Origin of the sequence: Nocardia sp. NBC_01499 (assembly GCF_045040275.1) — a bacterium.
Taxonomy (GTDB): Bacteria; Actinomycetota; Actinomycetes; order Mycobacteriales; family Mycobacteriaceae; genus Nocardia.
The window spans coordinates 686,861-744,105 of record NZ_CP109426.1 but is presented as its reverse complement, the minus strand read 5'-3'; the positions used below and the strand labels follow the sequence as shown (position 1 = coordinate 744,105).

Sequence of the window (57,245 nt, the reverse complement as noted above, 5' to 3'; positions counted from 1 at the left end):
TGCGGGTCGATCGACTTGATGCGTCCGGTGAACTCGACAGTCCCCACGGATCGGGCGTCGACGACGGTGTAGTTCGAAAGCCTTACCCCGTACCTGGTTACGGCACCCGGGTCGCCGAGCCAGCCGGTGACGAATCCCGCGCCGAGACCCATGGTGAGCATGCCGTGCGCGATCACGTCGGGCAGACCCGTGAGTGCGGCGACGTCGTCGTGCCAGTGGATCGGGTTCGCGTCACCGGCCACACCTGCGTAGTTCACCAGGTCGCCCCGCGTGAGCTGGGTGGTACGCGGCGGAAGTTCGTCGCCTACGGCGATGTCTTCGAAGCGGATCGCGGTGTGCGGCAGGCGCGTTCGAGAGGCCTCGGACAGGCTCGGGGTGGACGCCGGGGCGGTCTCGCTGTTCCCCTCAGCCCCCTCCTGTGCCGAATCCGTTGCGCGGGAGAACACTTCGATGCCGTGCATGATCACGCGCTCGATCGCGTCGCCGGTTCCGGCCGCGACATCCTCGCCCGTGATGCCAGCGACAGTCGTGTGCATGATCTGCACGACCTCACCCGTTTGATCGGTGAAGGTGTTCTTGACGGTGAGCAGAACGTTGCCAGCCACCCGGCGCACCGAGGCGAGCTCGACATCGCTGACCAGCCGGTCACCGGTGACCACCGGCTTGTACATCTCGAAAACCTGATCGGTCTGCACGAATCCGTCGTAACCGGTGATCACGGTCTCGAAAAGCCTGCGGTTGGCCAACATCGCGGCGATGGAGACGAACGTGGTCGGCGCGACCAAACCGGCGTAACCGAAATCGTCGGCGGCGTCCTCGCTCCAATGCACGGGATGAAAATCCTGCACCGCACGCGCGTATTCGCGGATCTTCTCTCGGCCGACCTCGTAAAAGTCATCAGCACGGTAGCGATGCCCCACCAGTGTGGCTACATCGAACGTCGCTTCCATCAAGTCGCTCCTCGCTCTAGATCCTCCGGGCATCGTAGTGGGCGTGGTTGTACGGGCGCCTTTTTGGGCGAGTCGGAAGGAAGCGTTCCACGCTGCGGATAGAGTTCGCCCGGCGAAGGAGGTCGGATCGATGTATCGCGATCGAAGCGGAGTCAGCAGGCGGACGGTGCTGTGGGCGGCGGCCGGAGTGGGTGTCGGGTTGGCCGTATCGCCGGGGCTCGCGTCGGCCGCACCGACGACGGCCGCCGAGTGCGCGCAGCGGGCAGGCCTTGCGGAGCAGGCGATTCAGGCCCGGCACCTGCGCCCGCTGTGGGGCCTGCCCGGCACACTGCTCGGCGTGACCGCCTGGCCGCCGTCGCCGCAGGAAGAGGTGTTCGAAGAATGGAACTACTGGTTCCAGGCGCACCTGCTCGATTGCGCGACCGATGCCGCGATCCGCGCACCGGCCGCTGAACGCAACGACCGGGTTGCCGCCATCGCCCGCGGCATCCGCGCCCGCAACCTCACCGGCTGGACGAACCAGTACTACGACGACATGGCCTGGCTACTACTCGCACTCGAACGCGCCGACCGCCTGCTCGGTGTCGGATTCCCCGACGGCATCAACGACTTGCGGACGGCGATAGTCGACAGCTGGAACCCCGAGGTCGGCGCGGTGCCGTGGCGTGTCGACTCCGACTACTACAACGCGGCCGCGAACGGTCCCACCGGCATCGCGCTCGCCCGGCTCGGCGACCTGACCCACGCCACGCAAATCGCCGACTTTCTGGCTACTCGACTGCGCAGCAACGACTCCGGCCTCATCATCGACGGCGTACACGAACCAGGCGCCCGATTCGAGCCCGCCGTCTACACCTACAACCAGGGCACAACCATCGGCCTCGAAACCGAATTGGCAACGCGCACAGGCGCTCCCGAGCACCGCGACCGAGCAACCGCCCTGATCGCCGCGACCAGCAGAGGCCTGACCAAAAACGGCGTCATCGTCGGCGCGGGCGGCGGCGACGGCGGTCTGTTCATGGGCATCCTCGCCCGCTACCTCGCCCTGACCGCAATCACCTTGCGCGACACCACCGCCGCCCACCTCATCCACACCAGCGCCAACGCCGCCTGGACCCACCGCGCCGACGTGTCCGGCCTCCCCCTCTTCGGCACAGACTGGTCAACCCAGGCCCCCATCCCCACCCAACCAGAAACCCCACCACACCTGTCCAACGGCAGAACCGCCGCCTCCACCACCCCCAACCGAGACCTCTCAGTCCAACTGAGCGCCTGGATGCTCCTCGAAGCCGACTATCAAGTCACTGCCGCCGGTCTCTAGCGATTCAGGCGTTGGGTGATTGCGGTCCGCAGGACTGATGCCGCGCCGCGAACTACCAGGCCCGCCGCGACCAGCGGTGCGAACAGGAGCCATGGCGAGCCCTGGTGGTAGTCGCAGTAGAAGCGCAGGGCGCTGCGGTGGTGGCTGCGGATCTTGCGGAACGGTGCTGATCGCATGCTGCCGCCTTCACGGTGGCGGATTTCGACGGCGGGGTCGAGCACGACCCGCCAACCAGCACGATGCATATCGAGCGCCATCTTGGTTTCCTCGAAGTAGAGGAAGTAGCGGGTGTCGAACCCGCCGACCGCGTCGAACGCGCTGCGCCGGAACAACATGCAGCAACCGGAGATCCAGTCCACATCACTGACCGTGGTCACCGGATTGCCGAAGTACGCGCGAGTCGCGGGATTGCCAGGCCACACACCGCCGAACAGCGCGTGTGCGATACCTACCGCGAGCGACGGGAATCGACGCCCACTCGGGTAGGGCGATCCATCCAGCCGGGCTATCCGCGGACCGATCATGCCGATGGTCTCGTCGGTGCGTGCGGTCTCGACGAGCGCGGCGATCGACCCCGGGGCGAGGTTCGTATCGGGGTTGGCGACCAGGATCCATTCGGCATCGGTCGCGGCCGCGCCCTGGTTGATCGCGGCGGCCAGGCCGACATTCTGACGATTGCGGATGACCGTCCCGCCGAAGTGTTCGACAAAACTGGCACTGCCGTCCGTCGACGTATTGTCGACGCCGACCACGTCGAGGGTCAGCGGATCGACCGCGGCGGGTAGCGATGCCAAGAACGGCGGCAGATCCTCCGCGCTCTGGTAGGTGACGAGGACGAGGCCGACGGTCTTTTCATCGCGGCGAGACATGCCGGGAACTTATCAGCCGGTTGCCTGCTTGCCGTGTTCGGCAGGCAGCAGGAGCAGGTTGAGAAGGGCGGCTGCGGCGGCCGTGAGTAGCGCGCCGTCGAGGTAGTGGCAGGCCATGGCGCCGAGGTAGGTGGGGCCGCCCCAGGCGTTGGCGGTGAAGTTGGGGTCAAGGCCGCCGAGGATTTGCATGCCCGCTCGGAATGGGCTGTAGATGAGGAGAGCTGTTGGGGGGATGGCGAGTAGTAGGCGCGGTAATGCGCTGGGGCGGTTCAGGATCGAACCGATGGTGTGGGTGAGGCGGTTGGCGGCGGTGGTGCCGAGGGGAGCGAGTAGGAGGAGGCGGGTGGCGTGCGGGCCGCGTTGGCGGACGATGGCGGTGGTGATGATGGCGGTCAGTGCGAGTAAGACGAGGTGAGGCCACCAGGCCGTGGTGCCTGCGACGTGGGCCTCGTGGTCGGGCGAGCGGTTGAGGTAGGCGAGGCCACCGGAGACGATGCCCGCCGCCAGGGATGTGGTGGCGATGGCGAGTAGCGGGATGGACAGTCGCGGCCGGAGGCTGCGTGGTCTCGATCCGGTGATGTGTGTGTTCATGCGCTAACTTTGGCTCGCTGACCTGGGCGATGTCGTCATCTCATTGGCGCGAGATCGGTACCCGCTGTGGGCGGATGCCGCGCGAGATGTCCGACTTGCGGATGACTGGCGATCTGGACCTCGGGGCGATGTGCAGGCACTGGCCGGCCGATTACGGTCTGCGCTATGGCGATTACTTCTTTGCCGCCGGATCAGGCCGAGCGACCGTGGCATCAGCGGCTGACGCTGTTGCGGCATCGGGCGGGGCCGGACGCGATCGACATCGGGATCGCTGTCGGCTGTTTCGTGGTGTTCACCGTGCCCGTGCTGGTGGGTGCGGTCAGTGGGATCGGGTCGCTGCCCGCCATCGCGGCGCTCGGTGTTGCCGTGGTCGCGCCGCTGATCGTTCGGCGTCGCTGGCCGGTGGCGGCGCTCGTCGGCGTGACGGCTGTGCTGTGCCTCGCCTCGGTGCTCGGTGTCCGATTCACGCCGTGGGTGAGCAATACCGGTCCGGCGTTCGGCGTCGCCGTGCTCACGCTGGCCGACCTGCGGCCACGTCGGGATTCGTTGCTCGCCACCGGTGCGGCGCTCGTCGCGATCTGTGTCGCCGCGCTGGTCGGTATGCATCTGCATCCCGAACAGGACCAGGACTTCGTGCAGCTGTTGATCGCCGTGCCCGCTTGGCTGGCCGGTGACATGCTCCGGACGCGACGCGACTACCGGCACAGAATCGCCGCGCAGCAACGGCATTGGGCCGAAGAAGAGGAACGCCGGATTCGGGCGGAGGAACGGCTACGCGTGTCGCGCGACGTGCACGACCTGATCTCGCACACTTTGAGCATGGTCGCCGTCCGGTCCGGAGTGGCTCGCCTGCTGATCGACGAGCAGCCGGGCGAGGCACGTCAGGCGCTCGGCGCGATCGAGACAGCGAGCCGATCCGCGCTGAACGAACTGCGGCGGGTGCTTGCGCAGACCCGCGAACCCGGGCAGCTGGACGACGCGGCCGAACCCGGGCTCGCCGAGATTCCCGCCCTCGTGGACGGGCTGCGCCATGACGGTCTGATCGTGGAGTATCACGTCACCGGTGTGCCGGTCGGCTACCCGGCGCTGCTGCAGACCACGGTCTATCGCATCGTGCAGGAGGCACTCACCAACGTCGTCAAGCACGCGCACACCGCCCGCGCGCGGATCGAGATTCGGCAGGCCGCGCACGAACTGACCGTGTCCATCTCCGATGAGGGGCCGATGGCCGAGGCTGTCGGTCGGCCCGACGGCAGCGGCTCGGGTCTCGGCCTGATCGGGATGCGCGAACGAGTGTCGTTGTTCGGCGGCCGTTTCGAGGCAGGACCACAACCTGCGGGCGGCTTCGCCGTCACCGCGTACTTCCCGATCGATGAGGATACCGATGTCCGCTGACAACACGCCCCCGGCTCCGATCCGGGTCCTGATCGCCGACGACGAAGCTTTGGTCCGCGCCGGGTTCCGCGTGCTCGTCGACTCCGCACCAGATCTCACCGTCCTCGGCGAGGCGAGCAACGGCGGCGAAGCGGTCAGGCTGACTCGCCAACTGCGACCCGATGTCGTTCTGATGGATATCCGGATGCCGATCATGGATGGCCTCGAGGCGATGCGGCACATCGCGGCCGGTGGCGTGGACGGCCCACATGTGTTGATAGTGACCACTTTTGACCAGGACGAGCACGTCTTCCACGCGCTGCGCAGCGGCGCGAGCGGCTTCATCCTCAAAGACTCTCCGCCCGAGCAACTGCTGCACGCGATCCGCGTCGTCGCCAACGGTGACGCCCTGTTGACGCCGAGTATCACCCGCCGGATGATCAGCGCGTTCGCCCGCCAACCCTCGGCACCGTCCATACCGCCCGGAGCGGTGGCAGCGCTAACCGACAGGGAGCGTGAGGTTTTCGAGCATGTCGCGGCTGGCCGATCCAACGCCGAGATCGCCGCGACGCTCTGCGTGAGTGTCGCCACCGTCAAGACACACGTCGGACGTCTGCTCACCAAACTCGATGTCCGCGACCGCGCCCAATTGGTCGTTCTCGCCTACGAAACCGGCATCGTGGTGCCGGGCAACCTCTGATCAGTCCGGCTTTGCCGGTGTCCGGACGGCGATTTCGTCACCCAGTTCGTAACCGCCGGACAGGCGCAGTCCGTCACCGCTCCAGAATCGGCCAGGGTCATACCAATTGGGGCTGCGGTGCTGCGGTAGCAGGCCCATCGACTGGTAGGTCGCGGCCACGATCTCCGCGCAGTACGCGTTCTCCAGCTCGCGGGCGGCCGCCTGGCGCGACTTCGGCCGCGGCAGGCTCACCCGGCCGCGCAGCCAGCGTCCGGCGAGTCCGGCGGTGGACGGGAACGGCGTTCCGTCGAGCCGTGCGATGGTGCGCAACAGACTGTCTTCCATCTCCCTGGTGGCCGGACGGTTCAGCTGACGTAACCACGCCTGCTGACCGTAGCGATGTGCCCACACCAGCACGGCGTCGCGCAGATTGTGCAGCTGAACGCCGCGGTGCGCGGCCCCTGACCACATGTCGGGCAGTGATCGGCCCAGCTCCGCGTGCCAGATCAGCGCGGGCATATCGTCGAGCACGACCGACATTCCGACATGATTCACCGGACTGTTCGTCGTCATCCGGATCGCCCGGTCAGCCGCCGAATGGCCACGAAACAGCCAGATGTCCCCGGTTCTCGTGAGCTCGAGCGCCCGGTCGAGATCGATGGTCGTACCCGCCATGCCAGTAGCCTATGCGGTATGAGGTGGTGGAAGGCAGTCGGATTGGCGGGCGCGGCCGGTGTGGTCGCCACCGGTGTGGTGGTCGTGCGCGCCGAGCGCCGCCGCCGCGCGTACACCCCGGACCAGGTGCGCGAACAACTGCACGTGCGGTTCGCGCAGGCCACGTCGGCACAGGCGGCTGTCGAAAACGCCGCTCCGGCACCGAGGGTCGGTCTGCGTGCGCGACTGCGCCGCTGGTTTCGCCGCTGACCGAACACGATCAGCGATGAACCCGGCGCATTCCGCAGCGGGCGAGCGGTATTCGGTGCTCTGATCGATACTCGCCCTGTACTGAGGGTGCTGGGCTCCGAAAGACAGTGACGATATGCGCGCAGCGGTTTTGGCGGCGGTCGGCACAATCGCGATCGTGGAACGTGCTGTGCCCGAACCGGGTCCGGCCGAGGTGCTGGTCAAGGTCGGCGCGGTGGGGGTGTGCGGATCCGACGTGCACTACTACGAGCACGGCCGGATCGGCGGACACGTGGTCGAGCAACCGTTGGTGCTGGGCCATGAGGCGTCCGGTGTGGTGATCGGGCGCGGCGCGAACGCGCGACGACATCCTGTCGGGCAACGGGTTTCGCTCGAACCGGGGGTGCCGGACTTCACCTGCGTGCAATGCCGGGCCGGCCGCTACAACCTGTGCCCGAACATGCGGTTCTTCGGCACGCCCCCGATCGATGGCGCGTTCTGCGAATACGTCGTGCTGCACGAGGAATTCGCGCATCCGGTGCCTGATTCGCTGACCGATGAGGCGGCCGCCTTACTCGAGCCGCTGTCGGTCGGTGTCTGGGCGTGCCGGAAGGCGCGGGTGAGCGCGGGGGACCGGGTGCTGGTGAACGGCGCGGGACCGATCGGGCTCGTCGCCGCGCAGACGGCACTCGCGTTCGGTGCGTCCGAAGTGGTGATCACCGACGTGAACCCGCGGCGCTTGAAACTGGCTGTCGCACTGGGCTGTACGCAAGCGATCGACGTCGGCGCTATCGCGCTGGGCGACACGGGATTCGAACCGAATGTCCTGGTGGAATGCTCCGGGAATCCCACCGCCATCGGCGCCGCGGTCCGCACCGTGGCCAGGGCTGGTCGGGTGGTGCTCGTCGGCATGGGTGGCGACGATATCCCGCTGCCGCTGCCCTACATCCAAGACCATGAGCTGGAGCTGACCGGAACATTCCGTTACGCCAACACCTGGCCGACGGCGATCGACCTGGCGGCCAGCGGACGGGTTGATCTGGATCGCCTGGTCACCGGCCGTTTCGCGCTCGACGAGGTGTCGGCGGCATTGACCTGCGGGCGTGTCGACCGCGACTCGATCAAACCGATCGTCGTGCCAGGAACCTGATCGACCGCCGAAAGACCACAACGTCACGGACGCAAATCAACACTGACCACCGATGAACACCTCTAGAGTCGACACCGGCCGGGTACCTCCCGGCGACCACGGAGGGAATGAGATGACCAGCAACTCCGAACGTCTCGCGCGATGCGCCGCGCTCACCGCGCTCACCAGCGCGGCACTGCTGATCGGTGCGGCCACCGCCGCCGCCGATGATTGGCCGTCGGACGGCGGTGGCGCGCTGTCGGTGTACGACACGAAGGACTTCGCCGTCCCGAGCGATGCCGACTACTGGAATCCGTTCTCCGATCGCAACAAGCTGTCCTCACCGTTCGGCACCACGACTCGCATCGTGTGCACCTCATTTCACGGTGTCCAACAGGACTGCTGGCAAGCCGATCAGGACGGCAACCCGCACAAGCTGAACAAGGCGCCGCTCGACGTGCCGTGGGCTGGCTCCAGCAAAACCGGCTACTACGCCCCCGTCCACTACGTGTACCCGGGCTGAGTCCGCAGTCAGTTCGTACCGGCGATCGAGACGATCGCCGCCATGACCTGTTCGGCTTGACGCCCGGTGTCGGCGTAGAGGAGTTTCCCTGTCCTGGTGCAGTATTCGCCTTGAACGGCGTCGAACTTGTACTTCGTCGATGATCGGCGTTCGCGGAGGAGTTCCTCGATATCGCCGCCGAGCGCGCGATACCGGGACGCGGTGGTCCGGATCCCGGACGCGTACTCCTCGGCCTGCGCGGAGTCGTCGAGTTCCCCTCTGGCGGCCTTCCAGGCATAAGCGTCGATGTACTGCAGGAGATCACGCTTGGCCTGCTTCAGTTCCCTCGGCTCGTACATGTACCGGCCTTCCGGTAACGGCTCCGTGCTCACCTTACGAGCATCGCAGCCAACGCCGGTGACGTCTGTCCGCTGAACGCTCGACATCAGCTAACTGGTTGCGGCGGAGTGTGTTTCGGTGTGGGCGGGACGCAGCGTGCCGTAGGTGGCGGCGCGGAGCACCCACTCGATCGGGCCGTAGCGGTGCCCGCGCACGTACCATGCGCTGACGGCCAGTTGTCCGGCGTAGATGGTGACGGCGAGGCCGAGTACCGCCCACTCCGCGAGCTTTCCGGCGAGCGCGAACCCGTAACCGGTGAAAATGACTGCGGCGATGAGGGATTGGCCGATGTAGTTGGTGGCGGCGATCTTGCCCGCGGGCGCGAAGATCCGCTGCACCACCGAATATCGTTGCAGCAGACGCAATATGGTCGCCGCGTACGCGGCCGACAGCAGCGGTGCGACCAGGTGGGCGGGACCGGCCAGCGGCCAGTCGGTGACAGCGGCCAGCGCGCAGATCGGGGCGGCGATGGTGAAGCCGATCCACTGAACGCGGGGGAGCAGTGGCAGGTAGCGCTCCGGTTGTTCGAGCAGCCGCGCCTTTCCCGCAACCATGCCGATCAGGAACATGGGCAGCGCGTTGAACAGTCCGAACATCAGGAAGACGTGGGCGTTCCCGGCGAAGACGTCCCAACGGTAGCTCGCCGCGTCCAGCCAGCCGGATCGCATGGCCGCCAATGCGGTCGCCCGCTCGGCCGCGCTCATGCTCGGGTCGGCGTGCAGCATATTCATCGCGGTAATCGTGATCAGCGACACGGTGAAGGGCACCGCCGCCACGATCAGCGCCGTTTTCGGCCGCAATCGACTCAATGCGAGCAGCGCGAGCCCGGCCACGCCGTAGCCGAACAGTACATCGCCGGTGAAGAGAAATGTTATGTGCAGCAAGCCGATTGCCATCAACATCAGACACCGGCGGACCGTGCGTGCTCGCGGATTCGCGTTCGCCCGTTCGGCCGAACGGAATTGCATGGTCAGCGAATAGCCGAAGAGGAACGAGAACAGCACGTAGAACTTGTCATAGCAGAGCGCGGTCACCAGGGAATGCGCTGGCCCGTCACTGAAGCCGCCCGGCTTGGACATCACCATGATGTTGACGATGAAGATGCCGCCGAGGGCGAAGCCGCGCAAGGCGTCGAGTGCCGTAATGCGCTGTGCTGGAGGGGAAATCGGCTGATTCATGCCGAGTCACGTTAGGCAGTCCGTCCGTGCCGCGAATCGTGCCACAGGCTGACCAAGACATAGCTCTCGAGGATGATTTCGCGCTGGCGCCCGCTTTCTTACGTGGCTTTGTCATTGGTCTGGCGTTGCTTTGCTGACGGGTGCGCAGGATCGACGGAACACTCGACGGTGGCTGCCGCCGGGTGCCGACGGAAGAGGAGTTCGGAAGGTGCGCATTATCGCCGCAATCATGCTCGCGCTGACATTGCCCGTGACGGGTATCGCCTGTGCACGCGAGACCGAAGCGCCAAAGCTGCCGCCGAGTTCGGCAACAACCCAATTACCCGCTCCTACTGGCGGATTCGCGGTCGGCCGGAACACGCTTGTCCTCGTCGACGCGGCCAGGAACGATCCATGGGTACCGTCGCTACCCCGCGAGTTGATGGTCAGCATGTACTACCCGGCGCACCAGGGCGGCGGTGCGCGTGCGCCGTACGCGACGGACGCGGAGAGCCGTCTGATGATCGATGGCATGGGACTGAAGGGAGTTCCGGTGCAGGCGTTGAGCAAGGCGGGTACGAACGCCGAGGTGGACGCCGCGCCGGTCGCGGGAAGCTATCCCTTGGTGGTGCTGTCGCCGGGCTTTACCGCACCGCGCTTCACCCTCACCGCGTTGAGCGAAGAACTCGCCAGCCGTGGCTACGTGGTGGCCGCCGTCGACCACGCGGGCGAGTCGTTCGGCACCGAGTTTCCCGGTGGCCGGATATCAACGTGTGTGGCGTGCGACCGAATCGCCGAAGGCGGGTCGCTCACGCTGATGGCCGAGACCAGAGCACGTGACACCGCCTTCTTACTCGATCGTCTCACCGGCCCTAGCGCGTCCTGGCCGCACGCGCACCTGATCGATGCCACAAGAATCGGCATGGCGGGTCACTCGATCGGCGGGGCGAGTGCCGCTGCCGCGATGGCGATCGACCCCAGGGTGCGTGCCGGAGTGAACATGGACGGTTCTTTCCAAGGCGTCGTGCCAGCGCTAGGGCTTGGCGATCGACCCTTCCTGATGCTCGGCGCGGACGGCCAGACCAGCCCCGGCGGCCAGGACCCGTCGTGGGATGAGGCATGGACCCGATTGCACGGATGGAAGCGTTGGCTGACCCTCGTCGGCGCCGACCACGACTCCTTCGCCGACACCGGCGCGCTCGCCGAGCAGGCCGGGATGCCGGGCGAAGCCGCGCTGCGTGGCGGTCGAGCCGTTGATCTCACCCGTACCTTCGTCGCCGCGTTCTTCGATCAGCACCTGCGCGGTATCGGGCAACCGATCCTGGACAGTCCCGCCGCCTTTCCCGAGGTCCGGTTCAACACCCCGTGAACCGCGGCGATAAGACTTCGATGACGTACGAGGAAAGGAACTGCGCGAGATGAGCAGCAAGTTGGCGGCCGGTATCGGCCTCGCGACCGCGCTGGCGGTGACCGCGGGCCTGATCACCGCCTGCGGCGGCCGCGTAGCTCCGGAATGGTGTCCGACGGTGCTCGGGCACGAGGTGTCCTGCGGGGTGCTGTCGCGACCGGTCGTGGCGGATCGGCCGGAGCTCGGCGAGCTCGAGGTCGGTTACGCGCTGGTGCGGCACAGTCGCCGCGATGCGTCCGTCGCGGGCACGATCGTGCCCAATCCGGGCGGGCCTGGCGGGTCGATGATCGACCAGGCGGCATCGGCGGCGGCGTTGTCCGAATCCCTGCTCGATGATCATGACCTGCTGCTGATCGACCCGCGCGGGACCGGACGGTCCAGCCCCTTGGACTGTGGCATCGGCAAAGAGGCGGTCGGATTCGATACGCGGGCACGGCAAAAGCAAGTGGTCGCGGAATGCGGCCAGCGGCTCGGTCCGCGCGCGGCGGGCTACACCTCCGCGGCGACGGCCGACGATTTCGACGCCGTCCGCGACCGGCTCGGCATTCCGAAGCTGGTGCTCTACGGCCTTTCCTACGGCACCTATCTGATGCCGATCTACGCGCAGCGGCATCCGGACCGGGTGCAGTCGATAGTGCTGTCCGGCGCGTACCCGATCGATTTCGATCCGCTGTCGCGCCCGAGCGCACAGGCGGAATCGCTGACGCTGCACCGCATTTGCGACCGCAGCGGGTTGTGTGACGGCGACACCGCCGTGGCCGACCTGACGGCAACATTGGCACGGCTGCGATCCACACCGATTGCCGTCGAGGGTCTCTCGCCGCTGGTGCTGACCGAGGGGAAACTCAGCAGCCTGATCTTCGAGTCCGCCAGCGGCGGGGTCGGCTGGGATCCGACGGTGCTCACGCCGCTCGGCACGCTGCCCGCCGCGCTGCACAAGGCGGCGCGCGGTGACGATTCGGCGCTGACGGAGTTCGTCAAGGCGACCGCGTCGCCGGACGACGGGGCTAGCGCATTGGGGACGGCGGTCGTCTGCAACGACTACGCCAAAGCGTGGTCACCGGATACTCCACCGGCACAACGGGATTCGCAGTACCAACAGGCGCTGTCCGCGACCACGCCCGGTGCGTTCGGCGCTTTCAGCGCGACGGGCTTCGACGAGGGTCTGAGCGATGGTGGTGACATCTGCATGCTGTGGCCTAACTCTGGTGCCACACAACCGCATTCGAGCGGCATGCCGGATGTGCCGGTCCTGGTGCTCTCGGGTGATCTCGATGCCAACACCCCCGATGCCAACGGCCGGGCGGCCGCGGCACAGTTCCGGCACGCCACATTCGTGTCGGTCCCGAATACCGGCCACGTGCCAGGACTGGAACCCAGCGGATGCATCCTCGGCCTCGTCGCCCGCTTCATCCGCACCACCTCGGCCGGGGACCTGGCCTGCCTGGACCGCATCCCACCGATCCAGGTGACCGCGGTCACGAACTGACGGCCCGCACCGAAGAGCACCCTGCCGACCAGCGAGAATGGTCAGATGATCACTGTCATCGGCGATCGGCGTGCTGGCCGAGGCGTCAACGGAGCCGCGTGATGTTGCGGGCCAGGATCGCGGCGGTCGCCATCGCGGCCACCGCGGTCGCCATCCTCCTGGTCATCGGCGCGTTCTATAGCCGCACGAGTGAGGTCGTCGCCGATCAACTCGACCGCGGCCTGCGCGATCGTGCGGATAACGTCCTGGCCGTGCTGGCGACCGGCGGCGTGCCGTCGCCGCGAGCCGATACCGTCGAGCAGGTGCTGTCGTCCGACGGCACCGTCCGGCGCCTCGGCACGGGCGGCGACGCGCTGCCGGTCTCCGATATCGACCGTGCGATCGCCCGAACCGGCAGTGGCACAGCCGAATCCGATGTCGATGTGGACGGCGAATCGTACGGGATCCTCACCAAACCCCGTCCAGGCGGTGGCGCGGTCATGGTCGCTCAGCACTATCGAGAACCAGAACGGATCGCCCGCGAATTCTTTTGGCGCACAGGCTGGATCATCGTCGTCGCGGTGGCGGTCTGCGCGCTGCTGAGCTGGCTGGCGATCGGACGGATCCTGCGCCCCGTCCGGCGCCTGCTCGCCGCGACCGAACACATCAGCTCCACCCAGGACCTGTCCGCACCGCTTCCCGCGGCCGGTCGCGACGAAATCGGCCGTCTCACCGGCAGTTTCGACGCCATGCTCACCGCGTTGCGCCGTTCCCGCGACCAGCAGCGCCGACTGGTCGAGGATGCCAGCCACGAACTGCGCACCCCACTGACCTCGATCCGCGGCAGCGCCGAACTCCTGCAACGCGCCCGCGGCCGACTCGACCCCGACGACGAAACCCAGGTGCTGGCGACACTCGTCCAGGAATCGAGGGCGCTCGACGAACTGGTCGCGGAGCTGGTCGAACTCGCCAGCGATCAGAACGCCGTCGAAGAACCGGACACCCTGTCCGACGATCGCGCGCAGCCGCGTCCGGCTCCCACCGCATAGTGCCGCACTTGGCGCCATGACCGACAGAACATCGCAATACGCCCAGCCGTGGCGGTACCGGACAGGCGAATGTGGGCGGCGATGCTGAATATTTGTAATAGACGGACGGTATGACCGATAGTCACCGTATGAAACGAATACTCGCGTGTGTAGGTATCGGTGCCGCCGCTCTGTTGTTCGCTGCTCCGATCGCGTCCGCTGACGCCGACGCCGACGCCGCTCTTGCCAACCGCCATGACTGGTCCGGCAACTTCATGTCACAGAACAATCTGAGTCTTTCGTCGCGGATCGTGATCAGCCCGTACGGCACCAGCCGCCCGATCATGTGCAGCGGCGGCGACGGGCACTACTCGCTGTTCCCGTACGACTGCACGCAGAACGACGACAATGGCGTCGCGCACCAGCTGGACCGCGTCATCGGTATCGGTGGCGGCGGCGTCTGGCTCTACCGCTGACATAGTCGAGAGGACGGGGTTCGCCTGCACCGCAGGCGAACCCTTTCATTCTGTTCGGCCGGATTCGCGGAGTTCGCCGGGCAGCAGGCTGAACAGCATGCTGTCGCGCCGACCGTCTTGGGAGCGCATGTGTGAGCGCATGATTCCCTCGCGGATGAAGCCCGACCGCTCGGCGACGCGTTGCGAGGCGATGTTGTCAGGGGCGCAGGTCAGTTCCAGGCGGGCGATGGCGAGCACGTCGAAGGCCCACCGTGCCAGCAGGCGAACGGTTCTGGTGGCCGCGCCACGTCCGCGGGCATGTGGTGCGAGCCAGTAACCCACCCCGGCACGTTGCTGGTCGAGGTCGATGTCGTACACCGAGCATCCGCCGAGCACCTGGTCGAGATCGGTGGCGTCGACGATGGCGAGGCTCAGCCTCTCGCCGCACATCCGCTCCCGGTGCTCCCGCTCGAAATGGTCTCGCACCCGTGCCTCGGTGACCGGTTCGGTCGATGTCAACGAGAAGCGTTGGTACTCCGGATCGGCGTAGCCGAGTAGCCGCTGATGAATATCGGTCGTCCGCCAAAGCCGCAGCGCGACAACGTCATCGGCGAGCGATTGATCGGGAATCGGTACTTCTGGCATATCCGAACGCTAACCGAGATCGTGGCGGTATCGCAGGCTCGGCTGTCCTGCGCGCTGAGTGATGGGATGATTGGCCGATGGATGCGGGTGTGCGGCGAGTGGCGTTGGTGACCGGAAGTTCGCGTGGGCTTGGGCGGGCGATCGCGCTGCGGCTGGCGCGCGACGGAATGGCGGTGGCGGTCAACGGGTTGCGCGAGGGTCCGGCGGCGCGCGAGGTCGTCGACGCCATTCGGGGCGAGGGTGGCGTCGCCGAACTGTTCGCCGGGGATGTGACCGATGAGCAGCAGGTCGCGGACCTGGTCGAATCGGTCGGCGCGCGGCTGGGATCGATCGATGTGCTGGTCTTGAATGCGACCGGGCCCCAGCCGTCCGCCGCGATCACCGAAACCGTGTGGGACGACCACCTCGCTCAGTTGCGGTTCTTCGTGAAGAGCCCGGTGCTGTTCGGACGCACGGTGATACCCGGCATGCAGGAGCGGCGATTCGGGCGGATCGTCACCGTCGATTCCGAGGTGGCGCATCGCCCGCCGCCGGGACACAACGCCTACGTGGTCGCGAAGAGCGCCCAGATCGGCCTGGCTGCGAGTTGGGCACGCGAACTGGCTCCGTACGGCATCACCGTCAATACCGTTGCCCCTGGCTATATTCCGTTCGAGCGCTACGACGAGCGGCAGCAGGAACTCGCGGCGATGGACACCGACGCCTACCTTGCCTCGGTGCCGGTCGGTCGGCTGGGGACCGTCGAGGACATCGCGCACGCCGTCAGCTTCCTCGCCTCCGACGGTGCCGGGTTCGTCACCGGCCAGCGCGTCGTGGTCGACGGTGGCCGTAGTCTCGGTGCCTGAGGCGTTCGTCGAACGCAGTTGTCACGCAGATGTGTCGCCGATCCGGACATACGTTCACCTGGTCGTGGTCTCGTCGCTCGATGCTGTACAGAGACAGGCAAGCCGCCCGGTGCTGTTTTTCGATGGCCCGCTGTAGTAGGCCGCGGCGTGGCAGGCGACAGTTAGAGCCAAGAGAACACCACTGCTAACAGGATGCGTAGGCGCCCCGTGGTAACAGGAAGATCTACCGGCTCGGCGGCACCGAGTTCTGCCGCGACGACGAGTACGGTCGCGGACGTGTTGGACTACATGGATAACGGCGGACCGGACGCGCACTCGCCGTCGACGGCGCAGACCCGGCCGCCGAAGCGGGGCAGCGAGTACGCGGTGCTGCTGCGCCGGGTGCGCGACGCGGGACTGCTCGACCGGCAGTTGCGGTACTACCTCGGCAAGACCGCGGTCGTCGCCGGCGCGTTCGTGGCCGGGTGGGCGGCGTTCTTCCTACTCGGTGACTCGTGGTGGCAGCTGGTCGTCGCCGTGTTGCTGGCGGCGGTGTTCGCCCAGTTCGCCTTCCTCGGCCACGACGCCGGGCATCGGCAGATCTTCGGCACCCGGCGGGCCAACTATCTCTACGGCGTGATCGCGGGCAATCTCGCGATCGGGCTGAGCATCGGCTGGTGGACCAGCAATCACAACCGGCATCACGCCCACCCGAACACCGAGGGCGCCGATCCCGACATCATGGGCATCCTCGCCCACTCCGGCGATCGCGCGCGCACCGGTAAGGGCTTCCGGCGCTTCATCTTCCGCCATCAAGCCTGGCTGTTCTTCCCGATGCTGTTGCTAGAGGCGGGCAGCCTGCACTACTCGAGTGTTCGTGCGGTACTGCGCTGGCCGATCCCGAACCGCGTCCTGGAGGGCGCGCTGCTCGCCGCGCACGCCGCCGGATATCTTGCCGCGGTCTTCCTGGTGCTCTCGCCGGCCAAAGCGGTGGCGTTCATCCTCGTGCAGCAGGGTCTGTTCGGGTTGTACATGGGCTGCACGTTCGCGCCCAACCACAAGGGCATGGCCGTGCTGGCCGAAGACGACGCCACCGACTTCCTGCGGCGCCAGGTGCTCACCTCCCGCAACGTCCGCGGCAGTTTCCTCGTCGACACGGCGCTCGGCGGTCTGAACTATCAGATCGAACACCACCTCTTCCCGTCCATGCCGCGCACCAACCTGCGCAAGGCCCAGCCGATGGTCGCGGAGTTCTGCGCCGAGATCGGGCTGCCGTATTGCCAGACCGGTCTGTTCGACTCCTATGCCCAGGCGCTGCAGCACCTGCACACAGTCGGCCAGGCCACCCGGCCGGTCGCTGCGGGTGAATCCGGCTGAGGCACGGCGTAATTCGCGCCACCGATGAATGGCGCGATGATTCTCCGATGATCTTTTGATGATGAAATTGCTGGGATGAATTAACGGACCTGGGAACTGTGCCGGATGCCGAATCATCTTCCGGCAGTTCATAAAAAGACCGACCGGTCGACGCGTTGCTGAGCAGCGCGCTCGGCCGGTTCGCGTCGAATTCCGTTGGCCCCGGCCGACGTTGGGCTCCCTGTCATCGCCGCTGCTCGCGGCCGTATTGCGCTGACCTGCGCCTTTCGCGGTCCATTCGTATCGAGTGCTGCGCATCGGACATCTCGAGCCGAAGATTCCAATCGGTCGCTAGTTTACATGGATGTCATAAACGCGTATTTAATCCGCTAATGGTTGACCGAAAGTAGTTGACCCCGTTAATCTGATTCGCGGCTCCGCAACTCGATACCCCGTTATGCGGGCTCGCAGGCTTCAAAGTCGAAGCGATATGTCTGCGAGTAATGAATCGATACCCGTCATGTGGGGCCGTGATCGATGTTGGGGTTTTCATGAGAATTTCATCGGACTGTCCGCATGCGCCTTTAAGTAATTGGACGGACCTTCTCGATACACGTGTCATTGAACTTGCGGATAGCACAGCTTTTGTTTTCCTCGACGAAGAAGGACGGCAATCGGATGCGCTCACCTATGGCGATCTGCACCGGCGTGCCAGAGCCTTCGCGCACCGTCTGACCGGCGAAGTAAGCGCCGGAGACCGGGCGCTTCTGCTACATCCACCCGGACTCGAATATGTCGTGGCATTCTATGGTTGCTTGTATGCCGGAGTGATCGCGGTTCCCCTGTTTCCGCCGGAAAGAAACCGCGCCGAACACGTGGATGTGGTGGCGCGAGACTGCGCGGCCAGCGTGGTTATCACGAGTGTGAATGTCGCCTCGGGAATGGATTCGTTGCCCGACGGCCTGTTCATCAAGAATTTACCTCGAATTGTCGAAACGGTCGAGGACGCGGCGAGCACAATAGCCGCCGACGACTCGAAACAGACCGCATATCCGGAATTCCCGGTCACTGATATCGCGTACCTGCAATACACCTCCGGATCGACCTCGACGCCCAAAGGCGTGATCATCGACCACGCGATGGCGCTGCACCAGTGCGCGGAACTGGTCTACGGGTGGGGCGTCGACAGCACCAGCGTCGTGGTGTCGTGGTTGCCGCACTTCCACGACTTCGGCCAGGTGAGCAGCGTGCTGATGCCGGTGTTCACGGGCACCAAGGCGGTGCTGATGGCACCGGCCACCTTCGTGAAGAACCCGATCCGCTGGTTGGCCGCCGTCTCGGAATACCGTGGCACGCACAGTGGCTCGCCGAACTTCGCGTTCGACCTCTGCGTGGACAAGACCACCCCGCAGCAGCGCGCGGGGCTCGACCTGAGCAGCTGGCGGCTGGTGTCCAACGGCGCCGAGCCGGTCCGCAAGGCGACCCTGGACCGCTTCCAGGCCACCTTCGCCGCGCACGGACTGCCGCGCACCGCACTCACCCCCGGCTACGGGCTGGCCGAAGCCACCCTGAAGGTGGCGTCCGGCTCGTCCGGCCGCGCGTTCACCTCGGCCCACTTCGACGAGACCGCGCTCGGTGTGCGCCGCGTGGAGCTCGCGACCGGGCCGGAGAGCACCGAACTGGTCGGCTGCGGCTGGGCCGTCATGGACACCGAAATCGCCATCGTCGCACCGGAATCCGGTGAACGGCTGCCGAGCGACGCGGTGGGTGAGATCTGGGTGAGCGGTCCGATCGTGTCCCCGGGGTATTGGGGGCGACCGGAGGAGAGTGCGCGCACGTTCCGCGCGACGATCACCGGCTCCGACGACGGCCGAACCTACCTGCGCACCGGTGACCTCGGTTTTCTGCGCGATGGCGAGCTGTTCATCTGCGGTCGGGTCAAGAACCTGATGATCGTCAACGGGGTGAACTACTACCTGGAGGACATCGAGGCCACGGTGGTTGTCAGCGACGACTCGCTGCGCGCCGGTGCCGTCATCGCCTTCGCCGTCGACCGGGACGGCCAGGAAAACCTGGTGCTCGTCGCCGAACACCGCGCCGACACCACCCCGGCCGACCTGGTCACCGTCGTGCACGACGCGGTCGCGCGCAAGCACGCGCTCGCGCCGTCGATGATCGTGTTCATCAGCCAGGGCACCATCCCGCGCACCACCAGCGGCAAAATGCGCCGCCAGCAATGCAAGGCCGATTTCCTCGCGGGCCGCCTCAGCGAGGTCTACCGCTGGGAGGGTCTCGTGACCATCGCCGAAACGTCCGCCGCACAAGACGATTCGGCCGCGCCAGGTATGCCGTCGATGCGCGAACTGGTGCAGCAGGGACTGCTGACCCAGATACACGAGTGGATCGCCCAGAACATGGGCCAGGACGCGCCACGGCTGGACATCAGCCGCTCGCTGGTCGAGCACGGCCTCGGCTCGGTCGATCAGATGAACCTGCACGACCAGCTGGAGACCTGGTCAGGCAAGCGGTTCCCACCGGAACTGATGTGGGACGCGGAAACCATCGACGACATGACCGGTCGCATCGCCGACCACCTGGTGCCCAACCCCACGGCACCGCCTATCGAAACGCCGACGGCCGATCCCACCGGCGTAGGAGCTCAGTAAGATGAAGATTCGCTCGGTGGCCGCCGGCCTACCCGCCCGCACCGTAACCAATACCGACATCACCGACCTGATCGCCGAACACAGCGCGGACTACTTCGAAGGCGACCTCGACGACGCACTGCGCAAGGTGGACTACTACCTGCGCTACGCGGGTTCGGAATCGCGACAGTGGCTCGACGCCGGTGAACGCCCCATCGAACTGCTCCGCGACGCCGCCAATTCCGCACTGGCACAGGCGGATCTGGGCCCCGACGAGATCGACCTGCTGATCTACACCGGCATCGGCCGCGGTTTCATCGAGCCGGGCGGCGCGTACCACTCGGCCTCCGCGATCGGCCTCGCCAACGCGCACTGCTTCGACATCCTCGACGCGTGCATGAGCTGGACCAGGGCCGTGCAGGTCGCCGAATCACTGTTCCGGACAGGGCAATTCAGCAAGGCGATGATCGTCAACGCGGAGTTCAACCTGCGCTCGGGCGGCGTGGTGTTCCCGCACCTGTACCGGATGCGGCAGCTGGAAGCGCTGGAATCAACCTTCCCCGCCTACACCCTCGGCGAGGCGGCCACCGCGACCGTGCTCACCGCCGAGGACAACGAGCCGTGGGAGTTCCACTTCACCTCCCGCCCGGACCTGGCGCCACTGTGCAACGTGACGCTGGACGGCTACGAGGGCTACTGCGAACCGTCGGACAAGCTGGCCGCGAACGGCGTCGGCTTCTTCACCTCCTACGGATTCGAGATGCACGAGGCCGGTGCCGCCGAGGCGCACGCGGTCTTCGAGCGCCTCGATGTCGCGACCGACGAGGTGGCGGCGCTGTTCACGCACGCGTCGAGCCAGCGCTACTGGCAGAGCATGGCCGACAAGGTCGGCCTCGGCGACGTCATCCATCACGTGTACGGCACGACCGGCAACGTGGTGTCCGCGTCGGTGCCCGCCGCCATCGCTTCCGCGGTCGAGGCAGGGCGGTTGCGGCCAGGGGATCGGGCGGTCGGCTGGGTCGGCAGCGCCGGTATGTCGTTCGGCGCCTTCTCTTTTGTCTTCTGAGCCTGATCGGAACTGGTAAACCATGCTCAAACATCTGGCCAAGGCGGCCACCTTCTCGGCGCTCGGCGCCGCGGAGTATTCGATCGCGACACTGCGGCAGCGCGACGCCAAGGGCACCGAACAGCGCCGCGCGGACGCGATCCTCGAGTTCCTGCTCAGGATGGGCCCGATCTACATCAAGATGGGCCAAATCGCCGCCACCCGTTCGGATCTGCTGCCGCCGTCCTGGGTGGACACCCTGCGCGTGCTGCAGGACCAGACGCCGCACATGTCGAAGGAGGCCTCGCGCCGGGCGATCGAACGAGAGCTCGGCGGCCCACTCGAAAACACCTTCCGCACCATCGATCTCGACCCGGTGGCCAGCGCCTCGGTCGCACAGGTACACATCGCCGAGCTGCTCGACGGCCGCAAGGTCGCGGTAAAACTGGTCAAAGACGCGGTGCCGCAACAGATCGATGAGAGCCTCAGCGCCATTGGTTCGGTGCTGAAACTGGTGCACCGCGCCACGCCACGGGTGCGGGAACTGAACCTGCCCAAGCGATTCGACGAGGTGGCCCGGTTGCTGCGGCCACAGGCCGACATGACCCACGAGGCCGAGCAGCAGCGACGGATCGGCGCGAACTTCAAGGCGCACCCCTATGTTCAGGTGCCGACCGTGCTGCCCGAACTGGTCACCTCGCGCATGCTGGTGATGCAGTTCATGGACGGCATTCCCGGAAAGCTCTCCGAGACAGTCGGTTTCCCGCGCGAACGGCTCGCACAGCGGTTGCAGGACGTGATCTACACGATGCTGTACATGCACGGCATCTGCCATGGCGACCCGCATCCCGGCAATGTCATGTTCACCGCCGACGGCTCGCTGATCCTGCTGGATTACGGCGTCACGGTGGAGCTGAGCGAGGACGAGAAGTGGGGCCTCTCCTCGTTCTACTACGCCTGCACCCGCAAGGAGTGGGACGTCGCGATCGACCGCTTCACCCGCTACTTCGTGCTGACGAACAAGAAACTCGACGCCGATCGCGAGACCTACAACGCCCAGATGGCCGAGGTGCTGCGCTACCACTTCGACATCAGCTCGAATCAGTGGTCGACCGTGTCGTACTTCAACGACGTCAGCAATGTGCTGCGCAAATACGACGCGCAATACACCACCAATTTCACCAAGGTCGAGCTGGTCTTCCTGTCCTGTGAGGGCTTCGCCTCCCAGATCGATCCCGGTATCGACATCTGGGCCAACGCACGCAAATTCACCGATCGCTACTCGCCGTACATGAACGCCGAGATCGAGAAGCGCTTCGAGACCGGTTTCGCTGAGCAGATGCCGACCTCGCTGGCCATGCGCGACCGGGCCCGCTCCACGCTGGTCGCGCCGACCCACATCGACCGCTACTTCTTTCCGAGCGGGTTCCCGGTGTTCGTCAAGGAGGCCTCGGGCGGCAGCGTGCGCGACTTCGACGGCAACGAATACCTCGACCTGTCCGGCGGTTACGGCCCGCACCTGCTCGGCTACGCCCATCCGGTGATCAACGCCGCGATCACCGCGGGCACCGAACGCGGCCTGGTCAACGGCATCGGCAACGCGGCCGAAATCGAGCTGGCCGAACTGCTGGTCGACGCGTTCCCGGCCGCGCAGAAGGCGGTGCTGTGCAACTCGGGCACCGAGGCGATCATGATCGCCACCCGGATGTGCCGCGGCTACCGGCGGCGCACGATGGTGGCCAAGTTCGAGGGCCATTACCACGGCTTCTCCGATCAGGGCATGGTCAGCTCGTGGTTCCGGTTCTCCGGTGACAGCAAGCGGCCCGAGCCGGTGGCCGGTTCGCTCGGCTCCGACCCCGGGACCGTGCACAACACCGTGGTCATGCAGTACGGCGACCTCAACGGGCTGGCGCGACTGCGCGAGCACGCCGACGAACTCGCCTGCGTGATCCTGGAACCGATGCCGACCTCGGTGGTCGCCTTGAAACTCGAGTTCCTGCGCGAATTGCGCAGGCTCTGTACCGAACTCGATATCCCGCTGATCTTCGACGAGGTGGTCTCCGGCTTCCGCGTCGCCTACGGCGGGGTGCAGGTACTTGCCGACGTGCACCCGGATATCACCTGCCTCGGCAAGGTGATCGGCGGCGGCCTGCCCTGTGGCGCGGTGGTCGGCGACGCGCGCATCGTCGACCTCGCCAAGAGTTCCCAGGATCCGTTCTACGACTACGAGAACAAGGTCTTCGCCGGTGGCACCCTCAGCGGCAACTCGCTGACCTGCACCGCGGGCCTGGCCGCACTCGGCTATCTGCGTGCGCACCAAGAGATCTACGTCGAACTGGAGGAGAACACCCAGCGCCTCGCCGCCATGCTGCGCGAGGCCACCGAGCACCGCGATATCGCCTGCCGGATCAACGCCCGCAACTCGATCTTCTCGCTCAACTTCAGCCACCGCGAGGCGGGGCTGTACCGAGAACGCATGGCGGGCAGCAACTTCAAGGCCACCATCGCGCTGGCCTACTACATGCGCAAGCATCAGGTGTATCTGCCTGAGCTGCACAGCTTTCTGATCAGCGCCGCACACACCACCGAAGACCTCGACCAGATCGCGCACGCCTTCGAGAAGAGCCTCGACGAGATGCTCGCCGATCAACTGTTCGTCGTCTGACCCCGCACAACCGCACAACTGGGGGGTCAATCATGGGAGATAGCAATGCGATTCATGTCGAGGGAACGCGAAACCGCCGAGCGGTACGTGCCCGGACTCGATAACAAACTGGGTGAGGTGGCACTGGAGGTCCTCGAATCACCGGAGAGCCCTGGACTCAGCCTCTTTCGCGCTGCGGGCGGCGCCGGCCTGCTGATCGCCAAGGAGGCGGGCGGCCTCGGCGCCTCGCTGCTGGAGGCCGCGCAGATCCACCGGGTACTCGGAAGTCGTTCCCCCTCACTGGCTATCGCGGTGAACATGCACTCGTGCACGGTCGCCGCCATCCCGCCGGGGCCGACCACTGAGGCCTTGCTCGGCATGGTGGCTCAGGGCGGCCTGTACCTGGCTTCGGCGTTCGCCGAAGGGGTGCCCGGTGCCAGCGTGATCGCGCCGAAGCTGCGCGGCGAGCGGGTGCCTGGCGGCTGGAAGTTGTCCGGCAGCAAGAAGCCGTGCAGCCTGGCGCGCTCGATGGACATCCTCACCGCGAGCGTGATGCTGCGTCCGGACGGCGAGGACGAGGAACAACTGGCGCTGGTGATCATTCCGGCGGATTCGCCGGGCATCGAGGTGCGTCCGCTCGGCAACGGGCTGGTCTTCCCCGGCTCGGAGACCGAGGAAGTGGTGCTGACCGATGTCGAGATCCCCGAGGAGTCGGTGTCGTTCTTCGGCAAGACCGACAGCCTGAACGCGGCATTGACCGCGGGCTGGCTGACCTTCGAATTGCTGGTGTCGGCCTGCTATCTCGGCATGGCGAGCGGGCTGGCCGAGCGGGTGCTCGACCAGCGCCGCGGCAGCGCCGTCGACCGGATGCTGCTGGTCAGCGAGCTGGACGCCGCGATGGCCGGAATCGAGTCCGTGGCGACCGACATCATGAACGGCCGCGCCGACGCCGAGACCGTCGCACGCGCACTGCACGTGCGGTTCGCGGTGCAGCGCACCGTCGAGCGGACCTCGGCGCTTGCCACCGAGCTGCTCGGCGGCGTCGGGTTCATGGTCGGGTCAAGCGCGCTGTACTACACCGCGTGTCGCGGCCTGGCCTTCCACCCGCCGTCACGGGTGAGCATCGCCGAGCCGCTGGACCGGTTCATCGCTGGCGAATCGCTGATCGTCACGTGATGAGGAAAGACCCGGACACCGCGGTCGTCGTGCAGATCGGTCGCGGGCCGACGGGAACGGCGCTGGCCAGGCAGCTGCTGCCCGGACTACCGGCGGGCTCGCGCTATGTGGTGATCGACCGTGACCCGGCCGCAACACATCTCGCGTTCGGCACACCCGAGCCGACCCACCTGTTGAACACCAGGGCGGCCAAGTCGGCGCTGAATCTCGGTGACCCCGAAGAACTTCAGCGCTGGCTGACCGAACAGTCGAGCGCGACGGGGGAGCCGGTCGCGGAATTCCCGTCCCGCGCGGCGTTCGGCCGGTACCTGCGTGACGTGTTCGACCAAGCGGTGAAGCAGGCGGCGGCCGCGGGCGTGGTGGTCGATCTCCTCCAGGACGAGGCCGTCGGGATCACTGGCGGCCCTGGGGATTGGCAGGTGCGTTGCGCGAGTGGGCAGAGCTACCGGGCCGAACGCGTGGCGATCTGTGTCGGGATGCTCGCGCAGACCGATCCCTTCCCCGAATTGGTCGGGCGGCCAGGGTATTTCGGCGATCCGTGGCGGCTGCCCGAGCTGCCTGCCGACGCCCGTGTCGCGGTGCTCGGTACCCGGCTCACCGCGATCGACGTCGGCCTGACCCTCGCCGCCCGCGGGCATACCGGCCCGGTGCTGCTCGCCTCGCGGTCGGGGCGGCTGCCCCGGCTGCGCGGCCCGGAGACCACCGCGCCGGTGCCGCACGTCGACCGCTGTCTGCGAGCCGCCGCGGACGCGGGCACGTTGCGGCTCGAGGACTTCGGGCGGGCGCTGATGGCCGATATCGAGGCGGCATCGGCCGAACCGCCGGACTGGTCGCAGGTGCGTGACTGCGGCCCGACCACGCGGGCGATGCTCGCCGCCGAGCTGGCCGAGGTCGAGGCGGGCACCGAACGCGGCTGGCAGCAGGTGGTCAACGGGGCCTCCCCGCTGCTGCTGCCCGCCTGGCAGCTGCTCGCCGAGGCCGACCGGGCGGAGTTCTTCGCCGAGTGGCTCACGCCGCTGCTCGTGCACGGCGCGCCGATCCCGCCGGAGACCGCGCGCCGGGTCCTCGACGCGATGGACGCCGGGCGGTTGCGGGTGCTCGGCGGGCTGTACCACGTGGTCGCCGACGACACCGGTTTCGAGCTGTTCGCCGAGGATCATGTGCGGCGGGCGGACGTGGTGATCAACGCGACCGGCGCGGGCACCGACGAGGCCGCGTTGCGCACCGAACCGCTGCTCGCCGCGCTGCTCGACGCCGGTCTGCTGACCGCGCATCCGCTTGGCGGGGTTCGCATCGACGTCAGCACGTTCGAACCGCTCGATGGTGCCGGGACACCGGTACGCGGCATCCACGTGGTCGGCGACCTGAACCGCGGCGCGGTGCTCGTCACCAACGACGTGATCGCACTGTCATTCCAGGCCGCGCTCGCCGCGACGGCGATGCGCGCGAAGAACGAAGCAGGGGTGCATATTTCATGACAACACCGGCCGTGACCGCCACCACATCGCGGAGCAAATCGCTCGTGCTCGCGGTGCTGTGCCTGTGCGTCATCGCGATCTACATGGACGCGATGATCGTGAACCTGGCGCTGCCGAGCCTGGTTCGGGAACTGGGTTCGAGTACCAGTGGGCTGCAATGGATCATCGACGCCTACGCGTTGACCTTCGCGGCGCTGGTGCTGGCCGCTGGCAGCCTCGGTGACCGATTCGGCAGGCGCTCGACATTGTTGGCCGGTCTGCTGGTCTTCACCGTCGCCACCGGTGTCGGTGCGCTCTGCACCTCGACCGAGCAGCTCATCGCCGCGCGCACGGTGATGGGTCTCGGTGCGGCGCTGATCTATCCGTCGACGCTGTCGATCCTGACCAACGTCTTCGTCGAGCGCCGTGAACGCGCCGCGGCGATCGGCGTGTGGGGCGCGGTGTCCGGTATCGGCGTCGTGCTCGGGCCGATCCTCGGCGGCGTACTGCTGCAACACTTCTGGTGGGGCAGCGTGTTCGTGGTGGTGGTGCCGGTCGGCATCCTGTGCATCCTGTTCGTCGCGCTGCTCGTGCCGAATTCGCGGGACCCGGAGACACCGGGCCTCGACTTTCCCGGTCTGGTGTTGTCGACGACGGCGATCGCACTGCTCGTCTACACCATCATCGAGGCGCCGAACCGCGGCTGGCTGAGTGCGGTGAGCCTGCTCGGTTTCGTCGGTGCCGCAGCGCTTTTCGCCGGTCTGGTGTGGCGTGAGCTGAACACCGCGCATCCGATGATCGACGTGCGACTGTTCCGCAATCTGCGGTTCTCAGCCGCGTGCGCGACGATCACCATCACGTTCTTCACCTTGAACGGATTCACCTTCCTGGTGACCCAGTACTTCCAGTTCCTGAAGTCCTACACCCCGCTCGGCGCCGGTGTCCGGCTCATCCCGGTGGCGGTCGCGATCATCATCGGCTCGGTGGTCGGCGGCAAGCTGGTGATCAAGCTCGGCACCCGGATCGTGGTGACGACGGGGCTGGTGCTGATGGCCAGCTCGTACGCCTGGTTCTCGATCGACGGCGTGGCGACCAGCTACTGGCTGATCGCGGCGCAGATGGTGGTGATCGGCCTCGGCATCGGCTCGGTCGCGGTGCCGGCGACCGAGGCCATCATGGGCGTGGTGCCGGCCGCCAAGGCGGGCATCGGCTCGGCGATGAACGACGCGACAAGGCTTTTCGGCGGCACCCTCGGCATCGCGGTGGTCGGCAGTGTGCACCACTCGCTGTACAACGGGAAGCTGTCCGACGGCAGCGTGCCCGGCGTGCCGCAGGAGTTGCTCGAGCACAGCCGGGATTCGGTGGGCGCCGCACTGCAGGCGGCCGCGGGTCTGGCCGCGCAGGGTCAGAGCGCGGTGGCCGAGACACTGGCCGATGCCGCACAAACGGCCTTCCTGCACGGCTTCCAGGTCTCCTGCCTGGTGGTGACCGGCATCTGCGCGGTCGCCGCGCTCGTCGCGGGCGCGCTGCTGCCCGCCCATCCACCGATTCAGACCCCCGAGACCGCCGACGATCAGGCCGACGTGGCCAACGCATGACAACCGGAACAGGCTTTCCCCGGAGAGGTACACATCATGAAAAGTGCTGAAACCAACGAACGTTGGCTGCTCTACAGCACCTGCGACGAAGACTCCCGCTCGGAGCTGCGCGCATTGGACATCGCCGAGGGCGACACTGTGCTCGCGGTGACGGGCAGCGGCTGCCGGGCGCTGAGCCTGGTGGTGAACAACCCGGCCACCGTCACCTCGGTGGACAGCTCGGCGGGCCAGACCTACCTGCTGGAACTGAAACTGGCCGCCATTCGGCACTTTTCGTATGACACGCTGCTCGAGTTCCTCGGTGTCGACGAGTCGGTGCATCGATGGCAGCTGTTCGAGGAGCTCTCGCCGCAGCTCTCGCGCGGCGCGGTCGCCTATTTCGCCAAGTACCACAAGGCAATCGAGAAGGGCGTGCTGCAGGCGGGCCGCCATGAGCAGCTGTATGTGCGGGTGGTCGCCCCGGCGATGCGGCTGCTCTACGGCAAGGCTATGCGCGAGCTGTTCAGCGCGCCCGACCTGGAGACCCAGCGCCGGATCTACCGAACCCGGATCGACGGCAGGCTGTGGCGCACCATGGTGCGCAACGGTTTCACCGAGCGCACGCTCAAGACGGTGCTCAACGACGACTCCTACCGGGTGGTCACCGACGTGCAGTCGTGCGGTGACTACGTGCTGGAGCGGCTTGACCACACGCTCACCAATCACCTTGCCAAGGACAATGATTGGGTCACCTTCATGTTCCACGGCAAGTACCTGAACCGAGAGGTGCTGCCGCACTACCTGTTACGTGACAACGTGGCGGCCATCCGGGCGGCAAGCACCGCGGTGAACGTGGTCAGGGCCGACCTGATGGACCACCTGCGCTCGCTGCCGGACCGCTCCGTCGACAAGTTCTCCCTCTCGGACGTGACCAGCTGCATCGACCGGGAACAGTTCGGCACCCTGATGAAGGAGGTCGTGCGCGTCGCGCGGCCGGGCGCGCGCATCGTCTACCGCAACTTCCTGTCCCGGCACACGCCGGCACCCGAACTGCTCGACCAGATGCGCCGCGACGACGAACTGTGCGCGGCGCTCTATGACGACGATTACGCGTTCGTGTACCAGTTCGAAGTGTTCACCGTCGAAGCCTGACCTGGACACCCGATGGAACGCTCACTGGACTGGGTCGAGGGCGCCGTCCACGCCGTTGATCAGCGCGCACTGCCCGGCGAATACCGGATCGTCGCGCTGACCACGGTGGACCAGGTCATCGAAGCCATCAAGACACTGTCCATTCGCGGCGCCCCCGCGATCGGCGCGGCAGGTGCGCTCGCGGTCGCGCTGGCCGCCCGCAGGCACGGCGGCGACCATGCCGCGGTGCGCGCCGACGCCGCGCGGATCGCGGCGGCCAGGCCGACCGCGGTCAATCTGGCCTGGGCGGTGCGCCGGGTGCTCGGCTCGCTCGCGGACGGACCGGCGGCGGTCCTGGACGCGGCCCTGGCGCTGCTCACCGAGGACGAACAGGTCAACCGGCGGATGGCGACGCGGGCCGCCGACGAGGTGCTCGCCCTGTCCGGCCGGGACCGGCTGCGGGTGCTGACCCATTGCAACACCGGCAGATTGGCGACCGTCGCCTGGGGCACCGCGCTCGGCGCCCTCCGCGAGCTCGCCCAGCGCGGCCGACTGGAATCGGTGCTCGCGGGGGAGACCAGGCCGCTGCTGCAAGGCGCCAGGCTGACCGCGTGGGAATTGGCCGAAGCCGGTATCCCGCACCGCATCTGCGTCGATTCGGCGAGTTCCGCGGCCATCGCGGCGGGCCTGGTTGACTGTGTGCTGATCGGCGCGGACCGGATCACCGCTGAGGGCGATGTGGCCAACAAGATCGGCAGCTACCCGCTGGCCCTTGCCGCGGCGCGGGCGGGCATCCCGTTCGTGGTCGTCGCGCCGGAATCGACGGTGGACGAAACGATCTCCGACGGCGCGTCGATCGTGATCGAACAGCGCGCGGCCGCGGAGGTCACCTCGTTCGCCGGTCAGCCGGTCGCGCCCGCGGGCACCGCCGCTTACAACCCGGCCTTCGACGTGACACCCCGCGATCTGGTCACCGCGGTGGTCACCGAGCGGCGCACGCTGCGCCCGGCTCTCGGCCACGGCATTCCGGCGGCCGCCGCACGGCTGCATCGGCGCGGCTGGTTGGACGGCACCGCGGGCAACCTCTCGGTCCTGGTACCCGGCGGCCGGGCGCTGATCACCGCGAGCGGCCGGAGCAAAGGCGAACTCAGCGCGTCCGACCTGGTCGCGGTGCGCGCGGAAACCGGTGCGCCGGTAGGGGAGTGGGGCCGACCGTCGGCGGAGGTCAGCATTCACGCCGCGCTCTACCGCGCTTTCCCGAACTGTGGCGCGGTCGTGCACGCGCACCCGCCGCACGCCACCCTGGTCGCGACGCAGGCCGGGCCCGGGTCGGTGCGATTCGGCGACTTCGAGATCGTCAAGGGGTTCGGGCCGCGCGGCGCGGGTCCGTTCGTGCTGCCGGTGCTGGCCAATCACCCGGACGTGCCCCGCATCGCGGCCGACCTCGCCGCGCTGTGCACACCGGATTCGCCGCCAGCGCTGCTCATCGACCGGCACGGCGCGACCACCTGGGGCCCCGATCTGGAAACCGCGCACAACCGGATGGAGTGCCTGGAAATGCTGTGCGAACTACACCTACGCAGCACAACGACCGGAGGAGGTCAGTCATGACCATCGTGCAGGTGATGGCGGAAGAAGACCGCGACGTGGTGCTCGCGCGCACCACCGATCGCGACGAGATCGCGGAATTGCTCGGGCCGTTCGGTATTCAGCTCGCGCAATGGCCGACGAAGGCGCTCACCCGCACCGCCGCGCAGGCGGAGGTGCTCGCCGCCTACCGCGCCGAAGTGGACGCCGTGTGCGCCGTCGGCGGCTACCACATGGTGGACGTGGTGCGCATGGTCCCCGACCCCGACAACGAGGAATGGCGGATACAGGCCAAGGGCGCGCGGGAACGGTTCCTCGACGAACACCGGCACGCGGAAAACGAGGTTCGCTTTTTCGTCGAAGGCAGGGGCTGCTTCTATCTGCACCTCGGCGACAAGGTGTACGCGGTGGTCTGCGAGCAGGGCGACCTGATCTCGGTGCCCGCGGGAACCACGCACTGGTTCGACATGGGCGAGGTGCCCCGATTCTGTGCCATCCGGTTCTTCGAGGAGGAAGACGGCTGGATCGGCGATTTCACCGGCAACCTGATCGCCGAACGGATGCCGACGCTCGACGAGCTCGTCGTGTGAACGCGGCGTCGGAAAGCGTTGCGCACCAAGGGATCACCCGGTTCGCCGGGACACGAGTTGGGAGAAACTCCACATGACATCGAGTAGTAATCGGGCCAGGCTAGCTCATCGCGTGATCGCGGCGGCCGCTCTGTGCGGCATCGCGTTCGCGGCCTCCGCCTGCGGCGACGACGCGAAGTCGACGCCGCCGAGCAGCACCGTGGTGCCGCAAGCCACGCTCGCACCCGCGTCGTCGCTTGCGCCCGCGTCGTCCATCGCGCCCGTGCCGCCCAGCGCGGCACCGGAGGTCGTGCCGCCACCCGCGCCGGAACCGCCAGCGCCCGCGCCGGAACCGCCAGCGCCCGCGCCGGAAGTCCAGGCGCCAGCTCCAGCGCCCGCCCCGGCCCCGCAGCCCGCTCCCGAACCGAAGCCGAAACCACAAACCCAGCAACCGGCGCCGCCGCAACCCAAACCGGCGCCGCCGACATTGCCCGACCCCGGATTCGAACCGAAACCCGGCTACTGACCCTGCCGCGCACCGACAAGGAACTACATGAAGCTCTCGACCCGTTACCGCGCACTGGCCGCCGCCACGATCAGCATGGCCTCCGCGCTGCTGCTCGCCTCGGCCCCGTTCGCCTCCGCCGACCCCGCAGGCGGGAAATCCCTTGTGGTGCTCGGTGACTCGTTCACCGCGAACGGCGACATCGCCGCCGCGCTCGAAAACGTCGCGCCGGACGCGGCACCGGACTGCTCGCACGGCCCGACCTCATGGCCGACCCAGCTCGCCAAGGACATCGGGATCTGGGGCACCGACGATTTCATCGACACGTCCTGCCGCGGTGCCTCTTTGGTGAGCGGCCCAGGATTCACGCTGGCGCAGGAGGCGCGCGTCGCGGATGGGCAGGGCTCGTTCGGGCCGCGCACCAAGACGGTGCTGATCCAGACCGGCTTGAACGATGCCTGGGGCCAGAACACGGTGCGGTTGCGCCAAACCCTGCTCGACTGCGTGCTCGACGTGGTGCGCGGCTGCGGCCCCGAAGCCGCGGAACAGGACCGTGCCACCGACTTTCGCGGCGTGAACACCCAGGAGTACGTGGAACGCATTCGGCCAGTAGTGGATTACGTGCGGTACTACGCGCCCAACGCGCGGATCGTGTTCGTCGGCTACCCGGAGATGAACGCGCCCGGCCAGCAGACGTGGTGCGTCGACGTGCTCGGCGTCGGCTCCATCGTGCAGACCCGCGCGGGTGCGGCGATCGGGCTGTGGGATCGGATGGACGTGGCACAGCGCGAGGCCGCGCAGATCCTCGGTGTCGACTTCTTCAACGCCAAGGCGGTGACCGCCGGGCACGGGCTGTGCTCGCCGCAGCCGTGGCTCGCCGGCATCCTCGACCCGCGCAGCGAGCTGATGGGCACCCCCGTGCACCCGTCGTCGCACGGTGACGGCGTCGTCGCGGCGGCGCTACAGCGGCTGATCGCGGGCTGATCATGGTGAGCGCGCCCCCCGCGGTGTCGAAGGAGGTCGAGCGGCGACGGCCCGCGCTGCCGTCGCTGACGGGCGCGCGGTGGTGGGCGGCGTTCGCGGTATTCCTGTTGCACGCCTTGGTCTTTCTGCCCGTGTATCCGTTCCAGAAGTCCGAGCTGTTCCGGCACATCCACGAGGTGATGCCGATGCAGCTCGGGGCGGCGGGGGTGACGTTCTTCTTCGTGCTGTCCGGGTTCATCATCTACTGGTCGTTCAAGCCGGGCAGCTCGGTGCCGCGGTTCTACTGGCGGCGGGTGCTGAAGATCTATCCGACACACCTGGTCGCTGCGGTGGTGTTCGTCGTGCTGGCGAGCGTGCCGCTGCACCGGCTGGTGCTGTGGGTGCCCAACGTACTGCTGCTGCACACCTGGGTGCCGAAGTGGACGACGGTGGGCGGGTTGAACGTGCCGTCCTGGTCGTTGTGCTCGGAAATGTTGTTCTACTTCAGTTTTCCGCTGTTGCTGCCGTTGGTGCGGCGGATCCCCAGCGCGCGACTGTGGTGGTGGCTCGGCGGGCTGCTCGTGCTGATCCTTGCCATGCACACCGGTTACTACCTGTGGGTGGACGGCCCCAAGGGCATCGCGAATACCTTTGCGCCGCGGCTTGTTCCGGGCGACGACTCGCCGTATTACGAGCTACACGCGTCGCAGGCCTGGTTCCGGCAGCCGGATATCCCGGTGTCGCCGTCGTATTGGCTCAGCTACAACTTCCCGCCGTCGCGGCTGCCGGAGTTCTTCCTCGGCGTGCTGGCCGGGCGGCTGGTGCTGGAGGGACGATGGCGGCTGACGAATGTGCGGTGGCCGCTGGTCGCGCTCGCCGTGGCATACGCCGCGACCTGGGTGGTTCCGGTGAACTACAAGATGTCGGCGCTGCTGGTCGGTCCGATGACGGCGGTGGTCGCCACGTTGGCGGCGCGGGATCTCGCCGGGATCCGCGGGCTGAACTCGTCGCCGCGGATGGTGTGGTTCGGCAATATCTCCTACGCGTTCTATCTGATCCAGTTTCCGGTCATGGTGCTGGTGACGCGATTCTTCATCGGCGGCAAGCAATTCGGGCTACTCAGCTGGCTCGGCTGGGCGGGGTTGTGCCTGGTGCTCTCGACGGTGGCGGCGGCGGGGATCTACCACTGGGTGGACGATCCGCTGATGCGCCGATTCTCGGGGCGGCGGGCGAAAGGAGGTGCGAGAGTTGATGGTGCCGGTGCGGCGGTGACTCTCAGTGCGCCACAAACGAAACCAGCATCGGCTCGGTAGCCGAGCGGACTGGTGATGTAGACATACATGCGGTATGTATGTAAATTCAGGGTGCCTACCAAACCGGAGGGAACATGGGACACAGTACTTCGCTCGGCCCGGCACACGAGGTGGATCTGCCCGGCGGTCGAATTCGATACTACGACACGGGATCCGGCGCGCCCGTGGTGTTCGTGCACGGGCTGCTCGTCAACGCGAACCTCTGGCGCAAGGTCGTTCCCGCCATCGCCGCCGCGGGGCACCGCTGCCTCAGCCCCGACTGGCCGCTCGGCGCCCACTCGATTCCGGTGCCCGAAGCCGATCTCACCCCGACCGGGCTGGCCGACCGGATCGCGGACTTCCTGACCGCGCTCGATCTCACCGATGTCACGTTGGTGGCCAACGACACCGGCGGCGCGATCGTGCAGGTGTTGCTGAGCCGCAGCACCGATCGGATCGGGCGGGTGGTGCTCGCGTCGGTGGATTGTTACGACCGATTCCTGCCGCCGCCGTTCAACATACTTCCCCCGATCGCGCGGATTCCCGGCTCGATCCGACCGGTCACCGAGTTGCTGCGCATCCGGGCGCTGCACCCGCTGCCGATCGCGCTCGGCTGGGTCGCCAAACATCCTGTCCCACATGACGTTATCGACTCCTACCTGCTGCCGAGCCGCAACTCCGGCGCCATCCGGCACGACCTGCGCCGCTTCCTGAAGACCGCGAACCGCCGGTACACCCTGGAGGCCGCCAAGCACTATCCGGAGATCAAGATCCCGGTGCTGCTCGCCTGGGCCAAGGACGACAAGCTCTTCCCGATTTCCCTGGCGGAGCGGCTGGCCAAGGAGCTGCCGAATGCCACCTTGCGTTTCATAGAAGATTCCTATACCGCGAGCCCTGAGGACCAACCGGAGTTGCTTACCGAGCTGATCCTGGAGTTCACTCGGCTCCATGCAACACCGTAGTCAAGAAGAACGCTCACGCGGTACCCGGACTGTGCTGGAACAGGCAGGCCGAAAGTTGTTCGCCGAAAACGGGTTTACCGCCGTATCGGCGGAACAGATAGTCATCGCCGCCGGGGTCACCCGTGGCGCGCTGAACTATCACTATGGCGACAAGCGCGGGCTGTTCCTCGCGGTGCTCGAACAGCTCGAGGTGGAGAACACCGAGGAGATCGAGGCGGCGATCGCCGCGGCGCCCGCGCCGGACGATCTGCTGGCCACCATGTCGATCGGACTCGGTGTCTTCCTGAAGATCTGCCAGCGGCCCGAGATGGTTCGTATCGCGCTCTCGGACGCGCCAGCCGTGCTGGGCTGGCAGGCGTGGCGGGAATTCGAAGCCCGCCACGGCCTCGGCTTGATCGTGGCCCTGCTGGAAAACGCCAGGGCCGCAGGACTGATCGTCGATGCGCCGGTTTCGATGCTGGCCCAGCTGTTGCTCAGCGCGGTCACCGAGGCCGGGTTGATCGTCGCGCACGAACCGGATCCCCACGTCGCCCGCATCGACGCGCAGCGGGCGCTGATGGCGTTGATCGCGGGGCTGCTGCGCTGAGGTAGTCGACGGGCGCGAAACGCGCACTGTTTCTCGCCGCGTTCGATCGGACATCGTCGAAGCCATGCGACTCGCCCGATGGATCGCCGACAACAGCGCCCGAGTTTCTGGTCTTCGGCGAATCATCACCGCTGCCGCGACGAATGGCCGCGACGCGGCCGAGTACCACCGCTAACCGTTGGCGAGCAGGCGCGGACAGACCGTTGACAGTCTCGACCGCTGCGGTCTCATCGCGCCGAAACGATTCGTCCGGAGACCGCTGACCTGGTGTGGAACGCCGAACTGCCCGATGTGCGCGCACGTCTCGCCATCGACGCGGGACGGACCAGCGAGGCCTACGTCGACCGGCTCGGCGAAACTCTCCTCGACCCGTCGTATGCCGCGAGGGTGACTAAACGCCTCATCCGGGCATCGATGTGCAGGTGAATGGTAGGCCACGTACTGTCGGAACCGCTGGCGTCGGACGAACTTTGTGGGGACACTGTTCCCATCTGCGGGGACGTTCCCGACGACACGCATACACCTGAAGAAAAGACAGTCATCGGCGCTCAATCGGATACCGAGCGCCTTCGCCGACCGGGCAATGTCCGGCAGTGAGCACGGAGTACACGATGTTATCGCGATGGAAGAACACCGCCGCATGTGCGGCAGCGATGGTCACGGCCGCCCTACCGCTGGGTGTGGCGTCGACCGCACAGGCCGCCCCGCAGGACTGCCCCGAAATGTATGTCGTTGCGGTTCCCGGCACCTGGGAGACCTCGAATACCGATCCAGGCAAGGGAATGCTTGCCGCGGTCGCCGACAACTTGCCCGGCAATGTCCGGACCGACTATGTGGTGTACGCGGCGACCGCGTTCCCGTGGGAGGGCGACGTTTACGGCCGCTCCAAGGGGGAGGCCGTCGAACACGCGCGCGGCCTGGTCGCCACGATGGCCCAGCATTGCGATAACACCCGATTCGCGCTGCTCGGCTACAGCCAGGGCGCGGACGCGGCCGGCGACCTGGCCGCCGAGATCGGCACCGGGCTCGGCGTCGTGTCGCCGAACCGCGTCGCGCTGGTCGGACTCATCTCCGATCCGCGCCGCTCGCCCACCGACAACCTGATCGGCCCGCCGGTCGCGGGGGCCGGTGCCGGTGGTCCGCGCATCGGCGGCTTCGGCTGGCTCAGCCCGCAGACCTACACGTTCTGCGCCGCGGGCGATCTGTACTGCGCGACCCCCGACGGCGATTTCGCCGCGCGGTTCGCGGGTCTGTTCGCGCAGATCTCGAACCCCAACCCGGCGCTGTTCGGTAACTACCAGCAGCAGGCGAACCAGCTCATCGCCGACGCCCTCGCCGCCGGTGGTCTCGGCCTGCTGTCGGACCAGCTCAACAATTCCGCCTACGAACAACGCAAGCGTCAGGTCGACGACTTCTTGAAGTCCGGGATTCACCAGAGCTACCCGCACTACGCCATCGGCGGCGGCTCCACGCCGCTGACCTGGCTGCGGCAGCGCCTGATCGACGCGTCCCGCTGACCGATCGCGGTCCGGTGGTATCTGCCGCCGGACCGCGTCTCACTCAGCGCGCGCGGACCAGCTCGCAGAGCGCGGCAACCTCGGCGGGGTCGGTGTCGAAACGGTCGAACCCTTGGGGGACACCGACTCCCGCGAACAACGCCGCGCTGTTCGCGGCGCCCGGCACCGGCATCCGCACGGCCGCATGCAGATCCGAGACCCCGGTCGCCTCGATCGCCTGAACAGCATTCGACGGCCGCACCCCACCGCACGCCATCACCTCGATCGCCCCCGCGGCATGGCGCACCAGCTCCTTGATCACCGGCGCCCCATCCAAGACAGAGCGTTGTCTGCCCGAAGTCAGCACGCGGGTGAAACCAAACGAGATCGCTTGATCCAACGCATGTTTCGACGACGCACTGACATCGATCGCCCGATGAAACGTGACATCCAGGTCTTCGGCCGCCTCCACAAACGCCGCACACACCGGGTCCAAAGCACCGGCCGCATCGATCGCCCCGATCACAATCCCATCGGCCCCCGCCACCCGAGCCGCCCGAATATCACGAACCATCACCGAAACCTCGTCAGCCGAATACTGAAAGTCCCCCGCCCGCGGCCGAATCAACACGTGCACTTGCGTTTTCACAGTCCGCCCCACCGCCTCCTCGATCAACCCCAAACTCGGCGTCAACCCCCCATCAGACAACCCCCCACACAACTCGACCCGATCCGCCCCCGCCCCCTCAGCAACCCGCACCCCACCAACCGACTCCACACAAATCTCTACGCGCACATCGGGAAGTATCCACCAACCGGAGGTGAGCGGGTGTCCGCTTACCCATCCCCGGTCCGCACATCGATGGCACCACCCGGCAACGCCCACTGGCCCGTGTCACGACGCCGCTGCAGCAATATCGACCCCGACTCGTCGGTGACAAGCAGATTGCACGCCACCACAAGCGAATTGGGCTTGGGTGCTTTCGGGTCGTAGTAGTACTCGATCCTGCCCATGACTGGCCGGTCCGACTACTTCGCGGAACCTTCGATCGCCGCGCGGAACTCGTCGGCGTCTGGCCCCGAGAGTTCATAGGTGACGGCGATCGGCTCTGCCGGGTTCAACTCCGCACGCCCGGCCGGGCCGGGCACCATCGAGGCCACCAACTCCACCAATTCCGGGTAGGTCAATGCCTTTTGCGGCGCCGACGGGTCGAAATCGTTGACGACACCACGCTGCAACGGCGTACCACCGACTCGCGGCCACCACACCTCGAGCGTCGACCACGGAATCCCCTCGAGCAACGCGACTTGGAGATCCTCCGGCGCCAGATCGTTGCGTCCGTGTTGTTCGGCGACCCGCGCGGCGCGGCGAAGAAGTGCGATCACCGCCGGGCTCGCTCCCGTGATCGTGGTGACGGAACCGAATCGTGAGGTCATGGCGTCGAGACTATCGCCCGTACCTGCTGTTGCCACCTGTATCGAGCACCTCCATTGGAGAACCGTCCGGCATGGAGTAGAAGCGTGTTCCGACACACCACAGACGGATTGTCCTGCCGGGTGCCGGGCAGCCGACCTTGTCGTTTCTTGTGATGGGTTGTTCCGCGCAGCGGATAACGACGCCCCCGGCTTCCTCGCACTGCTGCACCGTGACGGCTGCCGCCGGACCGGCCAAGAAGATGAGCGCGGCAGTGCCACTAGCGATGATCAATACGAGTCGAGAAATGATGTACTGCATGGGATTCCCCTATTGTGCTGCTGACCGGCTGGTGCCGTTCAGTTCTCCCGTGACGTGTCGGGCTTCATGCGCCCGGCCGCGATCAGCGTGTGCTTCGCCGCAGCCTTACGCGGGCAGTCATCGGCCCGGCACGCTCGATGACGCTGCAAAGTCCGGTGTGCTTCGGCGACGCTCAACGGTTGTTCAGGGGCCTCGTGTGGCCCGCCGTTAGGCCACATGGTCATGTTGCCTGGTTTGCAATCGGCGGCTTCGATGCGTCGGCGCTCGGCCCTCCATTCGGCTTGGACGCGATCCACGATTTCCTGTACCGACGGACCGTCAGCGTCGCCATCTCGCCACCAGTTGAACCCCATCGCGTTTCACCCCTGTCGTGTTCGGACGGCCTTCACCATGACCCCATCGAAGCTGTATCCGCATGTCCAATCGGTTATGCGATATACCCGGGCGGTCATAAACCCGCGTGAGTCGTCCTCTCACGCCTACACTCAGCTCACGGGGCATCGGCGGCGCGGCATTGTTGGGGGCAGGTCGATGAGTAACAGTCAGAAGCGATGCTGCAAGTCGTGCGGGGGACTGCTCGCACGAGGAAACATGCAGGGTATCTGTGCGGCATGCACTTTCGGCGCTCGTGAACACCTCACCAAGCCGCCGACGTTGCCCCCGACGTTCTGGGATCATCCCGCGATCCGATTCGCCTCCGACCAACGCCATATGGGTCAGATCATTACCGCCTACCGATGCCACCCTGCACATGGCATTGCCTTACGCCAAAGCGATGTCGGCAGATGGGCCGGAATCACTCAGGCACGCCTCAGCCGAATCGAGAATGGCCCTCCGATCCAGCACCTCGATAAGCTGATCTACTGGGCGAAGCTTCTCGGGGTCCCGCAAGAGATATTGTGGTTCGAACTACCCAGCGGCCATCGCGCCGACGTGAAGCGCGAACTTGGTACCGCGCCCACGCTGGTCAGCCCTTTCCGACTGCTCCGGGTCGACGGTAAGGCGACGTCCGGAAACCCCGATATCGCGGTGATGCAGGAATTCCGGTGCGCCGACAGGGAACTCGGGGGCGGCCACCTGTACTCCGAGGTAATCGCCTACCTCCATAGTGATCTCGGACCTCGCCTGTTCGCCGGAGACCATGGATCCAGTGCGGCAATCTTCATCGCCGCAGCCGGACTAACCGAGATGGCTGGTTGGATGGCACATGACGCGGGGCATGATCAACGGGCCTACCACCACTTTTGCCGTGCGCGCGACCTGTCCGAACTCGGCCGTGACCGCCAACTCGAGGTCCATGTACTCGCCAGCTTGAGCCATCTCGCTCTCCATCGCGACAAACCCACCGAGGCCATCCGCCACGCACACGACGCGGAGATCGCGCTGTCGAAAGCGCCCGGAAATCCCGGACTCAAGGCACGGATCTACGCCATGCAGGCCCGCAGTTTCGCCGCGCTGCACCGGCCGCGCGATGCTCACAGACTCCTCGACCGTGCCGTCGCGGCTCTTACCGACAGCGGCCCGATCCACGCTTCGCCGTGGGTCAGCCATTTCGACCACGGATCACTGGCCAGCGAGGCGGCCCGGTGCTGGCGCGAACTCGGCGACCTAGCCCGTGCCGGGCAGCACGCCCAACAGATAATCGACCTACGTCCGCCAGGACGCACCCGTAGCCGAGCCTTCGGCCAGCTCACCCTCGCCGCGATCATCACCGAACAAGGCCATCCCGAACGAGCCTGCACCATAGCAACGGAGGCAATCGGTACCACCGGCTCGCTCGGTTCCTACCTGGTCGTGCGGCACCTCAGCGATCTGCAGGGCAGACTCCAGCGTTACCGAGGTGTCCCGTCAGTGACTGAGTTCCTTGACTACCTCGGCGAAGAGATGCGCGAGAGGACATGGATACAGCGATGGCCACCAACGAACCCCACTGGCCGTCAGCTTCGTCCGCAGTGATGTTATGAATGCCGTGGACCCGTTGTATGAGCGTGACCCCGAAGCGTGGCAGCGCTATCTAGCGGAAGGGAACGCCACTCAACCACGCAAGCGCGTCGGAGCGGACGCGCTCCTCTTCGATGAGCGCGGTCGGATCCTGCTGGTAGATCCGAATTACAAACCGAACTGGGATCTCCCCGGCGGCATGGCCGACGCAAACGAACCACCGGATACCGCGCTACGGCGTGAGTTGAGAGAAGAACTCGGACTCCACCTTCCCGATACCGCACTGAGTTTGCTGTGCCTGGACTGGGTATCGCCGCACGGTCCCTGGGACGACAGCCTCATGTTCATTTTCGACGCCGGTGAACTCACCGACCGGCAGGTAGCCGCATTACAGATTGCCGACGACGAACTCGACTCCTTCGAATTCGTCGCCCCCGAACAAGCCAGAGCGCGTCTGCGACCCTACGTTTGGGACCGAGTGAGGGCTGCATTGCATGCCCGCGAAACCGGTCGCAGCAGCCTTTACCTTCGCGACGGACATCCGGTGTCGTAGCCATGTCGAGGGCGGATGTCCATTGGCGCCGAAGAGTGTGTTGATGCCCTCTCCTAGGCTGACGGAATGGTAACCGCGACTGTATGGTCCGTGACAACAACGACTCCCACCGAAGAAGTCGCCGAAGAGATCGCCCGCGCTGCCGTCGCAGAGCGACTGGCAGCTGGTGCGTTCATCGCTGGGCCGGTCAAATCGATTTTTTGGCACCTCGGCGAACTCGGCGATGGTCAGGAGTGGCGCGTAGAGCTCCGAACAACGAATGCCGTCCGGGACAAGCTTGCGGATCGGATCAAGCAGTTGCACCCGTGGGACAACCCTGAACTCATCGGCCAGCCTATCGAGTGGTGCCCGGAGGAGTACGCCACATGGGTTGACAAGGCTACTAACCCGCCGGCGTAGGAACACGCGTGCGCGAGGTCATGGTGCGGGTGTGGGTTCGGCGATCTGCTGTGCTGACAGGGGAATCTGCCGACAGTGCGTTCGGCTCCGCCGCGGTTGTTGCAGGAAGCGGCCGAGGTGCTGCGCCACTATCGAGATCTGTTGGTACAGGCCGATATCGAACGACAACAGGCCGCCGAGGAACTCTTCGACGAATTCGAAGACGCGACGGTCGAGGGCGCGTTGGCGACGATACTGCGCTCGTGCGGACTCGAGGAGCAGGACACCTATCGAGTTGTCAGCGCCGCGACGGAGCCTTATCGATCGGCCGCGTCGGTCGCGGCACTGCGAGAGTTGCTGTCCCACATCCGAACTCCGCGCGACCTTGGCGGCGTTTCTCGACCGCAACGGCTCATGGACCAAAGCCGCCGAAGCCCTTTACCTGCACGTCAATACGGTCCACTACCGGATCGAGCGCATCGAAAACTTACTGGCCGTGACCTTTCCGCCCTCACCGATCGGATGGATCTACGCGCGGCGCTGCTCACCGAGCCGCGCACCGAGATCCGCGATCAGCTCCTAGCCTTCGACAAGCTCCGGGTGGCGCGTGAAGCGGACGAGGTCGTGCCATCGGGTGCCGCGGGCGTCGAGTAGGGAAAAGCCTTCTGGCTCAACGAGTTCGCGTAGCTCGGCTACGCTGATCCGGTCCGGGTCCAGGAATTGTTCGAAGAAGGCGAGTCGTCCGCCGGGCTTCAGTACGCGGGCGAGGTCGCGGACGCACGCGGGCTTGTCGGGGACTTCGCCGATCACGGTGGCGAGGAACGCGACGTCTAGGGAGTTGTCGGGGAACGGCAGGCCCGCACCGGCGTCGCCGCTGTGGAAGCCGACGTTGACGCAACCGGCGGCGTCGAGCTTTCGGCGTGCCTTATCGAGCATTTGGGGCTGGATGTCGAACAGTTCGAGCCTGCCGTCGGTGAGTTTGCGTGCGAGTTCGAGGCTGTAGAAGCCGGGACCGGGGCCGAGTTCGAGGACCTGTTCGGTGCCGGTCAGCTCGAGCTGGTCGATCGTGTCTCGCGGATTCGTGAAGAATCGCCGCACCGGGTTGTCCAGTAGGAATGCGGCCTGGTGCGGGTACGGGAAGTCACCCACTCGCCGCGTTTGTCGGACCAGGGTGTCCAGCCAGGTAGTGGTCATGCGCGCCTCCGAGGTGAGTTAGTAAGGCTTACCTTACTTCACGGAATTCCGTTGCGCCACACCGTCGATGGCGAAGTATTCGCTACTCTCGTCGAAGCGGGCTAGGCTGTCCGGGAGCCGTGCAACGGTGGAGCCGCGTCCTGGGGGTCGGCGATCACGACGGTATTGCCGCCCAATTGCTTTGCGCGGTACATGGCCGAATCCGAACTGCGGAACAGGTGACGCGTTGTTGTGGTGAGGTGCCGATCGCACGTGCGATCGGGTTCGAATTCCACCGCCCCGACGCTGGCGGTGATTGTGCTCGGCAGTCCGGGCATGCTCTCGACCGCGCGACGCAGTCGGTCCGCGATGAGACCGATGGACTCGCTGTGCAGGTGGCCGACGACCATGAACTCCTCACCGCCGGTGCGCACGACGATGGCGTCGGGTGACGCGGTGGCTCGCAGGCACTCGGCCGTACGCACCAGCACCTCGTCGCCGAACGAATGTCCGAAGGTGTCGTTGACGGATTTGAAGCGATCCAGATCCAGCGTCACCACGTAGACACCTTCGCGGCAGCGGCGTCCGAAGAAGCGCGGCAGGTGCGAGTCGAGGCCGCGTCGGTTCAACAACTTGGTCAACGGATCGGAGAGCGCGTCCACCCGCAGCAGCCAGTTGTAGAAATGCACGATGGGCAGCATCACGCCGGTCACGACGAGGACTACCAGAATGGCGACCATGCCGAGCGCGTAATCGCCTTTACCGTGTCCGGTGCTTCCTGGCACGCCGTGCACCATCATTGCCGCCAACGCCAGAATCGAGACCACCGACCAGCCGATATGCAGGGCAAGGACCTGGGGACTGTGGAAGATGGTGATATATCCGCCGGTCACCACCAGCAGGACGCAGCCCATCGAGCCGAGCAGGCGATCCTGGATCATCACATTGTTGGCGGTGATCGCCAGATCGACCCCGGCGATCCAGAGCAGCGATTCGAGTTCGTTCGGCCACGGCAGCAACCACCAGCGCAGGGTCCACACCGCCGCCATCGTGACAACGAGGACGGCCTGTGCCCGCCCGGCCGGAGCGTTCTGACCGGCATGCGAGACCAGGGCGAGCACCGTGATCAACCCCATGACGATGCCGCCCGCGCCGACCATGAACTTCAGCGGTCCGAGCGCGGAGTGGGATTCGAGCGTCGCGATCAGCCATCGGTAATGCACCCGGTATCGCCACCAGGCGCGAACCATCAAACGACTGTCGGTCACCGATCACCGCCTTACGCTGGCAATCTCCGGTCTGTGTGTGTGGCTCTGGCAGAACTCGCTCTCGACGGCGTCTAACTGTAACCATTAGTAACTGAGAATTTGCCCACCAAGGTATCAAAAAGCCAGCGGGCGCGCAGTATCGGCTGGTCCGAACCACTGCGGGATCACGTCACGGACGAATGAGCTGATGCATTCGGCGGTCGGTCCCGAGAGGATTTCGCCGACGAAGTAGATGCCATGCCGTCCCTGGATGTCCGCGACGCGGTCGAACCAGCCGTCGCGGACCGCGGCCGCGCTCGGATAGGCGGGCCATTCGGCGATCGTCTCGGCGACCAGTTCCGGGTCGTCGAACAGGAACAGGCTGTCCTTGGCGAGGGACCAGGCTCGCGCGTCGGATATCGAGGTGTCGGAGTTGCTGAAGCAGACCCAATACGGTCCAGGACGTTGCTTGTTCGCAGCGGTGATGCGGTGCATGGCCTGCTGTGGATCGGAGTCGGTGTAGCTCCCGTACGGATCGATCACCCAGAAGCCAAGGGGCTCATCGGAATCCGGCTTCCGAGGGAAACTGATGAGTTCTTCCCGTGCCCGAATGAGGTAGCTGCGTGTCCAAGCGCGCGGACAGTTCCGCTCGGCGAACAGATCGTGAATATCGCCCTCGGGGAAGATATCTCGAATCTGCGCGGGCCGTGTGGACACCACCACTCGCGAATAGATCGCACTGCGCTGTTCGCCGTCCACGGTCCAGGTGACCCGAACCCCTTCCGGCTGAACGGGTTCGATGCCGGTCACCCGGCTGTTGACCGTGACAGTGAGGCGGTGGTCATCGGCTATCTGGCGCAGGAAACTGATGAACCCCCGTCGGAAGCTCAGGCTGACCGGTCGACGCGAACTCAGCTGGGCGACCAGCGACTGCGGCATCCGTGCCAGCAGCGACTGCTTCTGGGCCGGATACAGCGACAGCACCAGCTTGGCCAGCTGCGAAACGTGCCCGGAGATATGCGCGTTGATATTGATGATGGTCTCGGCGGGCTGACCCGGTCGACGCATGTTGGCGTAGATCACCAGCCCCTGCAATACCTCGCCGACCAGCGGTGCGTGGCGCGCCCGATAGGTCTCCCAGGTCTCGCCCTCGACACGATCGAACGCCAACCCGCTCACCCCGGGCCCGTGCTTGCCGCTGAGCGCCCGTTCGATGATGTTCCAGGCCTCGACCAGCTGATCGACCGTCTGCTCGGGGGTCATGGTCTGGAACAGTGGCACGAAATGCGGCGGCACGCCGAGCTGCGGTTTGCCGGAATCGGATCTGCCGACGAAGTACAGCGCCTCGATCTGCGTCGGCACCGGATGCTCGCGGAGCAACTCGTCGATGGCGGTGCCCGCCGTATCCGCGCCGAATGACTGCTGAATGACGAGATGTGACTGGAAATCATAGATTTCACCGTCGACGTCGACGGACTGGCAGTAGCCGCCGGGCTGCGCGGCGGCCTCGAGAATGTCGATATTCTCGAAGCCGAGCTTGCGCATCCGCGCGGCGGCCATGATGCCGCTCTGTCCGGCGCCGACGACGCAGATGGGTGCAGCGAGATCCATCGGGACTCCTACGGGTTGGGTGAACGCAAGGGCCGTAGGCAGTGGAACGCGGGGATTCGCTCGTTCATGACGGGTCCTCGGCAGGGGATAGTCATGAGTATGCGGCATCACCGGTGCTCTGCTCAGCGATTTCAGGCGCGGATGAGCGTGGCCACGGTGTCGACCAGTCGATCGATATCCTCTTCGTTGTTGTAGCCGTGCGGTGCGCGCGCAGTCCGCCCGCACGTGCGGACACGGCGATGCCCTCGGCCTGTAATTGCTTGGCCAGCAATGGCATCGGCGGTCCGTCGAGATGGACCGCGATGATGCCGGAGCGTCCGTCGGGCGATCGGTCCGACAGTACGGTCGCGCCGATCGAGGCGAGGCCCTCGCACGCCAGATCGCACAGGTGATCAACATGCGACCAGATCGCCGGGATGCTTGCCGCGCGCAGCAGATCGATCGATGCGCCGAGCGCGGCGATGCCGGTGACATTCGGCATCCCGCCCTCCAATCGCCGTGCGGTGTCATCGAATACGAGCTCGAGATCGCCGTGCAACGACACTTCGGTCGCCCGCCGATGCATCGCGTCGACCGACGGCTGCGGCAGTGGACAGATCCCGGCATGGTTGAGGTAGGCCCACCGTCGTACGGCCGGAAAGTGTTCGCGGGCAAGGGGAGTGGTGCCGACCGTCGCGGTCATCTCATTACCTCCAGATCAAGCGGACATCACGTCCACTTCTGCTGTCGGAAGCGTACGTCTGAAACGGTTATTCCGTCCACTTATTCTGTTTGTCTGAATCTCGCCGATGTTCCCCAGTGTCGCGAGGCGAATTCGGCGGGGGTGATCTTCGCCTCGTTGAGCACGGTCAGGCTGGTGCCGGTCGCGGGCGGCGCGGTTGGTTGGCGTTATCTTCGGGCGTGACTACATGGATGAGGCCGGGACTGATGGGGGTCGGTGGATGCTGATCGGTTTGGTTGCCGCGTTGCTTGCCTGCGTGGGGTACGGGGTTGCGTCGGTGCTGCAGGCATACGCGGCGCGGCGGTCGGCCGCGGTCGCGCAGGCGCGCGGTGATGGCGGGCAGCTGACCGAGAACGGTGCTCCCACTGTCGCTTCCACGGTCGCGGCGGTGTTGACGGTGTGGTTCATCGTTGGCAGCGTGCTCGATGTTGTCGGGTTCGTGGGTAACGCGGTGTCCGCGCGGTTGATTCCGCTGTTCCTTTCGCAGACGATCATGAGCGCGAACTTGATCATCACCGCGGTGCTCGGTGTCTTCGTGCTCGGCATCCGGTTGCATCTGCGCGACTGGGTGGCGATCTGCGCGGTGATTCTCGCGCTCGCCGCGCTCGGTGGGGCCGCGGGTAATGAGGGCGGCGGCAGCGATGATCCCGCGATGCACTGGGGTGTGCTGATCGCGTCGATTGTGCTGTTTGCCGCGAGTCAGCTCGTGGTGCGACGTCTTGGCTCGCGGGGCGCGGTGGCCGCAGGGCTTGCGGCCGGAATGTTGTTCGGGGCCTTGGCGATTGCGGTTCGCATTGTGCAGGGCATCGATCCGCTCGAGGTGTCGACGTTGCTCACCGACCCGGCCGCGTGGACGATCGCGATCGCGGGCATCGGTGGTTTCTACCTGCATACCGTTGCGCTGCAACTCGGTTCGGTGAACGGGGCTACCGCGGCGCTGGTGGTCGGCGAGACGGTGATTCCTGGAATCGTCGGCGTGCTTGTGCTCGGCGACACCTCACGCCCTGGACTCGGATGGCTTGCGGCACTGGGCTTCGTACTTGCCATCGGCGGAGCGGTGGCGGTCGCGGTCTTCGGCAATCTGTCTCAACTGGAGCACGCGGACGAACCGGATCCCGTGGGCGAACGCGTACTCGATGCCTAACTGAGCGCGTTGCGAATCGTGTCGCGTAGCCAGCGCTGCGCGGGGTCGGCATCGAGCCGTGCGTGCCAGAGCAACCGCACCTCGAGCGCCGGCAGGTCGGCGATCGGGAACCAGCGCAGGCCGAGCGCCTGGCCGTACTGCTCGGCGAAACGCTGCGGAGCCAGCCCGACGTAGTTGGTCGAGGCGACCAAGAGCATCGACACGGCGGCGGTCGGCACGACGGCGGCGACGCGACGGTGCAGACCGGCGGCGTCGAGCACCTCGTCGAGTGGTCCGCGAGCGCGACCCCGGCGCGAGGCCGAGACGTGCGGATACTGGCACAGCTGCGCCAGCGTCGGGCGGCGATGCTGACCGAGCGGACTGTCGGCACGGACGATGCCGACCAGTAGCTCGTGGTACAGCACGGCGGACTGGATGTCGGGCGACGCGACGTCCCCGGCACTGATGTCCAGATCGACCGACCCGTCACGCAGCGCCTCGATGCTCTCGCTGCCCTCGGTGACGAAACGCAGCGTCACGCCGGGGGCGACCGCGGCCGTGGCATCGACCGCCGCCGCCGCGAGGGTCGCGGCGACGCCGTCATTGATGCGAATCGTGAAGGTGCGCTCCAGTTCGGCGATCGACACCTCGCGGTCGGCGCTGATCAATGCCGACGCTTCATCGAGCAGCGACCGCACCCGCGGTGCGGTGCGCAGCGCGAACGGCGTCGGCGCCATGCCACGCCCGGCTCGAACCAGGATCGGATCATGCATCGCGCGCCGCAACCGGCCAAGGGCCCGGCTGGTTGCCGGGATGGACAGGTGCAGGCGCTCGGCCGCCGCCGTGACGCTGCCGTCCTGAAGCAGCGCGTCGAATACGCGCAGGAGGTTCAGATCGAGCTGTTCGGGCATAGTTGCATCGTATGCAAGTGTGTCTTGTGAAAGTTGCGTGGCACGGAAACCATCGACGTCCATACCGTCATACCCATGCCATTTAACGTCCTGATCCGTGATCGCCCTCCGGCATCGCCAGCATCCCCTCCGGTCGCGCAGCGCGGCCTGCTCGCGGTCATGTGTGCCTGCGTCGTGCTCGTCGTCGGGATGGTCGCCTCGATCAACCTCGCCGTCCCGATGCTCGCCGCGAGCGCCTTACACCCCTCCGCGTCGACACTGGTCTGGATCGTCGACACCTACGTCATCTTCTTCGCCTGCCTGGTCATCCCCGGCGGCGCCGCGGGCGATCGCTTCGGGCGCAAGGGCGTCCTGCTGACCGGCCTGCTGCTGTTCGCGGTCGGCGCGCTGCTCTCGGCGATCGCACCGAACGTGGCCGTGTTGCTGGTGAGCCGCGCGATCACGGGTGTCGGCGCCGCGGCGGTGTTGCCCAATACGCTTGCCATCCTGCTGCACGCGGTCCCCGCCGAACGCAAGGCCGCGACGATCGCGGTGTGGGCATCGATGACGGGAATCGGCGGCGTCGTCGGCAATGTCGGTGGCGGAGCGGTTCTTTCGGGCGGATCGTGGCGTTGGTTGTTCGTCGCCGCCGTGCCGATCTCGGTGGTGCTCGCCGGACTCGTCGGACGGATCGCGCCGGTGTCGCCGCGCCACGACCGTCGTCTCGATCTGCCCGGCGCGGTGCTGTTCGTCGCCGCGTCGGTGGCGCTGCTGCTCGGCATCGTCCAAGGTCCGGAGTCGGGCTGGGGGAGTGCGCTCGTCGTCGGCGGGTTCGCTTGTGCCGCAGTGCTGTTCGTGGTGTGGACGGTCGTCGAATTGAAAGTAGAACACCCACTGCTCGATCCACGGTTGTTCCGCGTGCCTGCCCTGCGCAGCGCCTGCCTCGGCATGACGGCGGTCTTCTTCGGGATGTTCGCACTGTTCTATGTCAACGCGTCGTTCCTGCAGTACGGCAAGGGATTCAGTGTGCTGCGCACCGGTCTCGGCATCATCCCGCTGACCATCCCGGTCATGCTCGGCGCACGCCATGTCGGCCGCTTTGCCCAGCGGATCGGTCTCGACGCCACGATCGCTCTCGCCTTCGTGTTCGTCGGCGGCGGGCTGCTCGGACTCTCCACCAGCGACGCGCAGACTCCGTACGTCGAATACGCCGCGTGGCTCGTCACGACCGGAATCGGTGTGACGCTGGCACTTCCGACGCTGTCCGGCGCCATCGCGGGCTCGCTGCCGCACGCGCAGGCCGGGGTCGGCGCCGGGTTGCAGGCCACCACCCGCGAATTCGGCAGTGCCCTCGGCGTCGCCGTCATCAGCACGGTGCTCACCGCACGGTTCGTCGATGCGCTGCCGGCCGATATCCGCGCCGGGCACGATCCGCACACCGTGGCGCAGGCACTCGCCACTGCCTCCGCCGAGCGGGCCAATGATGTTGTCACGGCGTTCATCTCGGGTGCCGACCTCGGGCTGCGGATGGTCGGTGTGACCGAGCTGATCCTCGGTGGGCTCGTCGTGCTGCAGTCGCTGCTGTCTCGACGTGGACACGCGCGACGGCAGTGAGCCGACAGGATCGTGCCGGTGATCGGTCGGGCCGCCGCCGCGATGAGTCGGCGGCCCGGCGCACCATCGTCCACTCGGCGCATAACGGCATAGGGGAAGATGGGCGGATGCCCGGAGGAACGGATCGCAAAGGAAAGGTGGGTCGACCACCGCGTTTGTCCCGCGAGTCCATCGTAACGGCCGCCGAACGGCTGCTGCGGGACGAAGGCACGGACAGCCTGTCGATGCGACGGCTGGCGAAGGAACTGGGCAGCACACCGATGGCGCTGTACCACCACGTGCGCGACAAGGACGAACTGCTGCTGCTCGTGCTGGAGTCGCACGCACAGTACATCCCGCGGCGGGAATTCCCCACCGATCCGCGCGAGCGATTGCTCGATGCCGCGCTGATCCTCTACGACGGCCTGGCCGAACGGCTCTGGATCATCGAGGTGCTCGCCACCGATCCGCTCGTCGTTCCGTCGGCCATGTGGATGGTCGAGGTCATCGTGGCGGCGGCCGTCGACTGCGGGTGCACCATCGAAGAGGCCGTCGACGTCTACCGCACCATCTGGTACTACATCCTTGGCGATCTGTCCGTCCGGGCGAGCCACGAGCGCCGCAGGTCACGCATCGAGGCCGCGGCCGCAGCCGACCCGGTGATGCCTCAGCTCGACGCGAACGCGCTGCCAACGCTCGCCGCGATCGGCGACCAGTGGGGCGAGCTGACCACCCGCGATACGCATCGGAAAGGTCTGGAGGCGATCGTGAACGGCCTCCTGCCACAACAGTAACGCCGCATCACCACACCACGACCGAGCGAAGCACATCGCCGTGGTGCATGGCGGTGAACGCCTTCTCCACCTGATCGAGTGAGATGCGTTCGGTGACAAAGCGTTCCAGCGGCAGCCGACCCTGCCGGTACAGGCCGATCAGCATCGGGAAGTCCCGTTCGGGCAGGCAATCGCCATACCAGGACGATTTCAGCGCGCCGCCGCGCGAGAACAGCTCGATCAGCGGCAGGTCGAGGGTCATCTCCGGGGTCGGCACGCCGACCAGCACCACGCAGCCCGCCAGATCGCGTCCGTAGAAAGCCTGCTTCCATGTTTCCGGGCGGCCGACGGCATCGATCACCACGTCGGCGCCGAAGCCGTCGGTGAGTTCCCGGATCCGCTCGACCACGTCCTCGGTGCTTGCGTCGATGCAGTGGGTGGCACCGAAGTCACCGGCCAAGGCCAACTTTCGGGCGTCTCGATCGATGGCGATGATGGACTTGGCTCCGGCCAGGTACGCACCGGCGATCGCGGCATCACCGACGCCGCCGCAGCCGATCACCGCCACGCTGTCGCCGCGCGAGACGTTGCCGGTGTTCATCGCCGCCCCGATGCCAGCCATGACGCCGCAGCCGAGCAGCCCGGCGACGGCGGGATCGGCTTCGGGATCGACTTTGGTGCACTGATTTTCGTGGACGAGGGTCTTGTCGGCGAAGGCGCCGATGCCAAGGGCGGGCGTCAGCTCGGTGCCGTCGGTGAGGGTCATCTTCCGGCTGGCGTTGCTCGTGTCGAAGCAGTACCAGGGGCGGCCGCGTCGGCACGCACGACATTCCCCGCAGACCGCCCGCCAGTTCAGCACGACGAAATCACCTACGGCGACATGGGTTACGGCAGAACCGACCGTCTCGATGATGCCTGCCGCCTCGTGGCCGAGCAGGAACGGGAATTCATCGTTGATGCCACCCTCGCGGTAGTGCAGGTCGGTGTGGCACACCCCGCACGACTGCACGCGCACCACGACATCGTGCGGCCCTGGGTCGGGAACCACCACATCGACGAGTTCGACCGGCGTCGCCTTGCGGCGCGCGATGATGCCGCGCACGGTTTCGGACACGAATCCTCCTACGGGGTTGCGATGGCCGATGGCCGCCGCTCGATCTGCTTGCGGTAGCGGGTGAACAGGCGTGCGTTGTCGATGGCGAAGACGGCCACCGGCTCGCCGGCGCGTTCGTAGAGCGCGGTGCACGACGGTGTGGACGGGTCGCCGTCGATGAAGCGAACCGCGTCGTCCGGCCGGCGGTTGCCCGCGAACTGGATCATTCGGCCGTACTGCCGTGACCAGAAGTAGGTGGACGGTAGGTGGGCGGGTGGTGCACCAACAATGGCCGCCGCGGCGATACGCGCCTGGGTGGTCGCGTTCGACCAGTGCTCGCAGCGATGGTGCGAGCCCAAGGCATCGTGATAGGCGCGGGCACAGTCGCCGATGGCGTAGATATCGGGAACCGTTGTGCGGCACTGTGAATCGGTGACGAAGCCGTTATCGATGGCCACTGGGGAACCCTGCGCCCATTCGGTGTTGGGAATCGCGCCGATACCGATGATCACGGCATCGGCGGTGAGCAGTGAGCCATCGGTGAGGCGCACGCCGCTGACGTGTTCGTCGCCGAGGAATTCGGCCACCGCGACACCGGTGCGTAGCCGAACGCCGTTGGCCGCGTGCAGATCCGCGCACAACGCCCCCAGGCGTGGGCCGAAGACCACGGACAGCGGATCGTTCGCGAGTTCGACAATGGTCACCTGCACCCCGAGAGTGGCTGCCGTCGAAGCGATTTCGGCACCGATGAGGCCTGCGCCGATGATGACGACGGTGCGTGCGGTGTGCAGCGCGGCGCGGATCGCGCGCGCGTCATCGACGGTGCGCAAAGTATGGATGCCGCCCAGTCCTTGCGCGCCCGGTAGTGAGCGGGCGCGGGCACCGGTGGCGAGCACAAGCGATCGCCCGGCGACGACGGTCCCGTCGTCCAGGGCGACGCCGGGACCGCTTGCGGTCGAGGTTATTTCGATCGCGCGGTGCCCTAGTAACCAGCGCGTGCCGGGATCGTCGGTATCGCCCAACGCGATATCGACCTCGCCGTGCAGGAATTCCTTCGACAGCGGCGGCCGGTCGTAGGGCGGGTGGACTTCATCCCCGACCACGGTGATGCTGCCGTCATAGCCACGCTCGCGGAGGTCGCGGACAAGCGAGAACCCGGCCAATGACGCGCCGACGACAACCACGCTCATGTCGACTCTGCCTCGACCACGATATCGCCGTCGAGCACGCGCACCGCATAGGTGCGCACCGCGATCTTGGCCGGGGGCCCCGAGACTCGACCGGTCCGCAGATCGAAACACGATTCGTGCAAAGGGCATTCGACCGTGCAGTGCTCCACCCAGCCATCGGCGAGCGACGCGTCCTGATGGGTGCAGGTGTCATCGATCGCGAACAGACCCTGCTCGGTATGGAATACCGCGATCGGCGTTGCGCCGTCCGGCCGCACGGTGGCGACCTCGCCGACCGGCAGGTCCGTCAGACGTGCGACGAACAGTTCCGCCCCGGCGGTGGCCGTGTGCTTCGCAAGGGATTCCATAGATCCTCCATGAGTTGCTTAGAACGCAACACGAATCGCGATACGCAACAGTGTGCATCGGCGTCCAGCCACCGTCAACCCCGAATTCTCCCCGGTAAACAAGAGGTTTCCAGTGGTTGACAGTGCGCCCAGGCAGGCGGACCATTTGTTGCGTAATACGAATTCGTTGCGCTACCAGCAACAACGGAGGCACCCTTTGGCTCACCCGAAAGTTGTCATCATCGGAGCCGGAATCGTCGGGACATCCTTGGCCGAGGAAATGACCGCGCGCGGTTGGGTCGATATCACCGTGCTCGACCGGGGGCCACTGTTCGTCACCGGCGGATCCACTTCGCACGCACCAGGTTTGGTGTTCCAGACGAACCCGTCCAAAACGATGACCGAGTTCGCCAGATACACCACCGTGAAGTTCGGCGCGCTCGATCATCCCGCCGGGCGTGCGTTCGATCCGGTCGGCGGACTCGAGGTGGCGACGACACCGGAGCGCTGGCGGGATCTGCACCGCAGGTTCGGCTGGGCGCAGTCGTGGGGAATCGAGGGGCGCCTGTTGGATGCGTCCGAATGCGCGGCACTGTATCCACTGCTCGATATCGACCATGTTATCGGCGGATTCCACACTCCCGCAGATGGTTTGGCTAATGCGTTGCGCGCGGCGCAGGCGCAGGCGCGTGCGGCAACCGCGCGCGGCGCGCGTTTCCTGCCCAATCAAGAGGTGCTCGGCATCGCCCAGAGCGGCGGCCGAGTCGTCGGCGTAGAAACGGCCGACGGCGTCATCGCCGCGGACATCGTCGTCTGCGCGGCCGGATTCTGGGGTGCGGAGCTGGCGAAGAAGGTCGGCCTCGTACTACCGCTGGTGCCGATGGCGCACCAGTACGCCAAGACCGGGCCGCTGGCCGCCTTGGCGGACCGCGCCAACGCGGCGAGCCTGCCGATCCTGCGTCATCAGGATCAGGACCTCTACTATCGCGTGCACGGCGACCGGATGGGCATCGGCTACTACGGTCACCAGCCGATGCCGGTGGACATGTCCACCCTGGCGTCGGACACCGCGGGCGAGGCGATGCCATCGATGCTGCCCTTCACCGACGCCGATTTCGTGCCCGCCTGGCGCGAATCCATGGAATTGCTCCCCGCACTGGGGGATTCGAAGCCGGAAGAGGGTTTCAACGGTATCTTCTCGTTCACTCCGGACGGTTTCTCGATCATGGGTGAGCACCGCGACCTCGCCGGATTCTGGGTCGCCGAGGCAGTATGGGTCACCCATTCGGCGGGAGTGGCCAAGGCGACGGCGGAATGGATCATCGACGGCGCGCCGGGCACCGACGTGCACGAGTGCGATCTCTATCGTTTCGAAGATGTCGCGCGCAGTGGGCAATTCATCACCGAGACCAGTTCGCAGGCCTTCGTCGAGGTATACGACATCATCCATCCGCACCAATATCGGACGGCGCTGCGCGGCCTGCGCACCAGTCCCTTCTACGCCCGCCAACAGGAATTGGGCGCGTTCTTCTTCGAGGCCGGCGGCTGGGAAAGGCCCGCCTGGTACGAGGCCAATGCCGCACTGACGCAACGACTCCGCGACGACGGCCTGCCATTCCCGGACCGCGACGACTGGTCGAGCAAGTTCTGGTCGCCGATCTCCATCGCCGAGGCGCGCTGGACCAGGGAACGGGTCGCGATGTTCGACATGACCCCGCTGACCCGATACGAACTCGCCGGTCCGGGAGCGCTCGACTTCCTCCAGCGACTCACCACGAACAACCTGGACAAGAGCGTCGGCTCGGTCACCTACGCGCTGCTGCTCGACGAGACCGGCGGCATCCGAAGCGATCTCACCGTCGCCCGGCTCGGTCCGCAACGCTTCCAGGTCGGCGCGAACGGCCCGCTGGATTTGGACTGGTTCACTCGCCATCTGCCCGCCGACGGTTCGGTCACGCTGCGCGACATCACCGGCGGCACCTGCTGTGTCGGCGTGTGGGGACCGAAGGCGCGGGACCTGGTGCAGCCCTTGTGTTCCGACGATCTTTCCCATCAGTCGTTCAAGTACTTCCGTGCGCTGCAGACCTACCTCGGCGCGATCCCGGTCACCATGATGCGGGTGTCCTACGTCGGCGAACTCGGCTGGGAGATCCACACCACCGCCGAATACGGCAGCGCGCTCTGGGATCTGCTGTGGACGGCTGGCGGCGCACACGAGGTCATCGCGGCAGGGCGGATCGCCTTCAACAGCCTACGTATCGAAAAGGGTTACCGCGGTTGGGGAACCGATATGACCGCGGAACACCTTCCTGCCGCAGCGGGTCTCGACTTCGCGGTGCGGATGACCAAGACCGACTTCATCGGCAAGCGCGCGTTGGAACAGGCCGACCCACCGGCAAAGATCCTGCGCAGCATCGTCTTCGACAGTCCGTTTGCGGTCGTTCTCGGTAAGGAGCCGGTCTATGTCTACGGCTTGTACGGGGGTTATGTGACCAGCGCCGGCTATTCGGCGACCATCGGACGCAGCATCGCCTACGCCTGGCTACCCGCGTCGGTTGTCGTCGGCGACGTGGTCGAGGTCGAATACCTCGGCACGCGTTATATCGCGACCGTACACGCCGAGCCGGTGGTCGATCCCGATATGTCCAGGATCAGGAGATAGCGAAATGGCGACGGCGACAACGGGATACGACGTCATCGTGATCGGCGTCGGCGGCATGGGCAGTGCCGCCGCCTATCACCTCGCTGCCCGCGGACAGCGGGTGCTCGGGCTGGAGAAGTTCACCCCCGCGCACGACCGTGGTTCGAGCCACGGCGGCTCCCGCATCATCAGGCAGTCCTACTTCGAGGACCCCGCCTACGTTCCGCTGCTGCTGCGCTCCTACGAGCTCTGGGCACAACTGGCCGCCGATGCCGATCAGGAGGTCTTCCGGCTCACCGGCGGCCTGTATCTCGGCCCGCCGGACTGCCTGACGGTCGCGGGCAGCCTGCGCGCGAGCCGTGAATGGTCACTGCCGCACGAGGTTTGGGAGGCGGCCGAGATCCGGCGACGCTTCCCGAACTTCACCCCCGCCGACGGTGACATCGCGATATACGAGTCCAACGGCGGCTTCGCCCGCCCCGAACTGACCGTGCGGGCACACATCGATCTGGCCCTGCGCGCTGGCGCGACGCTGTCGTTCGGCGAGGAGGTACTGAGCTGGGCCGAAACAGCCTCCGGCGTAACGGTAACGACGGCAAGAACCACCTACCACGCGGATCAACTGGTCATCTGCCCCGGTGCGTGGGCGCCACAGTTGTTGGCCGACTTCGGCATTCCGATCACCATCGAACGCCAGGTGCTGTACTGGTTCGCGCCGACCGGCGGCACCGCGGCCTTCGAAGACGATCCGATCTACATCGCGGAGGACGACTCCGCCACGCAGATATACGGCTTCCCCGCCATCGACGGCCCGGCAGGCGGGGCCAAGACGGCGTTCTTCCGCAAGGGCATCGTCTGCACGCCGGACACCATCGACCGCGTCGTGCACCCGCACGAGGTCGAGGAGATGCGCGACCGGGTCGCCGCCCTGCTTCCGGCCATGGCCGGTCCGTGCGTGCACACGGCCACCTGCATGTACTCCAACACCCCCGACGAGCACTTCGTCATCGCCCGTCACCCTGGCGGCACCCGCGTCACCATCGCCTGCGGCTTCTCCGGTCACGGCTTCAAATTCGTCCCGGTCGTGGGGGAGATCCTGGCCGATCTGGTCATCGAGGCGACAACGAGGCATCCGATCGCACTGTTCGACCCGAAGAGGCTGGTGACCAGTGAAAACAGCATCGCATAGCGATTCCATGGGGGGTGGCGGTCGGGCGACGGGTGGGCCGACGGACCTACCGGTGACGACACCGGCCCTGATCCCGACCCTCGGTGGCAAGTGGTACGTCGACGACGGCATCTTCACCGCCGAACAGGAACAGCTCTTCGAACGAATGTGGTTCTGCGCCATCAGAACCGGCGATCTCGCCAACCCCGGACAGTTCAAACGAGTGCAGGTCGGTCGCGAGAGCGTCCTGATCGTGCGCGGCCGCGACGGCACGTTACGCGCGTTCCTGAACATCTGCCGCCACCGCGGCGCGATGCTGTGCACCGAGGACCAAGGCCAGGTGCGACGCAACCTGCAATGCCCGTACCACGCGTGGACCTACGGACTCGACGGCAC

At 66.4% G+C, this 57,245-nt stretch carries 57 protein-coding genes (2 of these 57 running past the window's edge); 38 read left to right on the top strand and 19 right to left on the bottom strand.

Annotated features, from left to right (window positions below):
• On the bottom strand, positions 1-950 hold the 5' portion of the coding sequence (locus OG203_RS03440) for a fused (3R)-hydroxyacyl-ACP dehydratase subunits HadA/HadB (protein WP_405164189.1). 88 nt of this gene lie to the left of the window's left edge; the window shows 950 of its 1,038 coding nt (coding positions 1-950); its start codon is at positions 948-950; its stop codon lies beyond the left edge, outside the window.
• A gap of 130 nt (positions 951-1,080) precedes the next feature.
• On the opposite strand from OG203_RS03440, the gene OG203_RS03435 reads away from it, so the two are divergent.
• On the top strand, positions 1,081-2,271 hold the full coding sequence (locus OG203_RS03435; RefSeq protein WP_405164188.1) for a glycoside hydrolase family 76 protein: 1,191 nt from the start codon (positions 1,081-1,083) through the stop codon (positions 2,269-2,271).
• Here the strand turns inward: OG203_RS03435 and OG203_RS03430 are convergent.
• Together OG203_RS03430 and OG203_RS03425 are read right to left on the bottom strand one after the other, a co-directional pair.
• Positions 2,268-3,140, bottom strand: a complete 873-nt coding sequence (locus OG203_RS03430; protein WP_405164187.1) for a glycosyltransferase family 2 protein — start codon at positions 3,138-3,140, stop codon at positions 2,268-2,270. The genes OG203_RS03435 and OG203_RS03430 overlap by 4 nt on opposite strands.
• 12 nt (positions 3,141-3,152) lie before the next feature.
• On the bottom strand, positions 3,153-3,731 hold the full coding sequence (locus OG203_RS03425; protein ID WP_405164186.1) for a hypothetical protein: 579 nt from the start codon (positions 3,729-3,731) through the stop codon (positions 3,153-3,155).
• Positions 3,732-3,896: 165 nt separating this feature from the next.
• On the opposite strand from OG203_RS03425, the gene OG203_RS03420 reads away from it, so the two are divergent.
• Both OG203_RS03420 and OG203_RS03415 read left to right on the top strand, forming a co-directional pair.
• On the top strand, positions 3,897-5,126 hold the full coding sequence (locus tag OG203_RS03420; RefSeq protein ID WP_405164185.1) for a histidine kinase: 1,230 nt from the start codon (positions 3,897-3,899) through the stop codon (positions 5,124-5,126).
• Positions 5,116-5,805, top strand: a complete 690-nt coding sequence (locus OG203_RS03415) for a response regulator (protein WP_405164184.1) — start codon at positions 5,116-5,118, stop codon at positions 5,803-5,805. Before OG203_RS03420 ends, OG203_RS03415 begins: the two co-directional genes overlap by 11 nt.
• Here OG203_RS03415 and OG203_RS03410 read toward each other — a convergent pair whose 3' ends face one another.
• The gene (locus tag OG203_RS03410) at positions 5,806-6,459 is read right to left on the bottom strand and encodes a hypothetical protein (protein ID WP_405164183.1); all 654 of its coding nucleotides are present in this window, start codon (positions 6,457-6,459) and stop codon (positions 5,806-5,808) included.
• An 18-nt stretch (positions 6,460-6,477) separates the two neighbouring features.
• Between OG203_RS03410 and OG203_RS03405 the strand changes: the two genes are divergently transcribed.
• From OG203_RS03405 to OG203_RS03395, 3 genes are all read left to right on the top strand, one after another.
• Positions 6,478-6,708, top strand: a complete 231-nt coding sequence (locus tag OG203_RS03405) for a hypothetical protein (RefSeq protein WP_405164182.1) — start codon at positions 6,478-6,480, stop codon at positions 6,706-6,708.
• Positions 6,709-6,823: 115 nt separating this feature from the next.
• Positions 6,824-7,837 (top strand): NAD(P)-dependent alcohol dehydrogenase, encoded by a 1,014-nt coding sequence (locus OG203_RS03400; protein WP_405164181.1) that lies wholly within the window; start codon positions 6,824-6,826, stop codon positions 7,835-7,837.
• A 112-nt stretch (positions 7,838-7,949) separates the two neighbouring features.
• Positions 7,950-8,339, top strand: coding sequence for a hypothetical protein (locus tag OG203_RS03395; RefSeq protein ID WP_405164180.1), 390 nt, complete (start codon positions 7,950-7,952; stop codon positions 8,337-8,339).
• An 8-nt stretch (positions 8,340-8,347) separates the two neighbouring features.
• On the opposite strand, the gene OG203_RS03390 is transcribed toward OG203_RS03395, so the two are convergent.
• Both OG203_RS03390 and OG203_RS03385 read right to left on the bottom strand, forming a co-directional pair.
• Complete coding sequence (locus OG203_RS03390) at positions 8,348-8,710, bottom strand: hypothetical protein (protein WP_405164179.1); 363 nt, start codon at positions 8,708-8,710, stop codon at positions 8,348-8,350.
• A gap of 57 nt (positions 8,711-8,767) precedes the next feature.
• Positions 8,768-9,895: a DUF418 domain-containing protein gene (locus OG203_RS03385; protein WP_405164178.1), complete on the bottom strand. Its 1,128-nt coding sequence runs from the start codon at positions 9,893-9,895 to the stop codon at positions 8,768-8,770.
• Between the two features lie 208 nt (positions 9,896-10,103).
• Here OG203_RS03385 and OG203_RS03380 point away from each other — a divergent pair, with 208 nt between their 5' ends.
• From OG203_RS03380 to OG203_RS03365, 4 genes are all read left to right on the top strand, one after another.
• Positions 10,104-11,243 carry an alpha/beta hydrolase family protein gene (locus OG203_RS03380; protein WP_405164177.1) on the top strand — a complete coding sequence of 380 codons (1,140 nt, stop codon included), beginning with the start codon at positions 10,104-10,106 and terminating at the stop codon, positions 11,241-11,243.
• A gap of 49 nt (positions 11,244-11,292) precedes the next feature.
• On the top strand, positions 11,293-12,771 hold the full coding sequence (locus tag OG203_RS03375) for an alpha/beta fold hydrolase (protein ID WP_405164176.1): 1,479 nt from the start codon (positions 11,293-11,295) through the stop codon (positions 12,769-12,771).
• Positions 12,772-12,872: 101 nt separating this feature from the next.
• Positions 12,873-13,799, top strand: coding sequence for a histidine kinase dimerization/phospho-acceptor domain-containing protein (locus tag OG203_RS03370; protein ID WP_405164175.1), 927 nt, complete (start codon positions 12,873-12,875; stop codon positions 13,797-13,799).
• 128 nt (positions 13,800-13,927) lie between these two features.
• Positions 13,928-14,254, top strand: a complete 327-nt coding sequence (locus OG203_RS03365) for a hypothetical protein (RefSeq protein WP_405164174.1) — start codon at positions 13,928-13,930, stop codon at positions 14,252-14,254.
• A gap of 45 nt (positions 14,255-14,299) precedes the next feature.
• Here the strand turns inward: OG203_RS03365 and OG203_RS03360 are convergent, their stop codons facing one another.
• Entirely contained in the window at positions 14,300-14,878 is a 579-nt protein-coding gene (locus OG203_RS03360) for a GNAT family N-acetyltransferase (RefSeq protein WP_405164173.1), read from the bottom strand.
• 77 nt (positions 14,879-14,955) lie between these two features.
• Between OG203_RS03360 and OG203_RS03355 the strand changes: the two genes are divergently transcribed.
• From OG203_RS03355 to OG203_RS03270, 18 genes are all read left to right on the top strand, one after another.
• Entirely contained in the window at positions 14,956-15,723 is a 768-nt protein-coding gene (locus OG203_RS03355) for an SDR family NAD(P)-dependent oxidoreductase (protein WP_405164172.1), read from the top strand.
• 276 nt (positions 15,724-15,999) lie between these two features.
• Positions 16,000-17,079: a fatty acid desaturase family protein gene (locus OG203_RS03350; RefSeq protein WP_405164171.1), complete on the top strand. Its 1,080-nt coding sequence runs from the start codon at positions 16,000-16,002 to the stop codon at positions 17,077-17,079.
• A gap of 509 nt (positions 17,080-17,588) precedes the next feature.
• A complete protein-coding gene (locus OG203_RS03345; protein WP_405164170.1) occupies positions 17,589-19,724 on the top strand; it encodes an AMP-binding protein in 2,136 nt (711 codons plus the stop codon).
• A 1-nt stretch (position 19,725) separates the two neighbouring features.
• Complete coding sequence (locus OG203_RS03340) at positions 19,726-20,769, top strand: 3-oxoacyl-[acyl-carrier-protein] synthase III C-terminal domain-containing protein (RefSeq protein ID WP_405164169.1); 1,044 nt, start codon at positions 19,726-19,728, stop codon at positions 20,767-20,769.
• A 22-nt stretch (positions 20,770-20,791) separates the two neighbouring features.
• On the top strand, positions 20,792-23,413 hold the full coding sequence (locus OG203_RS03335; protein ID WP_405164168.1) for an aminotransferase class III-fold pyridoxal phosphate-dependent enzyme: 2,622 nt from the start codon (positions 20,792-20,794) through the stop codon (positions 23,411-23,413).
• A 45-nt stretch (positions 23,414-23,458) separates the two neighbouring features.
• Positions 23,459-24,568, top strand: coding sequence for an acyl-CoA dehydrogenase (locus OG203_RS03330; protein ID WP_405164167.1), 1,110 nt, complete (start codon positions 23,459-23,461; stop codon positions 24,566-24,568).
• A complete protein-coding gene (locus OG203_RS03325) occupies positions 24,568-26,046 on the top strand; it encodes an FAD/NAD(P)-binding protein (RefSeq protein ID WP_405164166.1) in 1,479 nt (492 codons plus the stop codon). Before OG203_RS03330 ends, OG203_RS03325 begins: the two co-directional genes overlap by 1 nt.
• Positions 26,043-27,623 (top strand): DHA2 family efflux MFS transporter permease subunit, encoded by a 1,581-nt coding sequence (locus OG203_RS03320; RefSeq protein ID WP_405164165.1) that lies wholly within the window; start codon positions 26,043-26,045, stop codon positions 27,621-27,623. Before OG203_RS03325 ends, OG203_RS03320 begins: the two co-directional genes overlap by 4 nt.
• Before the next feature lie 36 nt (positions 27,624-27,659).
• Positions 27,660-28,754: a DUF3419 family protein gene (locus OG203_RS03315; protein ID WP_405164164.1), complete on the top strand. Its 1,095-nt coding sequence runs from the start codon at positions 27,660-27,662 to the stop codon at positions 28,752-28,754.
• A 12-nt stretch (positions 28,755-28,766) separates the two neighbouring features.
• Positions 28,767-30,344, top strand: a complete 1,578-nt coding sequence (gene mtnA, locus OG203_RS03310) for an S-methyl-5-thioribose-1-phosphate isomerase (protein WP_405164163.1) — start codon at positions 28,767-28,769, stop codon at positions 30,342-30,344.
• Positions 30,341-30,910, top strand: coding sequence for a 1,2-dihydroxy-3-keto-5-methylthiopentene dioxygenase (locus OG203_RS03305; protein ID WP_405164162.1), 570 nt, complete (start codon positions 30,341-30,343; stop codon positions 30,908-30,910). Before mtnA ends, OG203_RS03305 begins: the two co-directional genes overlap by 4 nt.
• 73 nt (positions 30,911-30,983) lie before the next feature.
• Positions 30,984-31,415, top strand: coding sequence for a hypothetical protein (locus tag OG203_RS03300; protein WP_405164161.1), 432 nt, complete (start codon positions 30,984-30,986; stop codon positions 31,413-31,415).
• Between the two features lie 27 nt (positions 31,416-31,442).
• Positions 31,443-32,378, top strand: coding sequence for an SGNH/GDSL hydrolase family protein (locus OG203_RS03295; protein WP_405164160.1), 936 nt, complete (start codon positions 31,443-31,445; stop codon positions 32,376-32,378).
• 5 nt (positions 32,379-32,383) lie between these two features.
• Positions 32,384-33,670, top strand: coding sequence for an acyltransferase family protein (locus OG203_RS03290; RefSeq protein WP_405164159.1), 1,287 nt, complete (start codon positions 32,384-32,386; stop codon positions 33,668-33,670).
• A gap of 74 nt (positions 33,671-33,744) precedes the next feature.
• Positions 33,745-34,611, top strand: coding sequence for an alpha/beta fold hydrolase (locus tag OG203_RS03285; protein ID WP_405164158.1), 867 nt, complete (start codon positions 33,745-33,747; stop codon positions 34,609-34,611).
• Positions 34,598-35,197 carry a TetR/AcrR family transcriptional regulator gene (locus tag OG203_RS03280; protein ID WP_405164157.1) on the top strand — a complete coding sequence of 200 codons (600 nt, stop codon included), beginning with the start codon at positions 34,598-34,600 and terminating at the stop codon, positions 35,195-35,197. Before OG203_RS03285 ends, OG203_RS03280 begins: the two co-directional genes overlap by 14 nt.
• A gap of 267 nt (positions 35,198-35,464) precedes the next feature.
• A complete protein-coding gene (locus OG203_RS03275; protein ID WP_405164156.1) occupies positions 35,465-35,623 on the top strand; it encodes a hypothetical protein in 159 nt (52 codons plus the stop codon).
• A gap of 185 nt (positions 35,624-35,808) precedes the next feature.
• Positions 35,809-36,714 carry a cutinase family protein gene (locus OG203_RS03270; protein ID WP_405164155.1) on the top strand — a complete coding sequence of 302 codons (906 nt, stop codon included), beginning with the start codon at positions 35,809-35,811 and terminating at the stop codon, positions 36,712-36,714.
• A 43-nt stretch (positions 36,715-36,757) separates the two neighbouring features.
• On the opposite strand, the gene OG203_RS03265 is transcribed toward OG203_RS03270, so the two are convergent.
• From OG203_RS03265 to OG203_RS03250, 4 genes are read right to left on the bottom strand one after another with little or no spacing between them, the layout of a single operon-like run.
• Positions 36,758-37,489 (bottom strand): copper homeostasis protein CutC, encoded by a 732-nt coding sequence (locus OG203_RS03265; protein WP_405164154.1) that lies wholly within the window; start codon positions 37,487-37,489, stop codon positions 36,758-36,760.
• Positions 37,490-37,530: 41 nt separating this feature from the next.
• Entirely contained in the window at positions 37,531-37,707 is a 177-nt protein-coding gene (locus OG203_RS03260) for an NUDIX domain-containing protein (protein ID WP_405164153.1), read from the bottom strand.
• 15 nt (positions 37,708-37,722) lie between these two features.
• Positions 37,723-38,130, bottom strand: a complete 408-nt coding sequence (locus OG203_RS03255) for a hypothetical protein (RefSeq protein ID WP_405164152.1) — start codon at positions 38,128-38,130, stop codon at positions 37,723-37,725.
• Positions 38,131-38,140: 10 nt separating this feature from the next.
• Positions 38,141-38,428 (bottom strand): hypothetical protein, encoded by a 288-nt coding sequence (locus OG203_RS03250; RefSeq protein WP_405164151.1) that lies wholly within the window; start codon positions 38,426-38,428, stop codon positions 38,141-38,143.
• A 933-nt stretch (positions 38,429-39,361) separates the two neighbouring features.
• Here OG203_RS03250 and OG203_RS03245 point away from each other — a divergent pair.
• The 4 genes from OG203_RS03245 (at position 39,362) to OG203_RS03230 (ending at position 41,883) form a co-directional block, all read left to right on the top strand.
• Entirely contained in the window at positions 39,362-40,384 is a 1,023-nt protein-coding gene (locus OG203_RS03245; protein ID WP_405164150.1) for a hypothetical protein, read from the top strand.
• A gap of 4 nt (positions 40,385-40,388) precedes the next feature.
• Positions 40,389-40,922 (top strand): NUDIX domain-containing protein, encoded by a 534-nt coding sequence (locus OG203_RS03240; protein WP_405164149.1) that lies wholly within the window; start codon positions 40,389-40,391, stop codon positions 40,920-40,922.
• Between the two features lie 90 nt (positions 40,923-41,012).
• Positions 41,013-41,321 (top strand): divalent-cation tolerance protein CutA, encoded by a 309-nt coding sequence (cutA, locus tag OG203_RS03235; protein WP_405164148.1) that lies wholly within the window; start codon positions 41,013-41,015, stop codon positions 41,319-41,321.
• Between the two features lie 31 nt (positions 41,322-41,352).
• Positions 41,353-41,883, top strand: a complete 531-nt coding sequence (locus OG203_RS03230) for a helix-turn-helix domain-containing protein (protein WP_405164147.1) — start codon at positions 41,353-41,355, stop codon at positions 41,881-41,883.
• On the opposite strand, the gene OG203_RS03225 is transcribed toward OG203_RS03230, so the two are convergent.
• The 4 genes from OG203_RS03225 to OG203_RS03210 form a co-directional block, all read right to left on the bottom strand.
• A complete protein-coding gene (locus OG203_RS03225) occupies positions 41,880-42,479 on the bottom strand; it encodes a class I SAM-dependent methyltransferase (protein ID WP_405167760.1) in 600 nt (199 codons plus the stop codon). The two genes, OG203_RS03230 and OG203_RS03225, sit on opposite strands and share 4 nt — an antisense overlap.
• Before the next feature lie 116 nt (positions 42,480-42,595).
• Positions 42,596-43,741, bottom strand: a complete 1,146-nt coding sequence (locus OG203_RS03220) for a diguanylate cyclase (protein WP_405164146.1) — start codon at positions 43,739-43,741, stop codon at positions 42,596-42,598.
• Positions 43,742-43,855: 114 nt separating this feature from the next.
• Positions 43,856-45,331: an NAD(P)-binding protein gene (locus OG203_RS03215; RefSeq protein WP_405164145.1), complete on the bottom strand. Its 1,476-nt coding sequence runs from the start codon at positions 45,329-45,331 to the stop codon at positions 43,856-43,858.
• A 91-nt stretch (positions 45,332-45,422) separates the two neighbouring features.
• Positions 45,423-46,013 carry an aminotransferase class V-fold PLP-dependent enzyme gene (locus OG203_RS03210; protein ID WP_405164144.1) on the bottom strand — a complete coding sequence of 197 codons (591 nt, stop codon included), beginning with the start codon at positions 46,011-46,013 and terminating at the stop codon, positions 45,423-45,425.
• A 259-nt stretch (positions 46,014-46,272) separates the two neighbouring features.
• Between OG203_RS03210 and OG203_RS03205 the strand changes: the two genes are divergently transcribed.
• Positions 46,273-47,196, top strand: a complete 924-nt coding sequence (locus OG203_RS03205) for a hypothetical protein (RefSeq protein ID WP_405164143.1) — start codon at positions 46,273-46,275, stop codon at positions 47,194-47,196.
• Here OG203_RS03205 and OG203_RS03200 read toward each other — a convergent pair.
• Positions 47,193-48,086: a LysR family transcriptional regulator gene (locus OG203_RS03200; protein WP_405164142.1), complete on the bottom strand. Its 894-nt coding sequence runs from the start codon at positions 48,084-48,086 to the stop codon at positions 47,193-47,195. The genes OG203_RS03205 and OG203_RS03200 overlap by 4 nt on opposite strands.
• A gap of 75 nt (positions 48,087-48,161) precedes the next feature.
• Between OG203_RS03200 and OG203_RS03195 the strand changes: the two genes are divergently transcribed.
• On the top strand, positions 48,162-49,679 hold the full coding sequence (locus tag OG203_RS03195) for an MFS transporter (protein WP_405164141.1): 1,518 nt from the start codon (positions 48,162-48,164) through the stop codon (positions 49,677-49,679).
• 137 nt (positions 49,680-49,816) lie between these two features.
• Positions 49,817-50,452 (top strand): TetR/AcrR family transcriptional regulator, encoded by a 636-nt coding sequence (locus tag OG203_RS03190; RefSeq protein WP_405164140.1) that lies wholly within the window; start codon positions 49,817-49,819, stop codon positions 50,450-50,452.
• Positions 50,453-50,459: 7 nt separating this feature from the next.
• On the opposite strand, the gene OG203_RS03185 is transcribed toward OG203_RS03190, so the two are convergent.
• From OG203_RS03185 to OG203_RS03175, 3 genes are read right to left on the bottom strand one after another with little or no spacing between them, the layout of a single operon-like run.
• Complete coding sequence (locus OG203_RS03185) at positions 50,460-51,545, bottom strand: S-(hydroxymethyl)mycothiol dehydrogenase (RefSeq protein WP_405164139.1); 1,086 nt, start codon at positions 51,543-51,545, stop codon at positions 50,460-50,462.
• A gap of 8 nt (positions 51,546-51,553) precedes the next feature.
• Positions 51,554-52,714, bottom strand: coding sequence for an NAD(P)/FAD-dependent oxidoreductase (locus OG203_RS03180; RefSeq protein ID WP_405164138.1), 1,161 nt, complete (start codon positions 52,712-52,714; stop codon positions 51,554-51,556).
• Positions 52,711-53,061, bottom strand: coding sequence for a bifunctional 3-phenylpropionate/cinnamic acid dioxygenase ferredoxin subunit (locus tag OG203_RS03175; protein ID WP_405164137.1), 351 nt, complete (start codon positions 53,059-53,061; stop codon positions 52,711-52,713). The genes OG203_RS03180 and OG203_RS03175 overlap by 4 nt, the downstream gene beginning before the upstream one ends.
• A gap of 196 nt (positions 53,062-53,257) precedes the next feature.
• Between OG203_RS03175 and OG203_RS03170 the strand changes: the two genes are divergently transcribed.
• The 3 genes in view from OG203_RS03170 to OG203_RS03160 are tightly spaced (at most 7 nt apart) and all read left to right on the top strand, a layout consistent with a single transcriptional unit that may run on beyond the window.
• The gene (locus OG203_RS03170) at positions 53,258-55,702 is read left to right on the top strand and encodes an FAD-dependent oxidoreductase (RefSeq protein WP_405164136.1); all 2,445 of its coding nucleotides are present in this window, start codon (positions 53,258-53,260) and stop codon (positions 55,700-55,702) included.
• A 4-nt stretch (positions 55,703-55,706) separates the two neighbouring features.
• Positions 55,707-56,870, top strand: a complete 1,164-nt coding sequence (gene solA / locus OG203_RS03165) for an N-methyl-L-tryptophan oxidase (RefSeq protein ID WP_405164135.1) — start codon at positions 55,707-55,709, stop codon at positions 56,868-56,870.
• A gap of 7 nt (positions 56,871-56,877) precedes the next feature.
• Positions 56,878-57,245, top strand: the start of a protein-coding gene (locus OG203_RS03160; protein WP_405164134.1) for an aromatic ring-hydroxylating dioxygenase subunit alpha. It continues 808 nt past the right edge of the window; 368 of the gene's 1,176 nt are visible here — the first part of the coding sequence; the start codon lies at positions 56,878-56,880; its stop codon lies beyond the right edge, outside the window.

Coding starts and splice junctions, on each gene's coding strand:
- OG203_RS03405 (WP_405164182.1), top strand. CDS start 6,478: ATGAGGTGGTGGAAGGCAGTCGGATTGGCGGGCGCGGCCGGTGTGGTC.
- OG203_RS03205 (WP_405164143.1), top strand. CDS start 46,273: ATGCTGATCGGTTTGGTTGCCGCGTTGCTTGCCTGCGTGGGGTACGGG.
- OG203_RS03210 (WP_405164144.1), bottom strand. CDS start 46,013: ATGACCGCGACGGTCGGCACCACTCCCCTTGCCCGCGAACACTTTCCG.
- OG203_RS03355 (WP_405164172.1), top strand. CDS start 14,956: ATGGATGCGGGTGTGCGGCGAGTGGCGTTGGTGACCGGAAGTTCGCGT.
- OG203_RS03295 (WP_405164160.1), top strand. CDS start 31,443: ATGAAGCTCTCGACCCGTTACCGCGCACTGGCCGCCGCCACGATCAGC.
- OG203_RS03360 (WP_405164173.1), bottom strand. CDS start 14,878: ATGCCAGAAGTACCGATTCCCGATCAATCGCTCGCCGATGACGTTGTC.
- OG203_RS03385 (WP_405164178.1), bottom strand. CDS start 9,895: ATGAATCAGCCGATTTCCCCTCCAGCACAGCGCATTACGGCACTCGAC.
- OG203_RS03365 (WP_405164174.1), top strand. CDS start 13,928: ATGAAACGAATACTCGCGTGTGTAGGTATCGGTGCCGCCGCTCTGTTG.
- OG203_RS03280 (WP_405164157.1), top strand. CDS start 34,598: ATGCAACACCGTAGTCAAGAAGAACGCTCACGCGGTACCCGGACTGTG.
- OG203_RS03255 (WP_405164152.1), bottom strand. CDS start 38,130: ATGACCTCACGATTCGGTTCCGTCACCACGATCACGGGAGCGAGCCCG.
- mtnA (WP_405164163.1), top strand. CDS start 28,767: ATGGAACGCTCACTGGACTGGGTCGAGGGCGCCGTCCACGCCGTTGAT.
- OG203_RS03400 (WP_405164181.1), top strand. CDS start 6,824: ATGCGCGCAGCGGTTTTGGCGGCGGTCGGCACAATCGCGATCGTGGAA.
- OG203_RS03300 (WP_405164161.1), top strand. CDS start 30,984: ATGACATCGAGTAGTAATCGGGCCAGGCTAGCTCATCGCGTGATCGCG.
- OG203_RS03395 (WP_405164180.1), top strand. CDS start 7,950: ATGACCAGCAACTCCGAACGTCTCGCGCGATGCGCCGCGCTCACCGCG.
- OG203_RS03240 (WP_405164149.1), top strand. CDS start 40,389: ATGAATGCCGTGGACCCGTTGTATGAGCGTGACCCCGAAGCGTGGCAG.
- OG203_RS03435 (WP_405164188.1), top strand. CDS start 1,081: ATGTATCGCGATCGAAGCGGAGTCAGCAGGCGGACGGTGCTGTGGGCG.
- OG203_RS03375 (WP_405164176.1), top strand. CDS start 11,293: ATGAGCAGCAAGTTGGCGGCCGGTATCGGCCTCGCGACCGCGCTGGCG.
- OG203_RS03330 (WP_405164167.1), top strand. CDS start 23,459: ATGCGATTCATGTCGAGGGAACGCGAAACCGCCGAGCGGTACGTGCCC.
- OG203_RS03415 (WP_405164184.1), top strand. CDS start 5,116: ATGTCCGCTGACAACACGCCCCCGGCTCCGATCCGGGTCCTGATCGCC.
- OG203_RS03270 (WP_405164155.1), top strand. CDS start 35,809: ATGTTATCGCGATGGAAGAACACCGCCGCATGTGCGGCAGCGATGGTC.
- OG203_RS03370 (WP_405164175.1), top strand. CDS start 12,873: ATGTTGCGGGCCAGGATCGCGGCGGTCGCCATCGCGGCCACCGCGGTC.
- OG203_RS03420 (WP_405164185.1), top strand. CDS start 3,897: ATGGCGATTACTTCTTTGCCGCCGGATCAGGCCGAGCGACCGTGGCAT.
- OG203_RS03215 (WP_405164145.1), bottom strand. CDS start 45,331: ATGGATCTCGCTGCACCCATCTGCGTCGTCGGCGCCGGACAGAGCGGC.
- OG203_RS03410 (WP_405164183.1), bottom strand. CDS start 6,459: ATGGCGGGTACGACCATCGATCTCGACCGGGCGCTCGAGCTCACGAGA.
- OG203_RS03260 (WP_405164153.1), bottom strand. CDS start 37,707: ATGGGCAGGATCGAGTACTACTACGACCCGAAAGCACCCAAGCCCAAT.
- OG203_RS03325 (WP_405164166.1), top strand. CDS start 24,568: ATGAGGAAAGACCCGGACACCGCGGTCGTCGTGCAGATCGGTCGCGGG.
- OG203_RS03335 (WP_405164168.1), top strand. CDS start 20,792: ATGCTCAAACATCTGGCCAAGGCGGCCACCTTCTCGGCGCTCGGCGCC.
- solA (WP_405164135.1), top strand. CDS start 55,707: ATGGCGACGGCGACAACGGGATACGACGTCATCGTGATCGGCGTCGGC.
- OG203_RS03430 (WP_405164187.1), bottom strand. CDS start 3,140: ATGTCTCGCCGCGATGAAAAGACCGTCGGCCTCGTCCTCGTCACCTAC.
- OG203_RS03305 (WP_405164162.1), top strand. CDS start 30,341: ATGACCATCGTGCAGGTGATGGCGGAAGAAGACCGCGACGTGGTGCTC.
- OG203_RS03250 (WP_405164151.1), bottom strand. CDS start 38,428: ATGCAGTACATCATTTCTCGACTCGTATTGATCATCGCTAGTGGCACT.
- OG203_RS03425 (WP_405164186.1), bottom strand. CDS start 3,731: ATGAACACACACATCACCGGATCGAGACCACGCAGCCTCCGGCCGCGA.
- OG203_RS03320 (WP_405164165.1), top strand. CDS start 26,043: ATGACAACACCGGCCGTGACCGCCACCACATCGCGGAGCAAATCGCTC.
- OG203_RS03315 (WP_405164164.1), top strand. CDS start 27,660: ATGAAAAGTGCTGAAACCAACGAACGTTGGCTGCTCTACAGCACCTGC.
- OG203_RS03340 (WP_405164169.1), top strand. CDS start 19,726: ATGAAGATTCGCTCGGTGGCCGCCGGCCTACCCGCCCGCACCGTAACC.
- OG203_RS03195 (WP_405164141.1), top strand. CDS start 48,162: ATGCCATTTAACGTCCTGATCCGTGATCGCCCTCCGGCATCGCCAGCA.
- OG203_RS03285 (WP_405164158.1), top strand. CDS start 33,745: ATGGGACACAGTACTTCGCTCGGCCCGGCACACGAGGTGGATCTGCCC.
- OG203_RS03180 (WP_405164138.1), bottom strand. CDS start 52,714: ATGAGCGTGGTTGTCGTCGGCGCGTCATTGGCCGGGTTCTCGCTTGTC.
- OG203_RS03175 (WP_405164137.1), bottom strand. CDS start 53,061: ATGGAATCCCTTGCGAAGCACACGGCCACCGCCGGGGCGGAACTGTTC.
- OG203_RS03200 (WP_405164142.1), bottom strand. CDS start 48,086: ATGCCCGAACAGCTCGATCTGAACCTCCTGCGCGTATTCGACGCGCTG.